The organism is Dactylosporangium sp. NPDC049525 (genome assembly GCF_040676755.1).
In the GTDB taxonomy this organism is placed as follows: domain Bacteria; phylum Actinomycetota; class Actinomycetes; order Mycobacteriales; family Micromonosporaceae; genus Dactylosporangium.
Genome location: NZ_JBFAPO010000035.1, coordinates 1 through 57,671, shown reverse-complemented (window position 1 = coordinate 57,671; position 57,671 = coordinate 1). Strand labels below are relative to the sequence as shown.

At 69.8% G+C, this 57,671-nt stretch carries 51 protein-coding genes and 2 tRNA genes (1 of these 53 running past the window's edge); 18 read left to right on the top strand and 35 right to left on the bottom strand.

The genetic code is table 11. The features are described from left to right. Both AB0K00_RS36955 and AB0K00_RS36950 read left to right on the top strand, forming a co-directional pair. On the top strand, positions 1-879 hold the 3' portion of the coding sequence (locus tag AB0K00_RS36955) for a glycoside hydrolase family 3 N-terminal domain-containing protein (RefSeq protein WP_363530582.1). The gene continues 798 nt to the left of window position 1, outside the view; 879 of the gene's 1,677 nt are visible here — the last part of the coding sequence; the start codon falls outside the window, past its left edge; its stop codon occupies positions 877-879. 162 nt (positions 880-1,041) lie between these two features. Beyond that, positions 1,042-2,802, top strand: coding sequence for a PIG-L family deacetylase (locus tag AB0K00_RS36950; protein ID WP_363530579.1), 1,761 nt, complete (start codon positions 1,042-1,044; stop codon positions 2,800-2,802). A 105-nt stretch (positions 2,803-2,907) separates the two neighbouring features. Here the strand turns inward: AB0K00_RS36950 and fabF are convergent, their stop codons facing one another. The 6 genes from fabF to AB0K00_RS36920 all read right to left on the bottom strand — a co-directional run bounded on the left by fabF (position 2,908) and on the right by AB0K00_RS36920 (position 9,133). Continuing rightward, entirely contained in the window at positions 2,908-4,125 is a 1,218-nt protein-coding gene (gene fabF, locus AB0K00_RS36945; RefSeq protein ID WP_363530576.1) for a beta-ketoacyl-ACP synthase II, read from the bottom strand. 115 nt (positions 4,126-4,240) lie between these two features. Next, complete coding sequence (locus tag AB0K00_RS36940) at positions 4,241-4,486, bottom strand: acyl carrier protein (RefSeq protein ID WP_203847813.1); 246 nt, start codon at positions 4,484-4,486, stop codon at positions 4,241-4,243. Between the two features lie 81 nt (positions 4,487-4,567). Then, positions 4,568-5,521, bottom strand: a complete 954-nt coding sequence (locus AB0K00_RS36935; protein ID WP_363530572.1) for a beta-ketoacyl-ACP synthase III — start codon at positions 5,519-5,521, stop codon at positions 4,568-4,570. Further along, the gene (locus tag AB0K00_RS36930; protein WP_363530569.1) at positions 5,518-6,681 is read right to left on the bottom strand and encodes an acyltransferase domain-containing protein; all 1,164 of its coding nucleotides are present in this window, start codon (positions 6,679-6,681) and stop codon (positions 5,518-5,520) included. The genes AB0K00_RS36935 and AB0K00_RS36930 overlap by 4 nt, the downstream gene beginning before the upstream one ends. A gap of 238 nt (positions 6,682-6,919) precedes the next feature. Beyond that, positions 6,920-8,113 carry a helix-turn-helix domain-containing protein gene (locus AB0K00_RS36925; protein ID WP_363530566.1) on the bottom strand — a complete coding sequence of 398 codons (1,194 nt, stop codon included), beginning with the start codon at positions 8,111-8,113 and terminating at the stop codon, positions 6,920-6,922. 12 nt (positions 8,114-8,125) lie between these two features. After that, complete coding sequence (locus tag AB0K00_RS36920; protein WP_363530563.1) at positions 8,126-9,133, bottom strand: cellulase family glycosylhydrolase; 1,008 nt, start codon at positions 9,131-9,133, stop codon at positions 8,126-8,128. Positions 9,134-9,244: 111 nt separating this feature from the next. On the opposite strand from AB0K00_RS36920, the gene AB0K00_RS36915 reads away from it, so the two are divergent. Then, entirely contained in the window at positions 9,245-11,473 is a 2,229-nt protein-coding gene (locus tag AB0K00_RS36915) for a UvrD-helicase domain-containing protein (RefSeq protein WP_363530560.1), read from the top strand. Between the two features lie 568 nt (positions 11,474-12,041). On the opposite strand, the gene AB0K00_RS36910 is transcribed toward AB0K00_RS36915, so the two are convergent. Beyond that, complete coding sequence (locus tag AB0K00_RS36910) at positions 12,042-12,449, bottom strand: hypothetical protein (protein WP_363530557.1); 408 nt, start codon at positions 12,447-12,449, stop codon at positions 12,042-12,044. A gap of 13 nt (positions 12,450-12,462) precedes the next feature. After that, positions 12,463-13,359 carry a ParA family protein gene (locus AB0K00_RS36905; RefSeq protein WP_363530554.1) on the bottom strand — a complete coding sequence of 299 codons (897 nt, stop codon included), beginning with the start codon at positions 13,357-13,359 and terminating at the stop codon, positions 12,463-12,465. 94 nt (positions 13,360-13,453) lie between these two features. Between AB0K00_RS36905 and AB0K00_RS36900 the strand changes: the two genes are divergently transcribed. Genes AB0K00_RS36900 through AB0K00_RS36885 form a run of 4 tightly spaced genes read left to right on the top strand, consistent with a single transcriptional unit; the run spans position 13,454 to position 17,243 of the window. Continuing rightward, positions 13,454-14,386, top strand: coding sequence for a sulfotransferase domain-containing protein (locus AB0K00_RS36900; RefSeq protein ID WP_363530551.1), 933 nt, complete (start codon positions 13,454-13,456; stop codon positions 14,384-14,386). Positions 14,387-14,443: 57 nt separating this feature from the next. Then, positions 14,444-15,298: a hypothetical protein gene (locus AB0K00_RS36895; protein WP_363530549.1), complete on the top strand. Its 855-nt coding sequence runs from the start codon at positions 14,444-14,446 to the stop codon at positions 15,296-15,298. Further along, on the top strand, positions 15,295-16,602 hold the full coding sequence (locus AB0K00_RS36890) for a TIGR04013 family B12-binding domain/radical SAM domain-containing protein (RefSeq protein ID WP_363530547.1): 1,308 nt from the start codon (positions 15,295-15,297) through the stop codon (positions 16,600-16,602). Before AB0K00_RS36895 ends, AB0K00_RS36890 begins: the two co-directional genes overlap by 4 nt. Continuing rightward, positions 16,596-17,243 (top strand): hypothetical protein, encoded by a 648-nt coding sequence (locus tag AB0K00_RS36885; RefSeq protein WP_363530544.1) that lies wholly within the window; start codon positions 16,596-16,598, stop codon positions 17,241-17,243. Before AB0K00_RS36890 ends, AB0K00_RS36885 begins: the two co-directional genes overlap by 7 nt. Here AB0K00_RS36885 and AB0K00_RS36880 read toward each other — a convergent pair. Beyond that, positions 17,218-18,495, bottom strand: a complete 1,278-nt coding sequence (locus AB0K00_RS36880; RefSeq protein ID WP_363530541.1) for a cellulase family glycosylhydrolase — start codon at positions 18,493-18,495, stop codon at positions 17,218-17,220. The genes AB0K00_RS36885 and AB0K00_RS36880 overlap by 26 nt on opposite strands. 44 nt (positions 18,496-18,539) lie before the next feature. Between AB0K00_RS36880 and AB0K00_RS36875 the strand changes: the two genes are divergently transcribed. After that, positions 18,540-18,923 carry a DUF4440 domain-containing protein gene (locus AB0K00_RS36875; protein WP_363530539.1) on the top strand — a complete coding sequence of 128 codons (384 nt, stop codon included), beginning with the start codon at positions 18,540-18,542 and terminating at the stop codon, positions 18,921-18,923. Between the two features lie 4 nt (positions 18,924-18,927). Here AB0K00_RS36875 and gltX read toward each other — a convergent pair whose 3' ends face one another. Continuing rightward, a complete protein-coding gene (gltX, locus tag AB0K00_RS36870; protein ID WP_363530536.1) occupies positions 18,928-20,349 on the bottom strand; it encodes a glutamate--tRNA ligase in 1,422 nt (473 codons plus the stop codon). Beyond that, on the bottom strand, positions 20,346-20,840 hold the full coding sequence (locus tag AB0K00_RS36865; RefSeq protein WP_363530533.1) for a MarR family transcriptional regulator: 495 nt from the start codon (positions 20,838-20,840) through the stop codon (positions 20,346-20,348). Before AB0K00_RS36865 ends, gltX begins: the two co-directional genes overlap by 4 nt. Before the next feature lie 98 nt (positions 20,841-20,938). On the opposite strand from AB0K00_RS36865, the gene AB0K00_RS36860 reads away from it, so the two are divergent. Then, positions 20,939-24,115, top strand: a complete 3,177-nt coding sequence (locus tag AB0K00_RS36860; RefSeq protein ID WP_363530530.1) for an efflux RND transporter permease subunit — start codon at positions 20,939-20,941, stop codon at positions 24,113-24,115. A gap of 348 nt (positions 24,116-24,463) precedes the next feature. Here the strand turns inward: AB0K00_RS36860 and AB0K00_RS36855 are convergent, their stop codons facing one another. After that, a complete protein-coding gene (locus AB0K00_RS36855; protein WP_363530527.1) occupies positions 24,464-25,330 on the bottom strand; it encodes an alpha/beta hydrolase in 867 nt (288 codons plus the stop codon). 54 nt (positions 25,331-25,384) lie between these two features. Between AB0K00_RS36855 and AB0K00_RS36850 the strand changes: the two genes are divergently transcribed. Together AB0K00_RS36850 and AB0K00_RS36845 are read left to right on the top strand one after the other, a co-directional pair. After that, entirely contained in the window at positions 25,385-28,621 is a 3,237-nt protein-coding gene (locus AB0K00_RS36850; RefSeq protein ID WP_363530524.1) for a BTAD domain-containing putative transcriptional regulator, read from the top strand. A gap of 85 nt (positions 28,622-28,706) precedes the next feature. After that, positions 28,707-29,156: a hypothetical protein gene (locus tag AB0K00_RS36845; protein ID WP_363530521.1), complete on the top strand. Its 450-nt coding sequence runs from the start codon at positions 28,707-28,709 to the stop codon at positions 29,154-29,156. A 44-nt stretch (positions 29,157-29,200) separates the two neighbouring features. Here AB0K00_RS36845 and AB0K00_RS36840 read toward each other — a convergent pair whose 3' ends face one another. The 4 genes from AB0K00_RS36840 to AB0K00_RS36825 form a co-directional block, all read right to left on the bottom strand. Continuing rightward, positions 29,201-30,016 carry a HEAT repeat domain-containing protein gene (locus AB0K00_RS36840; RefSeq protein ID WP_363530518.1) on the bottom strand — a complete coding sequence of 272 codons (816 nt, stop codon included), beginning with the start codon at positions 30,014-30,016 and terminating at the stop codon, positions 29,201-29,203. 41 nt (positions 30,017-30,057) lie between these two features. Continuing rightward, positions 30,058-30,480: a hypothetical protein gene (locus AB0K00_RS36835; RefSeq protein ID WP_363530515.1), complete on the bottom strand. Its 423-nt coding sequence runs from the start codon at positions 30,478-30,480 to the stop codon at positions 30,058-30,060. A gap of 65 nt (positions 30,481-30,545) precedes the next feature. Beyond that, on the bottom strand, positions 30,546-31,892 hold the full coding sequence (locus AB0K00_RS36830; RefSeq protein WP_363530512.1) for a GH1 family beta-glucosidase: 1,347 nt from the start codon (positions 31,890-31,892) through the stop codon (positions 30,546-30,548). A gap of 17 nt (positions 31,893-31,909) precedes the next feature. Then, the gene (locus tag AB0K00_RS36825) at positions 31,910-33,112 is read right to left on the bottom strand and encodes a Rieske 2Fe-2S domain-containing protein (RefSeq protein ID WP_363530509.1); all 1,203 of its coding nucleotides are present in this window, start codon (positions 33,110-33,112) and stop codon (positions 31,910-31,912) included. A gap of 29 nt (positions 33,113-33,141) precedes the next feature. On the opposite strand from AB0K00_RS36825, the gene AB0K00_RS36820 reads away from it, so the two are divergent. After that, the gene (locus AB0K00_RS36820) at positions 33,142-33,915 is read left to right on the top strand and encodes an aldo/keto reductase (protein ID WP_363530506.1); all 774 of its coding nucleotides are present in this window, start codon (positions 33,142-33,144) and stop codon (positions 33,913-33,915) included. On the opposite strand, the gene AB0K00_RS36815 is transcribed toward AB0K00_RS36820, so the two are convergent. Next, positions 33,902-34,357, bottom strand: a complete 456-nt coding sequence (locus AB0K00_RS36815) for a hypothetical protein (protein WP_363530503.1) — start codon at positions 34,355-34,357, stop codon at positions 33,902-33,904. The genes AB0K00_RS36820 and AB0K00_RS36815 overlap by 14 nt on opposite strands. Positions 34,358-34,696: 339 nt before the next feature. Between AB0K00_RS36815 and AB0K00_RS36810 the strand changes: the two genes are divergently transcribed. Further along, positions 34,697-34,906, top strand: a complete 210-nt coding sequence (locus AB0K00_RS36810) for a hypothetical protein (RefSeq protein WP_363530501.1) — start codon at positions 34,697-34,699, stop codon at positions 34,904-34,906. 319 nt (positions 34,907-35,225) lie between these two features. Here the strand turns inward: AB0K00_RS36810 and AB0K00_RS36805 are convergent, their stop codons facing one another. Both AB0K00_RS36805 and AB0K00_RS36800 read right to left on the bottom strand, forming a co-directional pair. Continuing rightward, a complete protein-coding gene (locus AB0K00_RS36805) occupies positions 35,226-35,774 on the bottom strand; it encodes a hypothetical protein (protein WP_363530498.1) in 549 nt (182 codons plus the stop codon). A gap of 170 nt (positions 35,775-35,944) precedes the next feature. Then, a tRNA-Val gene (locus AB0K00_RS36800) sits at positions 35,945-36,018 on the bottom strand. Between the two features lie 256 nt (positions 36,019-36,274). Here AB0K00_RS36800 and AB0K00_RS36795 point away from each other — a divergent pair. Next, complete coding sequence (locus AB0K00_RS36795; protein ID WP_363530495.1) at positions 36,275-37,873, top strand: AAA family ATPase; 1,599 nt, start codon at positions 36,275-36,277, stop codon at positions 37,871-37,873. Between the two features lie 62 nt (positions 37,874-37,935). Here AB0K00_RS36795 and AB0K00_RS36790 read toward each other — a convergent pair whose 3' ends face one another. The 11 genes from AB0K00_RS36790 to AB0K00_RS36740 all read right to left on the bottom strand — a co-directional run bounded on the left by AB0K00_RS36790 (position 37,936) and on the right by AB0K00_RS36740 (position 45,693). Beyond that, positions 37,936-39,060, bottom strand: a complete 1,125-nt coding sequence (locus AB0K00_RS36790) for a site-specific integrase (RefSeq protein WP_363530492.1) — start codon at positions 39,058-39,060, stop codon at positions 37,936-37,938. After that, on the bottom strand, positions 39,060-39,266 hold the full coding sequence (locus AB0K00_RS36785; RefSeq protein ID WP_363530490.1) for an excisionase family DNA-binding protein: 207 nt from the start codon (positions 39,264-39,266) through the stop codon (positions 39,060-39,062). Before AB0K00_RS36785 ends, AB0K00_RS36790 begins: the two co-directional genes overlap by 1 nt. Positions 39,267-39,307: 41 nt before the next feature. Then, positions 39,308-40,942 carry a replication initiator gene (locus tag AB0K00_RS36780; protein ID WP_363530487.1) on the bottom strand — a complete coding sequence of 545 codons (1,635 nt, stop codon included), beginning with the start codon at positions 40,940-40,942 and terminating at the stop codon, positions 39,308-39,310. Between the two features lie 44 nt (positions 40,943-40,986). Continuing rightward, positions 40,987-41,451 carry a DUF2637 domain-containing protein gene (locus AB0K00_RS36775; protein ID WP_363530484.1) on the bottom strand — a complete coding sequence of 155 codons (465 nt, stop codon included), beginning with the start codon at positions 41,449-41,451 and terminating at the stop codon, positions 40,987-40,989. A 26-nt stretch (positions 41,452-41,477) separates the two neighbouring features. Then, positions 41,478-41,879, bottom strand: coding sequence for a hypothetical protein (locus AB0K00_RS36770; RefSeq protein ID WP_363530481.1), 402 nt, complete (start codon positions 41,877-41,879; stop codon positions 41,478-41,480). After that, positions 41,876-43,306 (bottom strand): FtsK/SpoIIIE domain-containing protein, encoded by a 1,431-nt coding sequence (locus AB0K00_RS36765; RefSeq protein WP_363530478.1) that lies wholly within the window; start codon positions 43,304-43,306, stop codon positions 41,876-41,878. Before AB0K00_RS36765 ends, AB0K00_RS36770 begins: the two co-directional genes overlap by 4 nt. After that, a complete protein-coding gene (locus tag AB0K00_RS36760; protein WP_363530475.1) occupies positions 43,306-43,668 on the bottom strand; it encodes a hypothetical protein in 363 nt (120 codons plus the stop codon). Before AB0K00_RS36760 ends, AB0K00_RS36765 begins: the two co-directional genes overlap by 1 nt. Continuing rightward, positions 43,665-44,069, bottom strand: coding sequence for a hypothetical protein (locus tag AB0K00_RS36755; protein WP_363530472.1), 405 nt, complete (start codon positions 44,067-44,069; stop codon positions 43,665-43,667). Before AB0K00_RS36755 ends, AB0K00_RS36760 begins: the two co-directional genes overlap by 4 nt. A 95-nt stretch (positions 44,070-44,164) precedes the next feature. Beyond that, positions 44,165-44,614 carry a hypothetical protein gene (locus AB0K00_RS36750; protein ID WP_363530469.1) on the bottom strand — a complete coding sequence of 150 codons (450 nt, stop codon included), beginning with the start codon at positions 44,612-44,614 and terminating at the stop codon, positions 44,165-44,167. 99 nt (positions 44,615-44,713) lie between these two features. Beyond that, a complete protein-coding gene (locus AB0K00_RS36745; RefSeq protein ID WP_363530466.1) occupies positions 44,714-45,391 on the bottom strand; it encodes a GntR family transcriptional regulator in 678 nt (225 codons plus the stop codon). A gap of 14 nt (positions 45,392-45,405) precedes the next feature. After that, positions 45,406-45,693: a hypothetical protein gene (locus AB0K00_RS36740; RefSeq protein ID WP_363530463.1), complete on the bottom strand. Its 288-nt coding sequence runs from the start codon at positions 45,691-45,693 to the stop codon at positions 45,406-45,408. A 278-nt stretch (positions 45,694-45,971) separates the two neighbouring features. On the opposite strand from AB0K00_RS36740, the gene AB0K00_RS36735 reads away from it, so the two are divergent. From AB0K00_RS36735 to AB0K00_RS36725, 3 genes are read left to right on the top strand one after another with little or no spacing between them, the layout of a single operon-like run. Next, the gene (locus tag AB0K00_RS36735; protein ID WP_363530460.1) at positions 45,972-46,838 is read left to right on the top strand and encodes a GntR family transcriptional regulator; all 867 of its coding nucleotides are present in this window, start codon (positions 45,972-45,974) and stop codon (positions 46,836-46,838) included. Then, the gene (locus tag AB0K00_RS36730; RefSeq protein WP_363530457.1) at positions 46,835-47,524 is read left to right on the top strand and encodes an HAD-IA family hydrolase; all 690 of its coding nucleotides are present in this window, start codon (positions 46,835-46,837) and stop codon (positions 47,522-47,524) included. Before AB0K00_RS36735 ends, AB0K00_RS36730 begins: the two co-directional genes overlap by 4 nt. Then, positions 47,521-48,348 carry a phosphotransferase gene (locus AB0K00_RS36725; protein ID WP_363530454.1) on the top strand — a complete coding sequence of 276 codons (828 nt, stop codon included), beginning with the start codon at positions 47,521-47,523 and terminating at the stop codon, positions 48,346-48,348. The genes AB0K00_RS36730 and AB0K00_RS36725 overlap by 4 nt, the downstream gene beginning before the upstream one ends. 105 nt (positions 48,349-48,453) lie before the next feature. On the opposite strand, the gene AB0K00_RS36720 is transcribed toward AB0K00_RS36725, so the two are convergent. From AB0K00_RS36720 to AB0K00_RS36710, 3 genes are all read right to left on the bottom strand, one after another. After that, a complete protein-coding gene (locus AB0K00_RS36720) occupies positions 48,454-51,051 on the bottom strand; it encodes an NACHT domain-containing protein (protein WP_363530736.1) in 2,598 nt (865 codons plus the stop codon). A gap of 1,198 nt (positions 51,052-52,249) precedes the next feature. After that, positions 52,250-52,321, bottom strand: a tRNA-Val gene (locus tag AB0K00_RS36715). Between the two features lie 86 nt (positions 52,322-52,407). Continuing rightward, positions 52,408-52,872: a peroxiredoxin gene (locus AB0K00_RS36710; protein ID WP_363530733.1), complete on the bottom strand. Its 465-nt coding sequence runs from the start codon at positions 52,870-52,872 to the stop codon at positions 52,408-52,410. A 47-nt stretch (positions 52,873-52,919) separates the two neighbouring features. On the opposite strand from AB0K00_RS36710, the gene AB0K00_RS36705 reads away from it, so the two are divergent. Then, positions 52,920-55,598 carry an Hsp70 family protein gene (locus AB0K00_RS36705; protein ID WP_363530451.1) on the top strand — a complete coding sequence of 893 codons (2,679 nt, stop codon included), beginning with the start codon at positions 52,920-52,922 and terminating at the stop codon, positions 55,596-55,598. 270 nt (positions 55,599-55,868) lie between these two features. Here the strand turns inward: AB0K00_RS36705 and AB0K00_RS36700 are convergent, their stop codons facing one another. Then, a complete protein-coding gene (locus AB0K00_RS36700; RefSeq protein ID WP_033362448.1) occupies positions 55,869-56,300 on the bottom strand; it encodes a DUF3052 domain-containing protein in 432 nt (143 codons plus the stop codon). A gap of 106 nt (positions 56,301-56,406) precedes the next feature. Beyond that, on the bottom strand, positions 56,407-57,671 hold a 1,265-nt coding region (locus AB0K00_RS36695), incomplete at its 5' end, for a transketolase C-terminal domain-containing protein (protein WP_363530448.1).

Genomic DNA, 57,671 nt, shown 5'->3' with positions numbered 1-57,671 from the left:
AACCTGCCCGTGCTCAGCCAGACCCTCGGCGGCCTGGAGACCGGCGACCTGCCGCCGTTCGTCGCCGCCGCCTCCGCCGGGGTGGGCCTGGTCATGTCCGGCCACCTCGACGTCAAGGCGGTCGACCCGGGCGTGCCGGCGTCGTTCTCCAGCAAGGTCCTCATCGACCTGCTGCGCACGAAGCTCGGCTACACCGGCGTCGTGGTCACCGACGCGCTCAACATGGAGCCCGCCGAGCAGTGGGGGCCCGGCGAAGCCGCCGTGCGCGCCGTCCTCGCCGGCAACGACATCCTGCTCATGCCGCCGAAGCTGACGGAGGCGTACAAGGGCCTGCTCGACGCGGCGCGCTCCGGCCGGCTGCCCAAGCAGCGCCTCACCGAGGCCGCGACCCGCATCCTGACGCTGAAGTTCCGCCTCGCCGCCGTCCCCCGCCCCGACGCCTCGACCGTCAACGGCGACGCGGGCCGGGCGGCCGCGCGGGCGAGCGCCGCCGCGGCCGTCACCGTCCTGCGCGGCCCCTGCTCCGGAGCCCTCGTCACCGGCCAGGTCCGGGTCACCAGCGCCGGCAGCGAGACCGCCCGCGGCTGGCTCGAGGCCGCCCTGACGGCCGCCGGCGCCACCGTGGTGAAGCAGGGCGGCACGGAGGTCCGCCTCGTCGGCTACGGCAAGGGTGCCTCCGACCTGTCCGCGTCGGCGGCCGTCACGGTGGCCCTCGACACCCCGTACGTGCTGCGTTCGGCGAAGGGCACCCTCGTCGCGACGTACTCCTCGGCACAGGCGTCGATGCTTGCCCTCGCCGACGTGCTGGTCGGCAAGGCGCCGGCGCCCGGGCGCTCGCCGGTGCCGGTGCAGGGGCTGCCCGCGTCCGCGTGCGCCTGAACCACCGTTCGGTGGATGCCTGCCCGCAGATCGGACGTTCGGCCCACTGACGAACGGTGATCTTCCGTCCGTCCGGTGCCACGGACACACCCGTTCGGCAGTTGCGGCGCGGGGGGCGCGTCGAGACCGTTGTCGGTAACACCGGTGAATGGGGGAGTACTGATGCCCGGCCTCGTCATGCAAGTCGTCGCGCACCCTGACGACGATCTGTTCTTCATCAATCCTGACGTCTCCGCTGCGATCGACGCACAACTGCCGGTGGTCACGGTGTACGTGACCGCCGGGCAGATCACCGGCAACGGCAGCACCGACGGGCAGCGGGCCCGCAACCGGCAGCTCGGGGTGATGGCCGCCTATGCGCAGATGTGCGGCATCAGCACCCCGACCTGGACCGGGGGCACGCTGTGGGCGTCGGGGCGGCAGGCCGAGCGGTACACCCTGCAGGGCGCCGCCGCGCAGGTCGAGCTGGTGTTCCTCAACGTGCCCGACGGCAGCCTCGACGCGATCAACTCCGGGCAGAGCAGGACCACGGTCCTGGTCACCGGCGGTCTCGTCACGCGGACCTTCACCAGCGTGAAGGCCGACATCGTCGGCATGCTGACGGGGCTGATGGCCCGCTACCAGCCGACCGTCGTGCACACCCTGGACCCGATCCCGGACAGCCGGTACGTGGCCGACCACGGCGACCACGTGGCCGTGGCCAAGTTCGCCGCGCAGGCCGCCGCCACCTACTGCGACGCGATGCCGCTGGTCAACCACCGCTGCTACAACGTGCAGGACGAGCCCGCCAACCTGCACGCGACGGACCGCGCCGCGAAGCAGCTGACGATCAACGCGTACGCCGCCTTCGACAGCGGCGTGTACACCACCGGGTGGGTCGACTCGACGTACCTGCGCTGGCCGCGCGGCAGCTCGTGGATCGGGCGCAACGTCGACGGCCGGCTGCAGCTGTTCGTCGTCCGCGGCGGCCAGCTGTGGACGTGGTTGCAGTCCGCCGGCGGCGCCTGGAACAACGCGCCCACGGTGCTCACCGGCGCCGGTGGTGAGCTGGCGCCCATGGTGTCGGTCGGGGCGAACGCCGACGGCCGGCTGCAGGTGTTCGCCCGGCGGCTCACCGACCACAAGATCGTCAGCACGTACCAGACCGCCGTCAACGGCGGGTGGTCGACCTCGTGGGCCGACATGGGCAACCCCAACAGCGCCTACGGCAACGCGGATCAGGTCGGCGCGCCCGCCTGTGTCCTGCTCGGCAACGGCCGGATCGTGGTCGCGGTCCGCAACGGCGGCGGCGGCGTGTCCGCGAAGACCCAGACGGGGCCGAACGTGGGCTTCCCGGCCTCGTGGGCCGACCTCGGCGGCACCGACGTGCAGGGCGAGCTGTCCGGGGTCATCAACCCGGGTGGCTGTGTGGAGCTCGTCGCGGCGACGCGGACCGGCATCCTGCACTGGTACCAGAACACGGTGGGCGGCTCGTTCGTGCTCAACTCCTCGTTCCCGGGGGTGGTGCCGTCGTCGCCGCCCTCCACGGTGCTGCTGCAGGACGGCACCGTCGCCGTCGCCTACCGCGCCGTCGGCGGCGAGGTCGTGGTCAACCGGCAGAACGCGCCGTCCGCCGGCTGGAACGCGGCGGTGACGGCGAACGGCCGTCCCGGCGCGACGGGCCCGGTGGTCAGCGGCCGGGACCCGATGCTGCTGAGCCGCACCTGCGATGGGGGGCTGTCCGTCGGGGTGCCCTCGGGGGCGTCCTGGACGTGGAGCGACCTGGACGGGGGCCCGTTCATCGACGTGCCGGCGGCCACGGTCGACGCCGCCGGTGCGGTGCTGCTCGCCGCGGTCGGCCTGGACGGGGTCGTGCGGGTCCGCAGCCAGGTGGCGCCGGGCGTCGCGCAGCCGTTCGGGGCGTGGCAGGCGCTGCCCGCCTGACACCCCTGCGGGGGCGCCCCGTAGGCCCTCGCGCCCCCGGGGAACGACAGCCGAAAACGACGGAGGGACCGAGCCAGGCTCGGTCCCTCCGCGGCGTTCAGGGCGTCAGACCCGGGCGAACACCAGCGCCGCGTTGTGGCCACCGAACCCGAACGAGTTGTTCAGGGCGGCGGGGATGTCCAGGTGGCGCGCCTTGTGGGTGACCACCTCCAGGTCGAGCTGGTCGTCGGGCTCGTCCAGGTTGATCGTCGGCGGGACGATCCCGTGGTAGATGGCGAGGATCGTGGCGATCGACTCCACCGCGCCGGCCGCGCCGAGCAGGTGCCCGGTCATCGACTTGGTCGAGGTGAGCAGCGGGTGGTCGCCGAGCGCCCGGTGCAGCGCCTTGATCTCCGCGAGGTCACCGACCGGGGTCGAGGTGGCGTGCGCGTTGACGTGCACCACGTCGGTCTTGGCGATCCCGGCGTCGCGGATCGCGAAGTCGATGGCGCGCACGGCGCCCTCGCCCTCGGGGTGCGGCTGGACGATGTCGTAGCCGTCGGAGGTCATGCCGGCACCGGCGAGCCGGGCGTAGATGCGGGCGCCGCGGGCCCGGGCGTGGTCGGCGCGTTCGAGCACGATGACGCCGGCGCCCTCACCGAGGACGAAGCCGTCGCGGCCCTTGTCCCAGGGGCGGGACGCGCGCTCGGGCTCGTCGTTGCGGATAGACATGGCGCGCATCGAGGCGAACCCGGCGATCGGCAGCGGGTGGATCACGGCCTCGGTGCCGCCGGCGACCACGACGTCGGCGCGCCCGAGCCGGATCAGGTCCAGGGCGTGCGCGATGGCCTCGGCGCCGGTGGCGCAGGCGCTGGCGACGCAATGCACGCCGGCCTTCGCGCCGAGCTCGAGACCGACCCAGGCGGCGGGGCCGTTCGGCATGAGCATCGGCACGGTGTGCGGCGACACCTTGCGCGGGCCGCTGGCCTCCAGGATGTCGTCCTGGTTGAGCAGCGTCTGGGCACCACCGATGCCGGTGCCGACGCTGACGGCGAGCCGCAGCTTGTCGACCTCGGGCGCGCCGGCGTCGGCCCACGCCTCGCGGGCGGCGATGATCGCGGTCATCTCGGAACGGTCCAGGCGGCGGGCCTGCACCCGATCGATCACTTCACTCGGCTCGACGGCCAACTGCGCGGCGATCCGCACGGTCAGCTGTGCGGCCCAGTCCTGGGTCAGCGGAGACACGCCCGACTTCCCGGCGAGCATGGCATCCCACGTGGACGCGACATCCCCGCCCAGGGGCGTGGTGGCCCCGAGACCGGTGACGACGACCTCAACACTCACAGCACAACTACCTCTCGGGCAGACCGCATCCGCGGTCTTGTCTGGCTGACCCACATGACGCGGTCTCGGGCAGGTCCGGGGTGACCGTCCAGACCCGAGACCGCGACAACGGCTCTCAGGCCTGCGACTTCACGATGTACGACACGGCGTCACCGACGGTCTTGAGGTTCGGCACCTCGTCATCCGGGATCTTCACGCCGAACTTCTCCTCCGCCGCCACCACGACCTCGACCATCGACAGCGAGTCGACGTCCAGGTCGTCGGTGAACGACTTCTCCTCGGCGACGTCGTCCGGGTTGACCCCGGCGACCTCTTCGAGGATTTCGGCGAGACCGCCGGCGATCTCTTCACGGGTGGACATAGAGCTTTCCTTCCTTGGGTTGACGCAACATCGACGCGAAGTCGAACGCTGTTGAAACAAAACGGACCGCTGAGCAGAACCTCAGGGGCAGCGGACGACCTGTCCTGCATATGTCAGGCCACCGCCGAAGCCGAACAGCAGCACCGGGGCGCCCGAAGGTACCTCACGCCGCTCGATGGCCTTCGACAGTGCCAGGGGGATGCTCGCCGCCGAGGTGTTACCGGACTCTACGAGGTCCTTGAGGATGATCGCGTTGGGCAGGTCGAGCCGCTTCACGATCCCGTCGATGATGCGGGTGTTGGCCTGGTGTGCCACGAACGCGGCGATGTCCTTGCCCTGCACGCCGGCCCGGTCCAGGGCGGCCTGCGCGAACGGCGCGATCGCCGTGGTCGCCCACCGGAAGACCGCCTGGCCCTCCTGCTTGATGTAGGGCCGCCAGCCCTCGATCTTCAGCACGTCGCCCTTCTCGGGCGCCGAGCCCCAGACGACGGGGCCGACGCCGGTCGGCTCACCCTCGTAGGTGGCGGTGACGACCGCGGCGCCGGCGCCGTCGCCGAACAGCACGGCCGTGGTGCGGTCGGTCCAGTCGACCACGTCGGAGAGCTTCTCGGCGCCGATGACCAGGGTGTTGCGGCTGGCACCGGCGCGGATCGCGTGATCGGCGCTGGCCAGGCCGTAGCAGAACCCGGAGCAGGCGGTGTTGAGGTCGTACGCTGCCGGTGCCATGATGCCGAGCTTCGCCGCGACCCGCGTCGCCACGTTGGGGCACCGGTCGATCGAGCTGCACGTCGCGACGATCACCTGGTCGATGTCGGCGGCGGTGAGCCCGGAGGCGGCGAGGGCCTTGCCGGCGGCGGCGGTCGCCATGTCGGCGACGCTCTCGCTGCCGGCGACGCGGCGCTCGGCGATGCCGACCCGGTCGCGGATCCACGCGTCGTTGGTCTCGATCACCTTGGACAGGTCGTCGTTGGTGACGACCTGTGACGGCTGGTAGTGCCCGAACGCGAGGATCTTCGACCCGGTCGGCTGGTTCATAGCTGGTCTCCAATGCGAGCGAGCGGCTGGCCGGGCGCGACCGGGTCGTCGGGGGTGACGAGCCATTCGGCGAGCGTCCCGGCGCCGTGCGCGGTGACGTCGACCGGGCCCTGCGGGGTCTGCACGGCGCCGATGCGCTGGCCGTCGCCGACCTCGGTCCCCTCGACCAGGCCGTCGGCGGGGGTGAAGGTGCCGGCCGCCGTCGACAGGACCACGCTGAACTGCGGGTGCGGCTCGTGGGTGGGCACCGGGCTGCCGTGCCGCGCGAACACGTCGCGGGCGGCGGCCAGGTCGTCCGGGGTGTTGACGCTGACGATCTCGATGCCCTTGATGGTCCGCTTGATCAGCCCGGCGAGGGTGCCCGCGGGCGCCAGCTCGATCACGGCGGTGACGCCGAGGTCGGCGAGGGTGGCCATGCACAGGTCCCAGCGCACCGGCGCGGTCACCTGCCTGACCAGGCGCTGCAGCATGGTCGGGCCGTGGTCGACGGCGACGCCGTCGCGGTTGGACAGCAGCATCCGGGTCGGGTTGGCGGTGGTGACCCCCGCGGAGATCGCGGCCAGGGCCTCCTCGGCCGGTGCCATGTACGGCGTGTGGAACGCGCCGGCGACCTGCAGCGAGATGATCCTGGCGCGGGCCGGCGGGTTGGCGGTGAGCTTCTCCAGGCCGGGCAGCGAGCCGGCGGCGACGACCTGGCCGGCGCCGTTGCGGTTGGCCGGCACCAGGCCGGCGGCCTCGATGGCGGCGATCACCTCGTCGGGGTCGCCACCGAGGATCGCGCTCATGCCGGTGCGCTCCAGGGCGCACGCGGCGGCCATCTCCCGGCCGCGGACCGCGGCGAGGGTGACGGCGGCCTCGGAGCTGAACACCCCGGCCATGGTGGCCGCGGCGAGCTCGCCGACGCTGTGGCCGGCGAAGACGGTGGCGTCGTACATCGGCAGCTGCTCGGCGGTGAGCAGCGCCGCGGCGACGAGCAGCGGCTGGGTCTTGGCGGTGTCCTTGATCTCCTCGGCGCCGGCTTCGGTGCCGAGGTGCACCAGGTCGACCCCTGCGAGCACCGACCACCAGCGCAGACGGGCCTCCGCGCCGGGCAGCGCGAGCCATGGTGTCAGGAAGCCGGGTTTCTGGGAGCCTTGCCCTGGGGCGAGTACAGCGAGCACGTCTATGACTTTTCCGGATTCCCGTCAATCGCGCGGGTAGCGCTACGCACCAAAGTGGACCATCTCGTTTGTAGGAACCCTACAAAAGATTGCGTGGTGTTGCCCCAACAGAACCTCGCCGTCACCCACCGCAACCCTTGGTTCACCTCAGCTGCGACCTGTGTCACTGCGGCTGCGATGTGCGTCACCGCGACGGCGTGCGTCGCCGGTGCGGCGTGCGTCACTGTGGCAGCGCGCGTCACTGCGGCGGGCTCGACGGTGCCGGCGCGAACGGGTCCAGTCTGCCGATCGTCAGCGCGATCCGCAGGGCAAACGCGTCACGTGGCACCAAAGGAACAAATCCGGTGACCTCGCCGATGCGGCGCAGCCGGTACCGGACGGTGTTGGGATGCACGAACAGCCCCCGGGCGGCGCTCTCGAGGACCCCGCCGCCGGCGTAGAACGCGTCCAGGGTCTCCAGGAGCTCGCCGCCGGCGCGCACCAGGGCACCGTAGATGTCCTGGCGCAGGATCCGCCGCGCCTCCGCGTCGCCGGCCAGGGCGCGCTCCGGCAGCAGGTCGGCGGCGGCCACCGGGCGAGGTGCGGCCGGCCACGCGGGCGCGGCCCGGAACCCGGCCAGGGCGGCCCGGGCGGACTCGGTCGCCTCGTCCAGCGACGGCACCGCCGGGCCCACCACCACCGGGCCGTCGCCGAAGCCGACGAGGAGCCGCTCGGTCGCCGCGATCGGGTCCGGCGCGCCGCCGAGGACCACGACCAGCCGGTCGCCGTGCACCCCGCCGAGGATCTCGACGCCGATGCGGCGCGCCGCCCGGTAGACGGTGTGCAGCACCGCCGTGGCCTCCCCGCCGGGGGACCGGCCGACCGCGACCGCGACCGGCGGCGCGTCCGCCCAGCCCAGCGCCGCCGCCCGGCTGGCCAGGACGTCGGAGGAGTCGCCGCGCAGCAGCGCGTCGACCAGCAGCGCCTGCAGCCGCGCGTCCCAGGCGCCCCGGGTCTCCGCGGCCCGCGCGTACACCCGGGCCGCGCCGAAGGCGACCTCCCGGCTGTAGTGCAGCACCGCCTCGCGGATCCCGGACTCCTCGCCGGCCGCGGCCAGGTGCGGCAGCTGCTCCTCGACGACCTCGATGGTCACCCTGATCAGCTGGACCGTCTGGCCGAGGTTGATCGAGCGGGCCAGGGCCCGGGGTGCGGCGTCGAAGAACTCGTCGGAGTTGTCCGGCGGCAGCGCCCCGCCCTCCTGCCGGTTGCGCAGCCACTCGACCAGGGACCGCACGCCGGCCTGCGCGACCAGCATCACCCACGCCCGCTGGTCGGCCGGCAGCTCCCGGAACCAGGGCAGCGTCTCGTCCATCCGCGCCACGCTCGCGGTCGCGAGGGCGCCGGCCGCCCGCTCGATCGAGCGCACGCTCGCTTCGAGGCTCTGGTTCGTCACCCGCACAGCTTTTCATCGTCTGGCCGCCAACCAGAATCCACCGTAGATCCCGGCCTCCCGCGACGTCTGCCGCAGCCCGTTCGGGCCGTCGATCAGCCGCCGCCCCCAGTCGGTCCGCTTCGCCGCCCGGAACCCGGCGACCATGTCCAGGTAGTGGTACTCGGGGCTGTTGCCGCTCCAGGCCCAGCCCATGTACCCGAGGTCGTGCCGCTGGCAGTACGCCATGATCGCGTCCTCGTCCGGGTCGCCGTACTGGTGGATCGAGGAGAACTCCCCGACGACGATCGGCAGCCGCTGCCGGACGAACACGTCGAGGTAGTCGGAGACCTTCTCGGCGGTGTTGAACGGCCCGTACATGTGCACGTCGAAGACCGTGTTGTGCTCCGGGTCGGACGCGAACACCTCGGCCGCGTGGTCGCGCATGACGTGGAACGAGTCGTTACCCCAGTTCGGCGCGTCGACCATGATCGCGTGCAGCAGCCCGGCGGAGCGCAGCCGCTGGATCGCCGTCTTCGTGTTGCCGATCCAGTCGACGTTCACCGCGTGCCCCGAGGGCTCGTTGGCGATGTTGATGATGACGTACGACTCCTGCCGCAGCAGGACCTTGCGCAGCGTCAGCCAGTAGTCGACGGCCTGCGCGATCGTCGCGGCGCCCGGCTCAGTGCCGTACCCCATCGTGTCGTGCACGTCGAGCACGCAGATCAACCGGTTCTCCCGGCACTGGCCGATGACGTCGGCGACCTCCGCCGGGCTCGTCGCGGGGAACCCGGCGCCGCTGGACAGCGCCACCCGCACCGAGTTGGCGCCGCTCGCCTTGATGTCGGCGAACACCGAGTCGGGCCCCTTGTTGAAGTAGTACCCGTGGTTCACCCCCCGCAGGACCAGGCGTTCCCCGTTCGCCTCCACGAGATGCCCGCCGGTGGCCTTGATCCCGGTCGCCCCGTAGGCCGGCTCCACCGAGACGTACGCCGCGCCGAGCAATGACAGCAGCAGGGCGAGGAACGCCGCTCTGATCAGCACGGCCCGCCGCTACCCGCCCGTTTGCCCACGAAACGGGGGATCGACCACAGTCCCTGTCCCCGGGTAACCTGGAGATCACCTAGCGTGTGCTTGATCGCGGAGAGGCGGCCCGTGACGTCCAAGTCGGCTGAGCTGGCCGCTGAGCAACAGCACTTCGACCTGGCCCGCAAGCACCGCGAACGCGTCCGTGCCGAGCTCGGCGAGGTCCCCGACGCCGCCGCGAACGCCGGCGCCGGCCGCCGCCTCGCGCTGTTCCGCCGCACCCGCAAGGAGGCCCTCGCCGCGCCCGAGGAGCAGGTCGCCGTCGGCCGGATCGACTGCACCCCCGCCGACCCGGGCGGCTCCTCCAACATCGAGGACACGTTCTACATCGGCCGGGAGACGATCCTCGACGACCAGCGGCAGGTCCTCGTCGTCAACTGGCAGACCCCGATCGGCGCCCTCTACTACGAGGCGACCCACGAGGACCCCCGCGGCCTGCAACGCAAGCGCACCTTCCAGTGCACCGGCAACCAGATCCGCGACTTCGACGACGTCGTCTTCGCCCAGCTCGCCGACGCCGTCGCGGCCCTCGAATCACCCGACGACGCGCTGCTCGCCGAGCTCGACCGGGGCCGCACCGGCACGATGACCGACATCGTCGCCACCATCCAGGGCGCCCAGTCCCGGCTGATCCGCTCACCCCTGGACCAGCTGCTCGTCATCGAGGGCGGCCCCGGCACCGGCAAGACCGCCGTCGCGCTGCACCGCGTGTCGTGGCTGCTGTACAACCACCGCGACCGCCTGCGCCCCCAGGACGTCCTCGTCGTCGGCCCGCACCCGGCCTTCACCCGCTACATCCGCACCGTCCTGCCGAGCCTCGGCGACGCCGACGTGGCGCAGCTCGACATCGACCAACTGGGCCCGCCCGTACAGCGGGGAAGGCCGGAAGACCCGAAGACCCGGAGGCTCAAGGGTGAGGCGCGGATGGCCCGCCTGCTCGCCCGCGCCCTGGAGAACCGGGTCGGCACCCCCGAACCCGCCGAACGCCTGCTCTTCGACGGCGCCTTCGTCACGCTCTCCGGCGTCGAGGTGGCCGCCGCCGTCGCCTCCGCCCGGCAGGCCGGCGGCGCCTACGCGCAACGCCGCCAACGCCTCCGCGCCCAGCTCGCCGACCTGGTCCGCGGCCGCGGCGGCCCCACCGACCCGGAACGCCTCGGCCCGGTCGAGAACCTCCTCGAACGCCTCTGGCCGCTGCAGAGCGCCGCCGCGTTCCTGCGCAACCTGCTGGGCTCGCAGGCCAGGCTGCTCAACGCGGCCGGCGACGAGTTCACCCCGGACGAGCTCGCCCTCCTGCACCGCCGCGGCGCCGACAAGCTCTCCGAACAGATCTGGAGCAACACCGACCTGCCGCTGCTCGACGAGCTCGAGGAACTGCTCAACGGGGTGTCCCGCCGCTACCGGCACATCGTCGTGGACGAGGCCCAGGACCTCTCCCCGATGCAGCTGCGCGCCGTCGCCCGCCGCTCCTCGACCGGCTCCCTCACCGTCGTCGGCGACCTGGCCCAGTCCACCGGCGCCTGGGCCCGCGACCACTGGGGCGAGGTCACCGAACACCTGCCCTCGCAGCTGCCGCAGGTCGTCGTGGGCCTCCGCTACGGCTACCGGGTCCCGCGTCAGGTGTACGAACTGGCGGCCGAGCTCCTGCCTGTCGCCGCCCCCGACGTCGAGCCGACCAGAGCGGTCCGCGAAGGCCCCGCGGACCCCGGCATCCACGTCGTCGAGCCCGCCGAGCGCGCCGCCCGCGCCGCCCTCATCGCGAAGGACCACGCCCTCGGCGGCCGCTTCGTCGGCATCGTCTGCCCCGCCAGCTGCCGCGCCGAGATCGAGTTCGCCCTGCACGCCAACGACCTGCAGTGGGGCCGCGCCGACCAGGGTGAGCTCGACGGGGCGATCAACCTCGTCAGCCCGCAGGAGGCGAAGGGCCTGGAGTTCGACGCGGTCATCGTCGTGGAGCCGGAGGAGATCGTCGCCGAGGACGACCGCGGGCACCGGCTGCTGTTTGTCGCGCTCACCCGCACGATCCGTTACCTGGATATCGTCTGCGCCGGCGACCCGCTGCCGATCGAGCCCGGCTCTGATGTCACCTCCCGGATCCCCCGCCAGCGGGTCGTGGTCGAACCCGATGCCGATCCGACTCTGGATATGGCGCAGTTGGATCGTCTCGCCGAGGACCTGGCGGCGTTGGTGGTCGGGGGTGCGCCGGTGCCGATGTGGGATGAGGTGCTGCACCGTACGGCCGCGCTGCTCGACGAGCGTGCTGACCGTAGTCGTCCTTCGGGGCGTCATCGTCGTCCTTGACCCCCCAGGATCGTGTGGTCGTCTTCGGGTTGAGGTTCGCGTGGGGGTACGCCGCTTGGAGTGATTTCTGGTGTAGGTCCTCGTAGGTCGGTGGTTCCGCGCAGCCTCCGGCCGCGCGTATGGGTGGCGTGGTTGCGGTCCGTGCCGTGTCGAGGTGATCCCAAGCCAGGTCCGAACGCACATGGTCCAGCGCCGTCGAGGTCATCATTCGGTGGTGCCACACCGCCGCCAGTTCCAAAAAACGAACAACCCGAACGATCCCAGGGGTCAGAGCCCCACAGATCCTTCGGGTTGTTCGACCAATGATCGATGGTTTTCGTTTTTTGACCAGCGACGGTGTTGTAGCACCGAATGATGACCCCGACGGCGCCGGCGCGGGTGAGTTCGGACCTGGCTTGGCATCACCGCAACTACGGCACGGACGGTGACCGCGCTACCCCATCGCGCGGCCGAAGGCTGCGCGGAACCACCGACCTACGCGGACCTGCACCAGGAATCAGTTCAAGCGGCGTACCCCCACGCGAACCTCAACCGCAAGACGACCACAGGATCTTGGGGGGTGAACAGGTCAGCGGGCGACCATGCGATCGATGGCTGAGGAGTCCAGGCGCCGACCCACCACCGAGTCCACGATCTTGGTGGTGACGGCTTCCTTTGTGGACTTGCTGGGCAGCGCCACACCAAGCACCTTCGCCAGCTCCCGCAGCTGTGCGACCGTCAGCCTTTCGTCGTTGAGGTACTGCACCGCCGCCGCGCGCGTGCCGATCTCCGCCAGCATCGTCTCGATCTCGGCGACCGGGCGGGACAGCGGCTTCGTCCGGGCGGGAGCGGCCGCGGCGGGCCGGCCGCCGCGCGGCACCAGGGACAGCCGGGCCTCGCCCGAGGCGAGGTCGGCGAGCTGGTCGGCCGGCAGGGACTTCACGAACGCGGCGACCTTGAGCAGCACGTCGTGCGCGAGGTCGGCGGGGTCGGTCATCGCAAGACGCTCCTCAGATCCTGGTGCGCGCCAGGAACTCGCTGGTCAGCTGCTGGAACTCGTATCGTAGGGTCTCGATCGAGGCGGTGCCCGGCGGGGCGAGGACGACGGGCAGGCTGCGCTCGCCGGCGTCGGTGACGGCGGTCTTGTTGTCGCGGACGGTCTGGCGGAAGACGGGGATCTCGATCCGGGAGGTCTCGTTGACCGAGGTGCGTTGCGAGATCAGCGGGCCCGAGCCGGTGTACTGCACCATCGTGTAGACGACGCCGATGATCTCCGGGTTGATCGGGCGGGGTGCGACCGCGTTGTACTCCTCGACCAGGCGGGACATGCGGGCCCGCAGGTAGTCGATGCCGCGGGTCGAGAGGTAGTCGGGGCGGGCCGGCACCATGACGTGGTCGCTGGCGACCATCGCGGTGCGGGTGACCATGTTGAAGTTGGGTGCGCAGTCGATGAGGACCGAGTCGTAGCCGTGGAACGCGCGGTCGGTGAGGGCGTCGGCGATCAGCCGGTGCACCGGCAGGTAGCGGGGGTTGCCGGTCTGCAGGCGGGCGCCGCCCAAGGCCGCGGCCAGGTTGAGGTCGACCTCGATGAGGCCGAGGTCGCCGGCGAGCAGGTCGAGCTGCCCGCCGAGCGGCTGCACGACGGCGTTGACCTCGCGCGGGCTCACCACGTACTTGTGCAGCGGCTCGGCGACGCGGGTGGCCAGGTACCCCTCGAACCACGGCAGGACGGTGGGCCGGGACTCGAACTCGGCGGGTCGGTAGAAGGAGAACGTGAGGCTCGCCTGCGGGTCGAGATCGACGAGGAGCACCTTGCGGCCCCGGGCGGCGAGCTCGGCGCCGATGTTCGCGGTGAGTGTGGTCTTGCCGACCCCGCCCTTGTAGTTGATCACGGAGACCACGCTCATGGCAGCAGCATGACATCGGTACGCTCCGTTGTCGTCCCTCGCCGGTGGCGGTTAGGCTGCATTCCTACTGACCCGATGGGTAAAGGGGACTGTGATGGCGTTGCCGGACTTCCTGGTCGCCGGGGTGCCGAAGGCGGGCACGTCGGCGTTGCACGCAGCGCTGGTACGACACCCGCAGCTCTTCCTGCCCGACGTCAAGGAACCCAAGTTCTTCCTCTCCGACGGGCCGCCGCCCACCAGCGGCGGGCCGGGCGACCGGCAGACCTACCAGGAGCACGTGTGGCGGCGGGAGGAGTACGAGGCGCTGTTCGACCCGGCACCCGCGGGCGCACTGCGGGGCGAGGCGACGCCGTTCTACCTGTACGACCTCGAATCGCACAAACGCATCCAGCGTCTGATCCCCAAGGCGAAGATCATCCTGCTGCTCCGTGACCCGGTCGACCGGGCGCACTCGAACTGGTCGCACCTGTGGGGCGCCGGCCTGGAGTCGGAGGCAGACTTCGAGAAGGCCGTCGCCCTGGAGCCGGCCCGCACCGCCGCCGGCTGGGCGGACTTCTGGCACTACACCGCCCTCGGCCGGTACGGCAGCCAGCTGCGCCACCTGCTCAAGTACTTCCCGCGCGAGCAGGTGCTGCTGCTGCGGTACAAAGACCTGCGCGACGACCCCGGCGGGACCGTCGACCGGGTCTGCGAGTTTCTCGGCGTCGCCACCGGGCACGTCGGTGAGATCCCGCCGGAGAACGTGCGCCGCTACGTCGCCGACACGCGGTTCAACGCGGGTGTGCGGTTCCTGCTGCGCAACGGTGGGAAGATCGGGCATCACTTCCCGGTGCCGGTGCGGCACGCGTTCAGCGGGCCGCTGCTGACGCTGCTGCACCGCCAGCACGGGCGCCGCCCGAAGGTCACCCCCGAGCAGCGGGCCGCGCTGCTGCCCCGGTTCGTTGAGGAGATCGAACTGCTGCAGGAGGTCTCCGGCGAGTCGTACGCCGACTGGCTGAGCCTCGATCACGCCAGCAACTACCACTGAGAGTTTGGAGATCCGCACGTGCCACAGCTGCCCCGCCGGACCGGATCCGAAATTGTCGTGGCGCCCCCTTCAGGCGGCCCGGGCAACTGGGCCGGTGGACCGAGCGCGATCGTGCACGAGTCGTCGGTGTTCCTCGCGTACAGGCTGCGCAGGCCCATCGGCTCCGGCCGTGGCTACGCCAACGTGATCGCCCGCTCGGCCGACGGCGTGCACTTCACCACGATCTCCGAGGTCTCCAAGGAACGCTTCGGCGGCGCCTCCCTGGAGCGCCCGGCGCTCGTCGTCACCCCGGAGGGACGGTGGCGGCTGTACGTCAGCGTCGCCACCCCCGGTACCAAACACTGGCGGGTCGACCTGCTCGAGGCCGACGAGCCGGAGAAGCTCGGGGAGGCCCCCGCGCTCACGGTCCTGCCCGGCTCCGACGAGGTCGGCGTCAAGGACCCGGTCCTGCACTTCGACGGCCGGCGCTGGCACCTGTGGGCCTCCGTGCACCCCTTGGAGACCGCCGAGCACGCCGACCGCATGTCCACCTGGTACGCCACCAGCCCCGACGGCATCGACTGGACGTGGCACGGCGTCGCACTCGCCCCGCGCCCCGGCACCTGGGACGCCCGCGGCGTCCGGCTCAGCGCCGTGACCGTCCGCGACGGGCTGCTGACCGCCACGTACGACGGCCGCGCCACCGCCGAGGAGAACTGGGAGGAGCGCACCGGCACCGCCACCGCCACCCTGCAGCCAGACGGCCTGTTCTCACCGCTGACGGCATCGGCCGCCGACCCGTGCGGCTCCCCGCACGCCCCGCACGGCCTGCGCTACCTGACCGCGATCCCGGGCCGCCTGTACTACGAGGTGACCCGAGAGGACGGCGCCCACGAACTGCGCACGGAGGCGTCCCTAGAATCGGCCGGGTGAGTGACCTCGTTCTGATCCTGCGGTACCGCAAGGCGGTGACGTACGGCTTCCACACGCTGCTCGCGGCCCTGGAGGAGCACGTCACGGACACCCGGTACGAGGTGGTGTCGGCCGAGTCGGCGCAGGCGACGATCGAGGCGATCAACGCCGGCGGAGGGCGCAAGCTCGTCCTGTGGTCGTTCTACTCGCCGGATGCCGCCGCCCTCGCCGAGGAGCTGGCGACCATCAAGGCTGCGGCGCCCGGGGCGACGCACCTCGCCGGTGGGGTGCACGCGACGGCGGAGCCGGTGCAGACCCTCGACGCCGGCTGGGACATCGCCGCGGTGGGGGAGGGCGAGCGCACGTTCCTCGACCTCGTCGACAGCGGCGGCGACCCGGCGGGCATCACCGGCCTCGTGTACCGCGACGGCACCGGCCGGCTCGTGCGGACCGGCAAAGCGCACAAGGAGCCGCTCGGCACCTACCGGGCGTTCCCGCTGACGTACAAGCGGATGAACCCGATCGAGATCACCCGCGGCTGCGTGTACGCGTGCCGCTTCTGCCAGACGCCGTTCATGTTCTCCGCGAAGTTCCGCCACCGCAGCGTGGCGAACGTGCGGTGGCACGTCGACCGGATGCGGGAGCTCGGCAAGCGGGACGTGCGGTTCATCACGCCGACGTCGCTGTCCTACGGGACCGACGGTGAGGAGCCGGACCTTGACGCGGTCGAGGAGCTCCTGGCCAGTTGCAAGGAGGGGATCGGGCCGGACGGGCGGGTGTTCTTCGGGTCGTTCCCGAGTGAGATCCGGCCCGAGCACATGACCGTCGAGGCGCTGCGTCTCGTCAAGCGGTACTGCGCGAACGACAACCTCATCGTCGGGGCGCAGTCCGGTTCGGAGCGGGTCCTGGCGGCCGCGAAACGTGGGCACGACGTCGAGTCGGTGCGGCGGGCGGTGCGGATCGGCATCGCCGAGGGGTTCCGGATCAACGTCGACATGATCTTCGGGATGCCGGGGGAGGACCCGGCGGACGCGGCGGCGTCGCTGCGGCTCGCCCAGGAGCTCGCGGGACTCGGCGCCCGGATCCACTCGCACGTGTTCATGCCGCTGCCGGGCACGCCCTGGCGGGATGCGCCGCCCGGCGACGTCGACCCGGAGACGATCCGCGCCGTGTCCCGCCTGGCGCAGCAGGGCGCGCTGTACGGGCACTGGCAGAAGCAGCGCGACCACGCCACCCGCCTCGCCGCCGCCGCGGTCGAGTACCCGCGCCCGGGCCGGAGCCGCACCCTGCTGCCCCTCGCGGACCCCGGCACCGACGCGTGCTGAAGGCGGCCGGGTGGGTGGGGCTCGCCGCGGTCGCGTGCCTGGGCTACGGGGTCTACGCGTTCGTCACGGCGCAGGAGCTCAAGGGCCGCTACGGCGACGACGACCGCATCCTCATCCAGCAGGGGCACGCCGCCGCCGGGATCCTCGTCGGGGTCGTCGTCGCGGGGTGGGCGCTGAGCATCCTGCGCGGCGGGCCACCGCCGGCATGGCGGCCCCGCGACTGGTCCGGCTGGACGCGCGGGGTCGCCCTCGCCGTGCTCGTCGGGCTCCTCGCGTTCGCCTACGACGGGTCGCGGGCGCTGTCGGACGCCTACCGGGCGAGTGAGGGTCGCGGCGTGCACGGCACCCTCACCGTCAGCGACTGCACCGCCATGGAGTACGGCTTCGAGTGTGAGGGCACGTTCCGCGCCGACGACGGGTCGTTCGAAGTCGAACGGGTCAGCGCGTATCAGGACACGCGCCCGGCGGGGCCGGTCGACGGGTGGGTCAGCGGACCGCGGCCGCTCGGCATGTCCGACGGCACGGCCGGCGCCTGGCACAACGTGGCGCTGCAGCTGGGCGTCCTGGCGGTGCTGTGGCTTGCCGTCGCCGGGTTCCTGGCCGCCGCGGTGCTGCCTAGCCGGGCCGGGCCGGTGGAGTGACCGCGGCGACCAGGGTCGAGCGCGGTGAGCGGGTGCCGAGCAGGTCCCGGGAGTAGACGGCGAAGGAGTAGTCCGTGGAGCCGCGCAGCCGGGAGACCGTGACCGTGGGCCGGTTCGTGGTCGCGACCGGGGTCTCCACCGCGCCGTCGACGGCGACGACCTGGTAGACGGAGTTGCGCCGGGGCTTCCAGTCGATGGTGATCGTCGAGCTGGTGACGTCGCGCACCCGCACCTGCTGCGGCGCGCGGGCCGGGGCCGGTGCGGTGCCGGATCGGAAGATCGTGGCCTCGCGGGTGTCGGTGGTCAGGCCGTTCGGGCCGGAGATGAACCGGCGGCCCCAGGCGGTGAGCCGGCCCGCGTCGAAGTCGTCGACCAGGTCGAGGTAGCTGAACTGCTTGTCGTTGCCGCTCCACGACCAGCCGAAGTAGCCGAGCTCGCGGGCCTCGGCGTACGCCATGATCGCGTCCTCGTCAGGGTCGCCCCACTGGTGCTCGCCGGAGAACTCGCCGATGAGGATCGGCAGGCGGCGGTCGGTGAACGAGCTCAGGTACGAGTTGACCTTCGCGGCGGTGTCGAACTCGCCGTACATGTGGATGTCGAAGAGCGTGTTGCCGGTCGGGTCGGCGTCACGGACCTTCTCGGCGTTGTCGCGCATCACGAACGACTCGTCCTGCCCCCAGCCGGGCGCGTCGACCATCAGCGTGTGCCGGAAGCCGGCGGCCCGCAGCGCGCGGATCGCGTCGGAGGTCTGCTGTACCCACGGCATCGTCGTGCCGTTGCCGAACGGCTCGTTGGCGATGTTGACGATGATGTGGTCCTCGGCGCCGATGAGGGCGTCGCGGACACCGAGCCAGAACTGGACGGCCTGCGCGATCGTCGCGGCCTTCTTGTCCTGGCCGAAGCCGGTGGTGTCGTGCGCGTCGAGGATGCAGACCAGCCGGTTGGCCTTGCACAGGCCGACGACCTTGGCGACGTCGTCGACGCCGCTCTTGCGCCACTGGTGGCCGATGCCGAACGGGACACGGACCGCGTTGGCGCCCGCCGCCTTGATCCCGGCGAACGAGCCGTTGCGGTCCGGGTACCACATGAAGTCGTGATTGACGCCGCGCAGCACGAGGTCGCTGCCGGTCGCCTCGACCAGCCGGCCGTCGCGCACCTGGATGCCGGTGTGTGGCGGTGCCGTCTCGGCGTGCGCCGGCGCCGGCACCAGCAGGGCACCGGCGAGCACGGCGACGAGGACCAGGCTTCTCACGAGGCGAACCGCTACCCGCACCGGTCCGTGTTACACACGTGGACATGGAGACGCTGCTGCACGACTTCTTCCGGGCCGTGTCGTTCGAGCCCGGCGGGCGCCCCGACTACGAGGCGGTCCACGGCCTGTTCGTCCCCGGAGGTTTCCTGGTCAAGGCGGTCGGGGTGCCCGAGGTGTCGACCGTACGGGAGTTCATCACCCCGCGGCTGGCGCTGGTCGAGTCCGGGGCGCTGACGGAGTTTCACGAGTCGGAGCGGTCCGGGGAGACCTCCGCGTTCGGCAACGTCGCGCAGCGCTGGTCGGTCTACGACAAGCGGGGTGTCCAGGGCGGGGTGGCGTTCTCGGCCGCCGGGCGGATCTCCACGCAGTTCGTCCGCACGCCATCGGGGTGGCGGATCACCTCGATGGCGTGGGACGACGAACGCTGATCGCTCAGAGCTTCTGCAAGGCTGCACGCAGGCGGGTGAGGGTGCGGTCGCGGCCGAGGACCTCCAGGGACTCGAACAGCGGCAGCCCCACCGACCGGCCGGTGACCGCCACCCGGATCGGGGCCTGCGCCTTGCCGAGCTTCAGGCCCCGCTCGGCGCCGACGGCCTCCAGGGTCGACTTCAGCGACTCCGCGTCCCACGCCGCCGTCTCGAACGCGGCGATTGCCGCGCCGAGCAGGTCGCCGGCGCCGTCCTTCATCGCCTTCGCCCAGGCGGCCTCGTCGACGATCGGCTCGGCGAGGAACACGAAGTCGACGTTCGGCACGATCTCGGCGAGCAGGGCGATGCGGGTCTGCGCGTGCGGGGCGAGGGCGTCGAACACCTTCGGGTCGTAGTCGGCCGCGTCCCACGGGGGAGCGGCGACGGGGGTCCCGCCGGGCGCGACCGGGGTGCCGGTCAGCCACGGCCGGCACGCCTCGGCGAACTCGTCCGGCGACAGCGCACGGATGTACTCCCCGTTGAACGCGCGGAGCTTCTTCTCGTCGAAGAACGCCGGCGACGGGTTGACGTCCTCGAGCCGGAACTCGTCCTCGATGACCGACCACGGCACGATCTCGCGGTCGTTGGCCGGGGCCCAACCGAGCAGCATCAGGTAATTGCGCATCGCGTCGGCGAGGTAACCCTCGTCGCGGAACTGCTCCAGGGCGACCTTGTCGCGGCGCTTCGACAGCTTCTGGCGCTTCTCGTTGACCACGACGGGCACGTGCGCCCACACCGGTGGGGTGCGGCCCAGCGCCACCCACAGCAGCTGCTGCTTGGGCGTGTTGGGCAGGTGCTCCTCGGCGCGGATGACGTGGGTGATGCCCATCGTCATGTCGTCCACGACGTTGGCGAGCAGGAACACCGCGGAGCCGTCGGCGCGGGCGATGACGAAGTCCTCGATGAGCTTGTTGTCGAACGTCGGCTCGCCGCGGACCAGGTCGACCACGACGGTCGAGCCCTCGTCGGGCGCGCGGAACCGCAGCGCGCGGCCCTCGCCGGGGCCGAGCAGGCGGTCGCGGCAGAAGCCGTCGTAGCCGCGGAACTGGGCGCCTGAGCGCTCCTGGATCTGCTCCCGGGTGCAGTCGCAGTAATACGCCTTGCCGGCGACGTAGAGCTCGTGCGCGGCCGCGCTGTGCGCCTCCGCGTAGGTCGACTGGAAGTAGGGACCCTCATAGGTCTGCGGGGCGATGCCGATCCACGAGAGGGCGTTGATGATGCCCTCGGTCCATTCCGGACGGTTGCGGGCGGCGTCGGTGTCCTCGATCCGCAGCACGAACACCCCGCCCTGCTGCTTGGCGTAGATCCAGTTCTGCAGGGCCGAACGGGCACCGCCGACATGGAACATCCCGGTCGGGGAGGGGGCGAAACGCACGCGAACCGTCACACCTCCAGACTAGTGGCCTCGTCATCCGGGATTACGATGCCCTGCTCGAGAGCGTCGGCGCGGGCCGCGTCGAGCAGCCGGTCCAGCACCGTCTCCAGCATGAGCAGGGTGTCGTCGTCGAGGCGGTCCAGCAGCCGCTGCTGCGCCCGGTTGCCGCTGTCCATGATCTCGGTCAGTACTTCACGGCCGGTGGACGACAGGTGGATCCGGCGGACGCGGCGGTCGTGGGTGTCCTCCGTGCGGGTCACATAGCCGTGCGCGACGAGCCGGTCCACGATGCCGGACAGCGTGGCCAACGTCACGCCGAGGTGGCGAGTCAGCTCTTGGGAGGGGATCCCGTCGTGCCGGCTGAGCAGAATAAGCACCTTGAGCTGCTGCATCGTGAGGTTTACTGAGAAAATCCGGTTGGTGCGGTCGTAGGCGAACAGGGTGCGCAGACGCTGCTCGGCCGTCATCACGCGCAGCAGCAGCGCTTCCCTGTGAATCGTCACAGGAATGTTTTACCCCCTCGAAAAACTTTGCGCGAGGCGAACGGTTAGCATCACACGAACTAACGTCTGTCTTAGCCGATCGGAAGAAGACTCCAGACATGTCGTTCCTCGCCCGGCTCAGTTTGGCGAACCGGGGGCTGGTCGCGATCATCGCGATCGTCGTCCTGGGCTTCGGCGCCATTGCCATCCCGTCACTGAAGCAACAGCTCATCCCGTCGATCGACTTCCCCGCCGCGTTCGTGCTGGCGCCCTACCCGGGCGTGTCACCGGACATCGTCGAGGAGCAGGTCACCACGCCGATCGAGAACGCCCTGCAGGGCGTGCCCGGTCTCACCGACATCACCTCCACCACGCGTGAGGGTGTCGCGACCGTTCAGGTGTCGTTCGAGTTCGGCTCGTCCATCGACGACATCACCAACAAGATCCAGACCGCGATCAACCGGATCAAGTCGACGCTGCCGTCGACCGTCGAGCCGCAGGTCATCGCCGGCTCGACCGACGACCTGCCGGCCGTGGTGCTCGCCGCCAGCAAGTCCGGCGACCAGGTCGCGTTCGCACAGCAGCTCGACGCCATCGTCGTGCCCGCGCTGCAGGGGATCGAGGGCGTCCGCGCCGTCGAGGTCACCGGCGCCGCGACCCAGAACGTCGAGATCACGCTCGACCCGGCGAAGGCCTTCCCGGCCGGGGTCAACGCGCAGACGGTAACCGCCGCGCTGAAGTCCAACGGCGTGTCGTTCCCCGCCGGCACCCTGACCGAGGGCGACCGTTCCCTCGCGGTGCAGGTCGGCGGTACCCTCGCCACCCTCGCAGACCTCAAGGCGCTCAACGTCACGCCGACCACGAAGCTCGGCGACGTCGCGAAGGTCGAGCTCAAGACCGCCGACACGACGTCGATCACCCGCACCAACGGCAAGCCCAGCCTCGGCATCTCGGTCACCGCGTCACCCGACGGCAACGCGGTGAAGATCAGCCACGCGGTGCAGGACAAGCTCGACGACCTCAAGAAGGAACTCGGCGGAGACGCGGCGATCACCTCGGTCTTCGACCAGGCGCCGTTCGTGGAGAAGTCCATCAAGGGCCTCAGCACCGAGGGCGCCCTCGGCCTGCTCTTCGCCGTCCTGGTGATCCTCATCTTCCTGACGTCGCTGCGCTCCACGATCGTCACCGCGGTGTCGATCCCGCTGTCGGTGGTCGTCGCCCTGATCGGCCTGTGGGTCGGCGACTACTCGCTGAACCTGCTCACCCTCGGCGCGCTCACCATCGCCGTCGGCCGGGTCGTCGACGACTCCATCGTCGTGCTCGAAAACATCAAACGACATCTGGAGTACGGCGAAGAGAAACGCCATGCGATCCTCACCGGCGTCCGCGAGGTCACCAGCGCCGTCGTCGCCTCCACGCTGACCACGGTCGCGGTGTTCCTCCCGATCGGCCTCGTCGGCGGCTTTGCCGGGCAGCTGTTCCGCCCGTTCGCGATCACCATCACCGTGGCACTGATCGCGTCGCTGCTGGTGTCGCTCACCGTCGTGCCGGTCCTCGCGTACTGGTTCCTGCGCCCGCCGAAGCAGGTCGGCGCCCTGGAGCGCGAGGCGATCCTCGCCAAGGCCCTGGACAAGGAGGAGCGCAGCCGCCTCCAGCGGACCTATGTGCCGGTCATCAGCTGGGTCACCCGCAGCCGCACCACCCGCTGGATCACCGTCGGCCTCAGCATCCTCGTGTTCTTCGTGACGATCGGCCTGGCCGGCCTGCTCAAGACCAACTTCATCGACCAGAGCGGCCAGACCGAGTTCTCCATCTCGCAGGAGCTGCCGGTCGGCTCCAGCCTCGCCGTCACCGACGCCGCCGCGAAGAAGGTCGAGGACCTCCTCGGCGCCCGCAGCGACATCGCGTCCTACCAGGTGACCGTCGGCGCCTCGGCCGGCTTCGGCTTCGCCGGCGCCCAGTCGGGCAACACGTCCAACTTCTCGGTCACCGCGAAGGAGGACGCCAACGTCGACACGGTGATCGAGGAACTGCGCAAGCAGGTCACCGACCAGGCCGCCTTCGGCACCGTGAAGATCACCGCCGGCGGCGGGGGCGGCGGCTCCACCGACCAGCTCGAGGTCGTCGTCAAGGCCAACAACACCGACGACCTGGCCACGGCGGCCAAGCTGGCGCAGGAGGCGATGGCCGGCACCCCCGGGATCGCCGACGTCGAGAGCAACCTCGCGGCCAGCAACCCGCGGGTCGACGTGAAGGTCAAGCGTGACGTCGCCGCGAAGTACGGGCTGTCCGACGCGGCGGTCGGCGGCATCGTCAGCGCCGCCTACCGCGGGCAGAACCTCGCCCAGCTCACCGTCGACGGCCAGCAGCGCGACCTGATCCTGCGCTCCGGCCCGGCCCCGGCGACCCTGGAAGCGTTGAAGGCCCTGCCGATCCCGGTGCAGAGCGCGACGACGCCGTTCGTGCGGCTCGACCAGGTCGCCGACGTCAAGGAAGGCGCCGGCCCGGTCGCCATCACCCGCATCGACGGCAACCGCAGCGCCTCGGTCACCGGCCGGGCCACCGGCTCCGACCTGGGCACGGTCTCCGCTGACCTGCAGAAGAAGCTGGACAAGCTGACTCCGCCGGCCGGCGCGACCATCACCCTCGGCGGCGTCACCCAGGACCAGCAGGAGGCGTTCGCGCAGCTCGGCCTGGCCATGCTCGCCGCCATCGCGATCGTCTTCATCATCATGGTGGCGACGTTCCGCAGCATCGCCCAGCCGTTCATCCTGCTGGTGTCGATCCCGTTCGCCGCGACCGGTGCGATCCTGCTCCTGCTCGCGACGAACACCCCGCTGGGCCTGCCGGCGATGATCGGCGTGCTCATGCTCATCGGCATCGTTGTCACCAACGCGATCGTGCTGATGGACCTCATCAACCAGTACCGCGAGGGCGGCATGCCCGTCCGCCAAGCGGTCATCGAGGGCGGCCGGCACCGGCTGCGCCCGATCCTGATGACGGCCGTCGCCACGATCTGCGCCCTGGCGCCGATGGCGATCGGCCTCACCGGCGAGGGCGGCTTCATCTCCCAGCCCCTGGCGATCGTCGTCATCGGCGGCCTGGTCAGCTCGACCCTGCTGACCCTGGTCCTGGTGCCCACGCTGTACACGATGATCGAGGGCGTGAAGGAGCGCCGCCGCCTCAAGCGGGAGGGCCGGCACTCCGCCGTCACCGAGCCGGCGGCGCCGTTCGTCGACGAGGACGGCGAGGGACGGCACCGGGTCGACCCCTTGGAGCCGGCACCGTCACACTGAATTTCCTGGGCCGTCACCGGCTGGCACTACAGTCGGTGACGGCCTCGTCGGAAAATTAGGTGGCAGGGGCTACCGTATCGATGAGCGGAACGCCGGTGCGGGTCCGGGGCTGCAAGCGTGAGAACCGCACGACCGACATTGACCTACGACCGGCCACCCCGTGAGCTGCGGGGTGGCCGGACGCGTCAGCGGGCGGGCAACTCGGGGGAGCCGGTCGGGCCAGCGGGCGGGCAACGCGCGGGCGCGGGGTGGCCGGTCGGGTCGGCGGGCGCGGAGCGTCGCGGGGCACGGTGTCGCCGGTCGCGTCAGCGGACGAGCAGCGCGCGGGGCGCAGGGTCGTCGGTCGCGTCAGCGGGTGAGCAGCGCGCGGATTGCCCGTACCACCTCTGTTGGCGCCTCCTCGGCCATGAAGTGCCCGCAGGTCACGGTCGTGTGCTCCAGGTCGGGGGCCCAGTCCCGCCACAGCGCCGCCGCGTCGAACCCGAGCGCGGCGCCCCAGTCCTGCTGCAGCACGCTCACTGGCATCCGCAGCGTCGCGCCAGCCGCCCGGTCGGCCCGGTCGTGGTCGACGTCGACGCCGGCCGAGGCCCGGTAGTCCGCGACGATCGACGGGACCGCGTCGCGGCAGGCGGCGAGGTACGCCTCCCGCACCGCACCCGGGATCGCGGCCGGGTCGCGGGCCCACAGGTCGAGGAAGTAGCCGAAGAACGCGTCCGGGCTCGCGCCGATCATCGTCTCCGGCAGGCCTGGCGGCTGGGCCATCAGGTACAGGTGGAACCCGATCGCGGCGGTGGTGCCGCGCATGACGTCCCACATGTCCAGTGTCGGCAGCACGTCGAGGGACGCGAGGTGGGTCACCGCGGCCGGGTGGTCGAGGCCGGCGCGGAAGGCCACCAGGGCGCCCCGGTCGTGCCCGGCGAGCGCGAACCGGTCGTGGCCCAGGGCGCTGGCGAGCGCGACGACGTCGGCGGCCATGACCCGCTTCGCGTACGCGTCGGTGCCGGCCGGCTTGCTGCTGGCGCCGTAGCCGCGCAGGTCGGGGCAGATGACGGTGTGGTCGGCGGCCAGGTCCGCGGCCACGTGCCGCCACATCAGGTGCGTCTGGGGGAAACCGTGCAGGAGCACGACCGGCGGGCCGGAGCCGCCGACGGCGGTGTTGAGCGTCACCCCGTCGGCGACCGGGACCTGCTGGTAGTCGAAGCCGTTGATCCTCATGCGGCCCAGGCTGCGCGACGCCGATGAGTGTTCGATGAGCAGTAGATTGCTTTGGTGACCAGGTTCGGCGTGCTCGGTCCGGTGGAGGCCGCGACCGGTGCCGGACCGGTCGCGCTGCAGGGCGCCCGGCAGCGGGCCGTCCTCGCCCGGCTCGTCGTCGCGCGCGGCCGGGTCGTCCCCGTCGGTGTCCTCGTCGACGACCTGTGGCCGGAGCACCCGCCGGCCGGGGCGGTCGCGGCGATCCGCACGTTCGTCGCCGACCTGCGGCGCGCGATCGAACCGGACCGGGCCTCCCGCCGGCCGGCGACGCTGCTGGTGACGGAGCCACCCGGATATGCGCTGCGGGCCGGCGACGTCGACGCCTGGCGGTTCGAGGCCGCCGTCGACGCGGCCCGCGACCTCGCCCCGGCGGACGCGCTGCGCGTGCTCGACGAGGCGCTCGGCTGGTGGCGGGGGCCGGCCTACGCCGAGTTTGAGACCTCGCCGTGGGCCCGTGCCGAGATCGACCGCCTCGACGAGCTGCGCGCCCTCGCCGTCGAACGGCACGCGGCGGCGCTGCTCGCCCTCGGCCGGCCCGCGGACGCGGCGACGGAGCTGCAGGCGCACACCACCGCGCACCCGCTGCGAGAGACCGCCTGGCAGTCCCTGGCGCTCGCCCTGTACCGGTCCGGCCGCCAGGGCGACGCCCTCGCCGCGCTGCGCCGGGCCCGGACGGTGCTCGTAGACGAGCTCGGCATCGACCCCGGGCCGGGTCTGCGCGCCCTGGAGACCGACATCCTCGCCCAGTCGCCGCTGCTGGACGGCCCCGTCGCGCGACCGGCCCCGTCCTGGTCGGCGGCTCGGGCGCCCGACCTGGTGGGGCGGGACGTCGAGCTGGACCGGCTCCGGCGGGCCGCGGCAAGCGCCGTCTCCTCGGGCCGGCCCGTCCTCGCGCTCGTGTCGGGCGAACCCGGCGCCGGCAAGACCGCGCTCGTCTCGGCCCTCGCCCGCGACCTCGCCGCCGACGGCTGGACGACGTCATGGGGCCACGCCCCCGAACACGACGGCGCCCAGGCCGTCCACCCCGACGTCCTGCAACCGGCCGCCAGTAGCACCTCTGCCGTCCTGCAACCGGCCGCCGGCGGCGCCCCGGGTGTCCACCTCGGCGTTCCGCAGCCCGCCGCCGGCAGCGCCCCAGCCGTCCTGCAGCCCGCCGCCGGCAGCGCCCCGGCCGTCCACTCCGACGCTCCGCAGCCCGCCGCCGGCATCGTCGTCACCGACCCCGCCACCGTCCGGTTCCGCCGGCGCCGCGCCACCGTCGAGGCGTTGAGCGCGGCTGCTCGGGCCAACCCCGTGCTGCTCATCGCCGACGACCTGCACCGCGCCGACGAGGGCACCCTCGACCTGCTCGCCGACCTGTTCGCCGAGCGCGACCCGGCCACAGGACCGGTCCTGCTCGCCGGTACCTTCCGCGCCACCGAGATCGGTCCGGCGCTGACTGCCGCTCTCGCCCGCTTCGCCCGCGCCGAACCGCTGCGGATCCTCCTCGGCGGCCTGTCCGGGTCCGCGACCGCGACGCTCGCCCGCGCCGTCGCCGGCCGTGACCTGGACACGGCGGCGGTGCACCGGCGCACCGGCGGCAACCCGTTCTTCGTCCGGGAGCTGGCCCGCCTCGTCAAGGACGAGGGCGACGCTGCCCTGGAGACCGTGCCGGCCGGGGTCCGCGACGTGCTGCGTCACCGCCTCGCCCAGCTGCCGCCCGCCGCGCAGAGCGCCCTGCGGCTCGCCGCCGTCGTCGGCCGGGACGTCGACCCCGACGTCCTCGCCGTCCTCGTCGCCGACCCGGCCGCCCTTGACCCGGCCGTCGACGCCGGTTTCCTCACCGACGGCGGGCTGCGCTTCACCCACGTCCTGATCCGCGACACCATCTACGGCGACCTGTCCGCCCTGCGCCGCCGGGCCTGGCACGCCGACGTCGGGCTCGCCCTCGCCCGCATCCACCCCTCGGACGTCGAGTCCCTCGCCCACCATTTCGGCCACGCCGGCCCTGCGCACGCCGCCGCTGCCGCCCGGTACGCCCGCGACGCCGCCCTCCGCGCCGAACACCGCGGCGACCCGCACGAGGCAGCCCGGTTCTGGCGCCAGGCGGGCACTGATCCGGCGGCGCTGATGGGCCTGTCCCGTGCCCTCGCCATCACCGGTGACATGTCCGAGGCCCGCCGCCTGCGTGCCGCCGTCGCCCCGGACCCGGCCGCCCTCACCGGCTTCGACGTTCCCGCGATCTGGCCCCGCAACGACGACGAACACCTGTCCCGGCTTCTTGTTACCGCCGCGACCCGGGCCCTGCGTACCCCGCTCGACGAGGCCCACCGGGGGCGCCTGCTGAGCACCCTCGCCCTGGAGCTGCGCGGCATCACCGGCCACCGTGGCCTGCTGGCGGCGATCGCGGCGGAGCGCATCGCCCGCGCCACGGGGGACCCGCTGCGGCTGGCCGTCGCCCTGAACGCCCGCTACATCCACACCTTCCACCGCCCCGGCCTGGCCCCCGCCCGCGCCGCCATCGGCGCCGAGCTCACCGACCTGGCCGCCCGCCACGACCTGGTGACGTTCGAGGTCCTCGGCCACCTGATCCGGCTGCAGTCCGCCGCCGCCCTCGGCGACCTGCCCCTCGCGGGCACGCACGCGGCCACCGCCGACGCCCTCGCCGCCCGGTACGACCTGCCGCTCGTGGGCGTGTTCACGTCGCTGTACGCGGCGCTGCGGCAGCCGTCGGAGGCCGCGTACCGCACCGCGCATGCCGCACTGTCGCGCGCCTCCATGCCCGGCATGGAAGCGGGCCTGCTGAACCTGTCCCTGCTCAGCCTCGACATCTACCCCGACGACGGCCGAGGCCCCGACAGCGGCCCAGGCCCCGACAGCGGCCGAGGCTCCGACGGCGGCCGAGGCTCCGACGGCGGCCGAGGCTCCGACAGCGGCCCAGGCCCCGACAGCGGCCCAGGCCCCGACAGCGGCCGAGGCTCCGACGGCGGCTGGGGACCCTACGAGCCGTGGGTCCGCCCGCTCCTGCTGCTGCGCGCCGACCGCCCGGCCGAGGCGCTGACCGCGCTGCGCTGCCTCCCCGCGTCACCGCACGACGCCCTGCTCGAGGCCCGCCTGTGCCTGGCTGCCCGCGCCGCAGTGGCCCTGGACGACCGCCCCACGATGCGCGCCCTGCACACCGCGCTGCTCCCGGCCGCCGCCGAACACGCCGGTGCGCAATCCGGCGTCCTCACCTTCGGCCCCGTCGCCGATCACCTCGACGCGCTCGCCTGAGCCGTCCGCATTCGCCCAGACCGGGCATCCCGGCCGCCCGGGTCCGTGGCACGATCTGCGCAACGTTCACGGGTCGGAGGTTCGTATGGGTGCGTCAGGGTGGGACTACCTGGTCCCGTTCCACGGCAGTGCAGCCGAAACGCTCGCACGGCTCCGTGCCGACGTCCTCGCGGCCGGCGACTACTACTGGCCGGACAGCCGGGACCGCCCGAAGCCGTTGACGGAGGACGAGCTGTGGGCCGACGAGGCGGTCCGCGAGAGCATGACCCATTCGATCCTGGACATCTTCGAGGTGGGCACCGGCGATCCCGCGGAACGCAAGGCGTTCGGCAGGACGTTCGAGGTGACCGACGCCGAATGCGAGCGGATGCTCGGCACGACCCGCCCGACCGCGGACGACCTGGCCCGCCTGGAGCCCGACCCGTTGGAGGCCCTCGACCCGCTCCTCACCAACCGTGGCGTCGGCCGGCACCTGATCATCCACGCCGACGGCGAACCCGATCAGATCTTCTTCTTCGGCTGCTCCGGAGACTGACCGGCCGATCCGCAGACCGACCCGAGCCGCGGGGCGGCCGGCACCTACTCCCGGTAGCGGGCGAGCGCGGCCCGCAGGTCCTCGGGCAGCGGCTCACCCGGGACGTCCGCCAGCCAGCTGTCCCGGTGCGCGGCGACGTGCGCGCGGAGCCGGGGATCGCCGGTCGCCGCCGCGATCGCGTACAGCGCCTCGTGCACGTTGTACGCCACGTCCTGGTCCACGGGCGAGTCGAGCATCTCCAGCAGCGGCCCGATGGCTCGCGGGTCGCCGCGGACCGCCAGGCCGTGGATGGCCTCGGCGCGGGTCTCAGGGTCCGGGTCGTCGATGCGGGCGAGCAGGGCCGCACGCAGCGCGGGGAAGTCCGCGGCGCTCTGCTGGGCCAGGCCGAACGTCGCCCAGTCGCGGACCTTGTCGTCCGGGTCGGCCGACAGGACGATCAGCACGTCCAGGGCGGCCCGGTCGGGCAGGCCCAGCATGCCGAACACGACCCCGTAGCGCACCTCGGGGTCGGCGTGCGCGATGTGCCGGCGCAGCGGCTCGATGCCGCGGGGATCCTTGCGGTGCCCGAACGCGACGGCGATGGCGTGCAGCACCGCGGGGTCCTGCTCCCGCGTCATGGCGTCCAGCAGGAGCCGCAGCACCGGCTCGTGCAGCGTGTCGCCGGAGAGCTGCTGGGAGAGGGCGAGCTGGGAGAGGATGTCCGCGGCCAGCACACGACGGTCCGGGTCGGGGTCGCTCAGCAGCGGCGCGGCCGCGTCGAGAGCCTCGCGGCCCCCGTGGCGGTGCAGGTGCCAGACGATCTCCCAGCGGCGCTCGTCGTCCGCGCCGCACGCCTCGACGATCAGATCCGGCACCGGCATGCCGGTCATCGTCGCCGGAGCCCGCGGCGCCGGCAACGCGTTTACGGCTGCTTGTGCGGGCACTGGTGCAGGGGCCGCCGGGGGATGCGGGCGGGCCGGCGGATCGACACGAGCCGGGCCGGGCGCAGCACCGGCTGCTTCGCCGACAGCGGCGCGGCGGCGGAGGTCGCGGTGCGGGACACCGCGGCCAGGTGGGATGAGAGCGCGGCGTGCAGCAGCGTCGGCGACTGGTGAGGCACCGCCGTCGAGCGACGGTTGCCGCCGGTGTACGACGAAGCCCCCGCCGAAGGTGACGGGCTGTAGCTGCGCTGCGTCGGGATCCGGCGGGTGGCCGGGATCGCGTCCAGGGGCGCCGGGGCCGGGGCCGGCTCGTCCTTCTCCGGCCTGGTGACCACGAACGCGACGATCGCCGCCACGACGACCGGGACCAGGTAGAGCAGGGCTCCGGCGTATTGCTCGGTCACGACGACTCCCAACGCTGCGCACTACTGACCTGCGCAACGCTACGGATTGCCCCGCATCGACGATGTCATCCGGTCGGTCCGCTCTGCAAGTCCGGCCGGGGTGCAGCTGAGGTGCAAACCTCCCTGAACCAGTCGAACGACCGCCGCCGGGTCCGTTCCTGCGTGGCGAAGTCGACGTGAACGAGGCCGAAGCGCTGCTCGTACCCCTCGGCCCACTCGAAATTGTCCAGCAGCGACCAGGCACAGTAGCCGCGGACGTCGACGCCGGCCTCGATCGCCTCGCGCACGGCGGCGAGGTGCCCGGCGTGGTAGTCGATGCGGAACTGGTCGTCGACCGGCGCGTACGAGCAGCCGCTTTCCGTGATCCAGATCGGCGGAAGCTTCTCACCGTACGTGTCGCGCAGCGTCACCAGCATGTCCCGCAACGCCGACGGCACGACCGGCCAGCCGAAGTCGGTCGTCGGGTAGCCGGTGATGTCGAGGCGGCTGAACGGCAGGGTCTCCTCCGGCAGCGGGGCGCTGATGAGGCTCGGGTTGTAGTAGTTGACGCCGAGCGCGTCGATCGGCTGGGAGATGACCTGCATGTCGCCGTCCATGACGATGGAGTCGATGTCGGCGGTGCTGAGCGCCTCGACGACCGGCGGGTACGTGCCGAGCAGGACCGGGTCGGTGAAGAGCCGGTTCTGCACCAGGTCGTAGAACATGGCGGAGGCGTGGTCGTCCTCGGAGTCGCTCTTCGGCCACACCGGCGAGTAGTTGTTGGCGAGGGTGATCGGCGCGGCCGACACCCGGCGCAGCGCGGACACGGCGAGGCCGTGGCCGAGGAGCTGGTGGTGGATGACCGGCAGCAGGTCCATGCCGAGCTGCTGGCCGGGGGCATGGACGCCCAGGACGTGACCGAGCACGAGGTGGATGTAGGGCTCGTTGAGCGTCACCCACAGTTTCACCCGGTCGCCGAGGGCCTCGCCGACGAGCTCGGCGTATTCGCCGAAGCGCATCGCGGTGTCCCGGTTGCCCCAGCCGCCGAGGTCCTGCAGGGCCTGCGGAAGGTCCCAGTGGAACAGCGTGACGACCGGGTCGATGCCGCGGGCGAGCATGCCGTCGACGAGCCGGTCGTAGAACGCGATCCCGGCGGCGTTGGCGGGGCCGTCGCCGGTCGGCTGGATGCGGGGCCAGGCGACCGAGAACCGGTACGCGGTGGCGCCGAGCTCCTGGATCAGGTCGAGGTCGGACTCCCACCGGTGGTAGTGGTCGCAGGCGACGTCGCCGGTGGCGCCGCCCCGGGTCGTGCCGGGGGTGTGGCTGAACGTGTCCCAGATCGAGCGGCCACGGCCGTCCTCGTCTGCGGCACCCTCGATCTGATAGGCGGCGGTCGAGACACCGAACTGGAACCCTGTTGGAAAGTCCGACATGATCGCACGCTACCGGCTCACGGCACGGTGCGATACCGCGTCAGCGTCCGGCGCAGCGCCACGCCGAGCCGGTCGGCGCGCACGTGCAACTCGTCGCGGCTGCGCAGCGGCAGGCCCGGCAGCGTCATCGTGGCCTGCAGGGCCAGGTCCTCGGCGAGGACAGCCTCCTCGAACGCGACCTCCCGCGCCACCACGTCCGGTCCCGGGTCGGCGACGCCGCCGATGCCGTGCAGCAGCATCTTCGTGTAGATGCGGGTGCTGGTCAGGGTCTCCGGCTGGGCGAAGAACAGGATGGTCTTCACCGCGCCCGCGTCGAGCTCCTCCAGGCGCAGCATCAGCTGGAACGGGGCGCGGTGCACGTACGTGGCGCGCCGGCGTTGCCGGGCCGGCCGGATTCCGGCGGCGACCCCTGGGTCCTCCGGGTTGTCGAACCACTGCTCCTGCACGCTGCGGCAGCCGTCGTCGCCGGCGTCCAGGGTGTACGGGGGGACGACGCGCTCCTCCCCGGCGCCGAACGTGGCCGCGTGCACGAACGGGAAGTGCGCGACGTCGAGGAAGTTGTCGGCGACGATCCCGGCGCTCACGTTCGTGCGGGCCGGCGGGAGCCAGGCGCCGACGTACGCGGCGTCCTCGGTGTCGGGGTCGTCGAACAGCGCCACGAGCGGCGGCTCCGGGGTGACCCACACCAGGCCCCACCGCACGGCGGTTGCGTGCGGGGCGGGCTCCACCCGTACACCATCCGCCGCGACGGACACGTCGAGCTCCTCGCCGAGGAGGGTGACGCGGCACGGCAGCTCCGACAGCAGAGCCACCGGGTGCCAGGCGCGGGCCAGCCCGGGGTCCACGTTGGACAGCAGGTCCAGCGGCGCGGGCGCCGCGACGTCCTCCTGGCGGACCCACACCTCCCCGGCGTCCTCGCGGACCGCGGGGCCCGGCGGCAGCGCCGCCCGCGGCGGGATGCCGGTGCCCGGCGGGTTGGACGGGATCGCGACGCAGGCGCCGGCCGGGTCGAACTCCCAGCCGTGATACGAGCAGCGCAGCACCCCGCCGGCGAAGGTCCCGGCCGACAGCGGGACGAGCCGGTGCGGGCACTGGTCCGCGAAGGCGACCACCGGCCCGCCCGGCTCCGGTCGCAGCAGCACCAGCGGCGCACCCGCGACGGTCACGGCGAGGGGCCGCGCCGACACCTGCGCGGAGCTCGCCACCCGCACCCAGTTCACGCCTGCCAGTCTCAGGCAGTATTGGGCGTATGGCACACGAGATCCCAACCGTCGAGCTCGGCCCGGGGGTGCAGCTGCCGACCATCGGCTTCGGCACCTGGCAGATCACCGGTTCGTCGGCGTACGAGTCGACCCGCACCGCCCTGGACGTCGGCTACCGGCACATCGACACCGCCACCATGTACGGCAACGAGGAGGAGATCGGCAGGGCGCTGCGCGACAGCGGCGTGGACCGGTCGGAGGTCTTCATCACCACGAAGCTCCCGCCGTCGCAGTCCGGCCTGGAGCGGCAGACGATCGAGGCGAGCCTGAAGGCGCTCGGCGTCGACTTCGTCGACCTGTGGCTCATCCACTGGCCGCCGCCGCGGGCGAAGTCGGTGCCGACCTGGGTGGCGTTCCAGGCGGCCCGGGACGCCGGCCTGACCCGCTCGATCGGGGTCAGCAACTACGACACCGCGCTGATCGACCAGCTGATCAAGGAGACCGGCGACGTCCCCGTCGTCAACCAGGTCGCGTGGAGCCCCGCCCAGCACGACGGGCGGTTCCTCGCCGACATGCGGGACCGGCGGGTCGTCGTGGAGGGGTACAGCTCGCTGAAGAACACGCCCCTGGAGGACCCGCGGCTGGTCGCGATCGCCGCGGCGCACGACGTGACGGTGCCGCAGGTGGTGCTGCGCTGGCAGCTGCACCACGACATCGTCATCATCCCGAAGTCGACCCGCCGGGAGCGGATGACCGAGAACCTGTCGGTGCTCGACTTCTCGCTGTCGGCGGAGGAACTGGAGACCATCAACGCCTTGTGATGCCCCGGTCCACGCGTGCCCGCCAGCCCCGGTCGCGGGGCTGGCGGCGCAGCTTCGCCAGGGCCTCGACCGCGCCGGTCACCAGCTCCGGGTAGTCCGGGTCCGGTCCCTTCTGGATGAGAAACGCCAGGCCGTTGGAGTTGCTGACGGCCCATCCGGTACGCCGCCCCAGCCGGTGCGCCGCGTCGGCGCCGTGCGCGGTGACGAGCTGGATGTCGAACGGGAACCGCACCTCCCCGCCGTCCCGGGTCACCACGATCCGCGCCTGCGCGAGGGTGTCGTCCCGGTTGAACAGCGCCTGCCACCAGCGCAGCCGCGGCGCCTCCACGACCACCTCGACGCCCTCGCCGTGCTCACCCGGGTCGCGGGCGTCCGCGACGGCACACACCAGGTCGACCACCTTCGCGGTGTCCGACCGGCGGAACGGCACCCAACTGTCCACGGCGACATCTTCGCGCACACGTTTCCTCAGGTGATCAGCTCGTCGGTCGTTCTGCCGGACAGAACATCCGAGAGGACGTCCGTCACGCGCCGCCGGCAGCCTGGCCGAACTCTCCGGCAGCCTGCGCACCATCGTCCAGACGTTCCACCTGACAGCGCCGCCCCCGGGTGGAAATCGCTGTCCGGCTCGCATCACCCGGTGATAGTCAGGCGGCGTGGTGAATACGTTGGATTTCCCGATCTGCCCCGGTTGATCAACGAACGGTCGGATGCGTTCGGCGCCGCGCCGAGCCTCGAGGCGCGGGTGCCGACCCGCCCCGAGTAGACGCTGCTGGACCTGGTGCAGCACCTCGGCAACGGGCAACACCGCTGGGCCGCCACCGTCACGGCGGGGCCCGCCGACGCCGCCCCGGCCGCTTCGGAAGGCGCTACGGCCGCCGCCTCGGCCGCGCTCCTGGTCCTCTACGCCCGCATTCCGGTGGACTCCGTGAAGATCGACGGCGACCGCCGTCACTTCGACCTGCTTCTGGAGTGGGACCCGGACGAATAGGACGCGGGCCGCTCGTCGCGATCCTCGGCCAGGCGCGCTGACCTGCTCGAACAAGAGATCAGGAACGTGTGGGCACGGTTGGGTTCGAACCAACGACCCCGCTTGTAAGGTCCGAGCGCCGCTCGTCCGTCGACCTTCACTGGTCTACTACGTGGGCGGCCCTGCTTGATCGACGTACGGGCATCGCTGAGTGGCCAGGGAGTTGCTACAGCCAGTGCTACAGGAGTGGCAAGCTCGCCTTCTCCTGTTCTCCCCGACAGCAGGTTGTGCTGATCACTTTGCGGCTGTACGGCTGGGTCTATGTCTCGGCGTGGTCGTCTCAGAAGTCGTCTTCGTCGGTGATATCGCTTATGAAGCGCAGGCGCGCTTGGCTGGGGATCCAAGGAAAGCGGATCTGTGGGCAGTGCGTCGGCCAGGAGCTGTGGGGGTCGAAAGCGAGTACGGCGTCGATGAACGGTTGCGGTGGCAGGTAGCCGTGGTCGGTGACGTAGTGACCGACCAGGTGCGGGGCCGCGTAGGCGATGTTGTCGTTGGCGGGGACTCTGATCTCGGAGGTGTCCGCGCTGGCGCGCTGGTGGCCAGGCCGGGGTTCGTACCAGGGGTGGGACAGCGGCAGCGGGGTGGGGCACAGGTCGCACCTATGGTGGCCCATCATGCCGTTGACGTCCTGAGCGTCAATGATGGCCAGGAGCCTGCTCGCGAATCCTTCCGGGGCTGGAGCCGCGGTCCAGGGCTGGTCGGCTTGGAGCCAGCCGATGTTGAGGCGTTGGTAGGTCGGCTCATAGCGCAGGAAGTGCATGCCGGTCGAAGGGTCACACCACACTTCGTCGTGCGTGTACTCGTAGGGGGTGAAATCGTCGTAATACACGCGGTGATCATCACACCGCATGCGCTCGGCCCGCGAGCGTGCTGAGGAAGGACACCGGAGCCCCGCTGGTTAAGCGCCTTGATGACCACCTGGACTGAGCGGCTGCTACACCCGTTGCTACAGGTCGCCTTGGCTGCTGTGCTGAGCATGGCGGAACCGCTGGCGAATGGTGGTGGGCACGGTTGGGTTCGAACCAACGACCCCCCGCTTGTAAGGCGGGTCTTCTCTCGCAGCTCAGCGCCCCTATCCGCACTCAGCGTGCCCCTCGCATGCCCCTAGGTCAACTCGTAAGAAGTCGATGGACAGCTACGACCGAGCGGCCGATGCTGGTTGGCGATCCTCCGCGAAACTGGACGAGCAGTCGACTGCATGGTCCGCGGACACGTCACGGGGTGCCTCAACAGCTTCACACTTCGAATCGGAATGCATGCATCTAATTTGCCTGAGGTACGATTGACCGCCGTGCGCACAGTCGCCCCCCGAAACAGAGGAATGCAGCGTTGCATCTTAAGTCCATTCGGTCCGCCGGCCCGATCAAGCGTTTCGACTCCGTCCAAATTTCGGGCCTGCCGGCCACGGCCAGGATTATTTTTCTTCTAGGCCCAAATGGATGTGGCAAGTCTTCGATCTTCGACGCGCTATTGCTCTGGCACCACGAGCACGGCCGCCGAGCCGGGGGTTGGGACGATCAGTTCTATCTGCCTCCGGGTCGAGCGCGCGCAGGCGGCATTGATGTCGAGTTCCACGAGGAGTTGCCCGGCGACACTCGGCTCGTAAAGGCGCTCTTTCATTACCGAAGCGCATATAGATACACCAGTCAGTTCCAGGTCGGTAGCCTCGGAGCCTTGCCGGCCCTCGAAGATAGTAAAGATGTAAACCGTTCGATCGACGAGGACCGCGGAGTGGCACAGCATTACGCGCGCCTTTGGGGAAATTTGGTTGAACTGGCGGGCGACAGGACTCAGACGCCCGACCTTGAACGTATCCACCGGCAAGTCATTGACCCGATTGCTGCAAGTTTTAATCGTCTCTTTCCCGATTTGCGGCTTGAGAATATCGGTCATCCTTTCAGTGGTCGAGGGACCTTCTACTTCTCCAAGGGGTCGGTAAGCGGATTCCCTTACGTCAACCTATCGGCTGGTGAGAAGGCCGCTTTCGACCTGCTGCTAGACGCGCATCTACGAGGCTCTGAGTTCCCGGATTCGATCTTCCTGCTTGATGAACCAGAAAGCCATCTCAATACTCGAATCCAGGCAGCGATCCTCGACGAGATGCTTAAATTGGGACCGGCTCGCGGCCAGCTGATTGTAGCAACCCACTCGCTAGCAATGATGAGACGTGGTGTTCAGCTTGCCAGGGACAAGCCTGAAGAAATTGCATTCGTTAACTTCGACGATATTGCGGATAGTTTCAATCCACGCCTAGAGCCGGCGAAACCTACTCGCCACCTCTGGCAGAGCATCCATAGGACATCCCTGGATGATCTAGCCGACTTGGTGTCCCCTGACATCGTCTATCTTGTGGAAGGATCGATTGATGTAGCCACGTCTGCGGATAAGCAAGCTTTTGACGCGCGCGTTCTTTCGAAAATCTTCTCTGACGACTTTCCAGAGGTTGAGTTTCAATCGATCGGCAATAGTGGTCAAGTTAAGCGGATTGGCGCAGCGCTGCAGAACTCCACGGCTATCAGGTCGCAGGTTAGAAGGGTCGTCGACAGGGACAGCAAAACGGATGATGAAATCGCGGCACTTCGCGCCGACGGAACTATTGTCTGGACTCAACGCGAGCTGGAAAACTATCTCCTCGACGATGAGGTGCTGGAAAAGCTTTGCCAAAAATTCGAGCCTGATATTGAGCGGCGATCCGAATCTCTACGTGTCATCTTGGCGATCCGTGACGGTTATCAGACGACTGGCGTGGCAGTTGACGACTACAAGGCCCGGCTCAAGCTGGTGTTTAGGGCGGCTAAGAGCGGTTTGCCGAACATGACGCAGCCAGGATCAACTGAATACGAATTTCTCGTCTCGACCCTAGCTCCGCTAATCACGAAAGATACGGCCCAGTACGCGCGTCTCGCGAAAGAACTCCAGCTTATCTAATCGTTTCGCCGCAACGTCACTGAGAGCGTTTCTCGCGCGATATACGCCGAACGGCTCGTCGATCACTTTGCCACGATGGTCCGCGGCAACTTCGCCGACGAGCCGTGTGCGGCGATATCCGACAGCGCCGACGCGATCTCCGCATCCCGCCCATCGACGGCGTGCATGTAGCGGTACGCCGCCACGGTCGATGCGTGGCCCATCCGCTTCATCAGATCCTTAAGCGTCGCTCCGGTTGCCGCCGCCAGGGTCTGGCCGGTGTGGCGCATGTCGTGGAAGGTAAAGTGCTCCATTCCGACCCGCGCGCGTGCTCTGCCGAACGCTTTGCTTACCGCGTTCCCGCGCATGGGGGAGCCGGTGCGGCCGACGAACAGCCGGTCCTTGCCCGCCCAGTCCGCGACGTGTTCCCGCAGGAACGGCAGCAGGTGCGGAGGCATCGCCACGGTCCGCTTGCCCGCGTCGGTCTTCGTGGCCGCGTCGAATGCCTCGCCGCCGTCGAGCTCGACCCGGTTCCGTCGGACCCGAACGGTCCCGGCGACCAGGTCGACATCCTCGACGCGGAGGCCGACCAATTCGCCGCGTCTCAGGCCGCACCAGGCTGCCAGGAGCACCGCCGCCCGGTATCGGGGTGTGATCGCGTTGACCAGTTCCGCGACCTCGGCGGGGGAGGCCACCGGGCGTTCTTTGGCGCGGTCTGAGCCGGCGCCGGGGATCTGGCACGGGTTGCGAGGCACGGCGCCCTCCCGCACCGCGCCGTTCATCACCGCCCGCATGAACCGGTACGACTGGGCGATCGAGGTCCGGCCGCCCGTTCCCCGGAGCGCCGCCGCGTGCCACTCCCGTACGACGAGCGGCGTCATCCCGCGCAGCGGCACGTCCTCCAGGGGTGCCAGGTGGAGCCGCAGGTTCCGTGTGCAGGTCTGGCGCCACTTCGGGCCGATGTTCGCGTTGTCTCGGAGCCAGCCCCGCGCGTAGTTGCCGAACGTTTCCCGGCCGAGCTTGTCGTCGACCCAGGTGCCGCGGGCGAGGTCCGCCTCCACCAGCGACAGCCACCGGGCCGCCTCCGTTCGGAGCCGAAAGGTGTCCGGTGCAGTCTGCCGTTCGCCGGACGGGCCGACGAACGAGGCTTGGTACCGGCCGGACGGCAGCTTGCGTATCTTGCCGAAACGGCGTCGCTTCTCGGGCATCAGGCGGCCCTCCCGCCGCGCCAGCGGACTTCGAGCGGCTCGACGGTGTTGGTGGCGATCAGCTCGTCGACGGCGCTTTCCGGGATGCGGACGTGGGTGCCGACCTTCACGTACGTGATGCGGCGCTCCGCGATCAGTCGACGCGGGAAGCGCTCAGACGTCCCCAGTCGTTCGGCTGCCTGCCGAACCGTGAGCAGCTTGTCCAACGGGCCGTTTCTCCTTGTCTGCAAAGGGATTCGGAGTCGCGTCATGTGTCGCCGTCCGGGCCGTGCCGAGCGCGTTCGAGGGCAGCGTTGAGCTGCGCGCGTTGCTGGATACGGGCCGAGATGGCGCGGAGGAGCCGATGCTGCGGCGGCGGTACGTCCGGGTCGTCGTTACGGGCCATCTCCCACGCGACCGGCGCCGGCTGTCCAGGCTCGCCGTCGACCGTCGGGACCTGGTCGTGGGCATCGGTGATGCCGAGGAGCGCCTTGACCCATGCGCGGGTGTCGTACCGGTGATCGGCGAGGGTCTTCCCAGACCACTGGCGGGAGACGAGGACCCGCCGGCCGCCCATCCCGAGGGTCGTGCGCTGGTGCACCTTGGCCTTGCAGCGGCCGGGGTGCTGGTTGGGCCGGGCGTTCTTGGGCTGGACGCCGTACCGGAGCCAGTTCGCGCAGCGCGGCGAGCACGGCGTGTACCGCAGCTCGTGCCAGAAGCGCTCGAGGTGCGTGCTCTGCCGGTCGGTCTCGATGGCGTGGCAGGTGTCGACGGACTTCGTCAGGTACTTGGTCAGGTAGCCGATCAGCTTGTCGGCCTGTGGCGTGCCGCCGAGGACGCCCTCAGCATGGACCTGCGGGCCGAACCGAGCCACGTGCACCGGCTCTGCGTCCGGGTCAGCGTCGACCTCGTCGAGTGCCTCGTCCCAGGTTGGCAGCGGCTCACGGGTAGCCGGGTCGAGGTATCGGCTGGTGTCGAGGTCCCAGATCGGCGCGTTGTGATCCGGGTACCGGATGACGTCGATCGGCGGCCACCAGACCTGGTGATAGGTGGCCGCCGCGACCTTACGCAGGAGATCGCGGCTGAGGGTGCCGCGCATCGCGAAGTGCGCGTGTGGCGCGAGGCGCCGCTGCGGCTCGACGCAGCCGAAGTACTGCACGTTGCGGCCGGCGGCGCGCCGCAGGTTCTGCCAGAAACGGTCGAGCAGCGCCGGGAAGTGCACCGCGTCCCACGCCGCGCGCCGGTAGTCGTACGTGGACGGGTCGACCGGGGTGCCGTCCGCCATGACCCGGCCGTACGTGTCGAGGGTCAGGGTGAGGAACGTGGAGGGCTGGAACACCTGCCCGTCGCGTCTGGTGAACGTCCGTCCGACCGTCGTCGGCGCGACCTTCAACCGTGGCAGGTCCGGTGCGTCCTGCCGCCGCCGGGTCGACCGCACCCGACGAACCGGTTTGGGCGCGTCGACCTGGTCGTCGCTGTCAGCCGGCGGCCCGACGGGGGTGAGCCGACCACGCATGCCCGACTCAGTGATCGCCAGGTCGAGTTCAGCGATCCCCGCGTCGAGCTCGCGGACCTCGTCCCATTCCGCCAGTTGCTCAGCGCGGTTGCGTTCGAAGACGAAGTGCGCCCGGAGCCGGATCAGGGCCTGCTGACCCTCGGTCGGTTCGTCCGGGTCGGGCAGCGGTTCGTCGGTACGGTGCCAGCCCTCCCGACACTGCTGCTGCCGCAACCGGCGCGCCCGCTTCGCGCACGGCGGACACTTGTCCTCCCGGGTTGCGCCGCAGGGCAGGTCAATGACTTCGGTCTGCCCGGTCGTCAGGTCCGTTCGTCGCAGGAGAACTGGGCGGGTACAGACGCCGTACTCATGCGCCAGCCGCTGGAGCGCGTCAACGGCTCGTGGCATCGCGAACCGTGCCGCACGGGACCCGGGTCGTTCGCTCGTGACGGTCACCGTCGCGCGGCTCCGTTCACGCGGGTGAACGCAGCCGGCGAGACCAACAACCGCGGCGTGCTCCCCACCAAGGCGTCGGCCTCGGCGACCGGTGCAACATCCACGACCGGTTCCGGCGGAGTGGACAGGACGAGCTTGATCAGTGCCAGGAATCCGAGCGCCGGGATCGCGGAGATGATCCAGCCGGACAACCCCGGTTTCGCTTCGGCGAACTGTCCGGCGAGGGAGAGCGTGACCGCGCCGACAATCATCGCGATCGGGTACCGCCCGACCGGGATGCCCCGACTACGCCGCCGACGGGCCTCCAGGCCGGCGGCGAGCGGGATCAGCTCCGTCACAGTGGCATTGGCCCAGCCGAACCAGTCGCCGGTACCGGCGGGCGAGTTGTGCATCGTCCAGTCGTGGACGTGGGTGAACGAGGCCGAACCCGCCATCCCGGCAACGGCGAGCAGGATCAGCACCTGCGCGCCGCCCTCGATCCGTGGAGTCACGCGGCCACCCGTCCCGACGACAGTTCCCGGCGAGCCTCGGCGAGGACAGCCCGCGCTGTCAGGTCGACGCCAGCGGCAAGGAGGTGCGCCTGCCGGACCGCAGTCGCCTCGTCGGGGGAGAGGCGCACCGACAGCCGCAGCTCGACGTGCCCGACGCCGTTGGCGGACTCGATGCGGGTCGCGACAAGGCCGCCGTATGGTGACGTCCAGTTCAGCGGCGTCGAGCGGTGCTCACCCGAGGGGTAGCCGAGGCGAGCGGTGCAGCGGTGGCCGAGCCCGCACCACGAGGGGCAGTCACGGTGAGCGCGGAACCAGGTCCGGCCGGTCGCTGACTGACGGTGGCCGAGCCGCAGCGCGGTGGCGAGGTTGCGGGCGGCGGTCCAGACGTGGGCGTTCATGCTGCTGCACCTCCACGGTCGACCGGGCGGAGCCGGGCGTAGTCGTAGGCGAGATCGGTGATGTCGTCATCGGTGAGGTACGAGAACCGGACCCGCATCGGCGTCGGATCGCCGTCGAGGACCACATAGGCGACGCCAGGGGCGCTCCGCGGAATCCGGTCGCAAAGCGCACCCCGGTCCCGGGCGCCCTCGCCGAGGGTCAGGTCGACGTGCGCCTCTTCGGTCAGCCGCAGACCGATCCGGGTCGGGAACAGGTCCCGGAACGGCAGCACTTCTTTGCGGGGGTCCTGGAGGCACGCGACCACGTGCACGCCAACCGCGCGGCCTTGCGTGAGCAGCACCCCGAGCGCGGCCTTGATCCGGTCCTTGAGCTGCCGGTCGGTGAGGTACGCGGTGAGCGCGGCCAGCTCGTCGATGACGATCACGATCAGCGGGTCACCAACCGACGGCGTGTGCTGTCGGGTCCTCCCCCGCAGCCGCGCCGTGCGCTCCCGCATGGTCGCGACCGCCTCTTCGAGCATGTCCGCCATCGCCCGGAAGTCCTCGCACGCGAACCGGGCGAACAACGGCATCCCGGAGGCCAGCTCCATTCCGCCCTTGGGATCGAACGCCCACACCTGCACCAGCCCGGAGCGGATCCCCGCCGCCAGCGCGCGCAGCAGTGACCAGATGACCGAGCCCTTGCCCGCGTCGGTGGCGCCGACGACGAGGACCTGCGTGCCGAACAGGCGCAACGCGTACACGTCGCCGTCCTCCCGGCGTGCCAGCTCCAGCGCCCTGAAGTCGGGCACAGGCGGAACCGGGAACGGCGCAACAGTCTCAGCCAGGGGATCGCCACGGAGGAGAGTCACCACGATGAGGTCCGGCCGGGAACCTGCCGACACCCGGCAGGCGCGGGCGCCGAACGTGTGCGTCAGACGCTCGGAGACCTTTGCGAAGTCGTCGGGGATCTGCCCAGTGACCATCCGGACCGTGAGGACGTCTGCCGTCCCGCTGGACCGGACCCGCTTGATCTCAGGGATCACGGTGTGCCCGTTGAAGGACACCCCGAGGCCGGCGGTCACCATCGACGGGAGCCACTGCCGCCGGTACCTCCAGCGACGCCACCGGCCGAGCAGCGGGTAGAACCCGAACCGGAGGAACGTCGCCCGGTCCAGCTGCCACCACGAGCCAGCGACGGCGCTGAGGACCAGGACGAGCACGACCGGCCCGTACCAGTCGAACCGCACGTAGAGCGCGGCCAGCCCGAGCAGCGGACCCGTGACGACCCAGTGCCGCACCAGGACGACGGTCAGGCGCAGCAGACCCTTGCCGAGCCAGACGAACAGGACCAGCCACAGCGGGACCTTGAGGTACGGCGTGCGGACGTTGAACGGCGCCGGCTCGATGCGCTCACCGCGGATGACGTTGACGAGGGGCATCGCCATCACACCCGCCCGTCCGGGAAGAGTTCCGTCTGCCCGTACGAGGTGCGCCGCCGAACGACCCTCCGCTTGACCGAACGCGCAGGTGCCGCAGGCTCGGCGACGTGCCGGATCATCGTGGGCAGCCACTGGCCCCGGCCGAGGACGGCCCGCAGGTCCGTGCGGTCAGCGACGTGCGGGGCGATGAGATCCGGGTCGAGGTGCCGCAACCGCACCACGGTCCGCGCCAGTGCCGCCGCAGCACCGGCAATGTCGACGAGCGCGGCGACCCGTACCGCATCCGCAGGAACCGACAAGTAGATGTCGCGGGCACTGTGGATCGCCGGACCGGCAAGCGCGTTCACGACGGCGCGTTTGGTCTTCATCGGGCACCGCCCCGGCGAACGCGGTGCTCCACGCTGGTGAGGAGCGCCCGGCTGGACTTGATCGCCGACGTCATCTGGTCCAGCGCCGCGTGCAGCCGGGCCAGCTCGTCGGGACCGGTGCCCCAGAGGTCCCAGGTGCCGGGGTCGCCGATGTGGTGGTGGCTGATCTCGTGCAACGCGGCGGCGAACGTACAGCCCGCCTCGTAGATATCGTCCAGGTCGGTCTCGCCGAACCCGCCGACGGGCAGCAGCCGCGCCGAGTCGGCCCGGGTCTTTGTCGTGCAGCCGGCGCACTGGTCGATGTCGGGCGTCAGAGCGGCGAGCCGCCCGCAGGTGGCACAGGCGCGCCAGACGGCGCCGTCCGGTGCCGTGATCCGGGCAGCGTCAACTACCTTGGCCATGACAGCCTTCTCCTCTTCAAGGGGTGGGCGGTTGGCGCCGGGGGCGGGAGACTCTTGCCGGAGATGGCCCGCCCCCGGCGCGTGCACTGCGTCTGTCAGGCGACGGCCTTCACCAGTCGCGCCAGCTCGTCGGGCGCGATGAGGGCACCCGCGCGGATCGACCAGGCGAGCCGAGCGCGGCACTTGTGCGGCTGCCGCTCGCCCTTGCAGCCGGTCGAGTCGTTGTATGGCGTCACCGTGAGATCCGTGAACGCCACTGGTGTGACGGTGATGCCGCCGGGCAGCGTCACGCCCTCCGGCGGCACCGGCTGATGCGGTGCGGTGATCTTCACTTTGATTTCGGTGGACCGGCCGAACTTGCCGGCATCGGGGTCCTGGTCCATGACTTTCACGACCCAGATGCGGACCCCATGCTCGTCCCGGGCCTGGTTGTCGTCCTGCCGCAGCCGGTCGAAGTCGACAAGCTTGTCCACCCCGAGGAACAGCGCCCCGTTCGGGAACACGTACTCGAACGGCACCGGAATCTTGATCGAGTTGGGTACCACGTTCTTCCCTCCGCTGGACCAACTTGGCTACTTGACTAACCAAGTCAGTCAAGCGTGGCATGACCAAACATGGCTAGTCAAGCTTCAAGTGAAGTTTGTTTATGTCAGCGGGAGCACGGACGCCAGCTCGGGCACGTCACGCGACAGGGCTGCGTCGACCACGACGAGCGGTCTGCCGGCGGCATCGAGGACCGTGAGCAGCACGACCACCACACAGCGGCGGCGAGGGATCTGTAACGCGACGGCCTCAGCCTCGGACGCGGGCCGTGCGCCGAGCCGTTCGACCACCTGATGCGCGGCGAGCTGGAGGCCGTCTGGCAGGACGGCGGCAGCGTCTGCCGTCGCGAAGGCTGTGCTGAGCCCGTATGGCACGCCGTCCGCGGTGCTCAACAGGTGTCGCCGGGCGACCAGGGGTGACGCCACTGGACACGCGAGCGCCGCCGCAATCCGTGTGCTGGCAACGACTCTGGCGATGCCGAGCAGTGCGGCGCCCTCGTCGACCTGAAGCAGCAGGCGTGCCCGGCGGGGGAGACGCACGAGGCCCGGCGTCGGGTGGCCGAGGACGACGCGACCCTTGCCCTGGATGCCCTCCACCCAGCCGTGCTGTCGGAGGTACTCCAGGGCGCGGACCACGGTCGAGCGCGAGGCGCCGAACTCGCGCGTCAGTTGGGCCTCACTCGGCAGCAGGTCGCCGACCCGGTAGATCTGTTGGTCGATCCGGGCTTGCAGCGCGTTGATGATCTCGGCGTACTTCGGCGTGATGGGCGCGACCGGCACCGTGATCCGCCGGCTCAGCCGCGTGCGCTGGCGACCAGGCGCGTCATCGTGGCGGCGAGCTGCTCAGCCTGGTCCGCCGTGAGTTCGGTGCCCTCCTCGATGCCGTCCGGGAACTCCAGCAGGACGTTGACGTGGCCGGGCCGGATCTGCCAAAGCGAGACGTCGACGAGGCTGCCCGTGTCGGGGTCGGCGCATCCGCTGACCGGCGAGGATCGATGCCATGCGTACGCGGCGCCGGGTGTACCGACGCGGCACTGCTGGATGTGGCACCAGTCCGGGTGAATCACCGTGCTTCCGTCCATCGCTCTTGTCCTCCTCCTGATCGGCTTTGCTGCGAAGCGCGACGGCCCGTGTGGGATGGCGCCGGGACGGGCGGGTCTCAGACCTCGCCACAGGCATCGGCTCCTACCGGCCTCCACCCACCCCGACGCCAGCAAGCACGACCCAGCCGTCTGAACAGCCAGTTCGTAGATTTGGCTAGCTTGGATAGTCAGATTTACGGTATGGCTGCCGGTCGATCCGGACAAGAGACGCGCCCCAGATATTTCTCACCTGACTAGTCAGGTCATAGGCTGATCGCGTGAACGCCGAAGCGGACGACCTCGACGGCCTGGACCCGGACGACCCACGTCCCGCGTCCCAGCAGATCGCCAACGTGCTACGCGCCGCGATCCTCACCCGCCGGTTCCAGCCGGGTGAACGCCTGCCGTCGCAGAATGAACTCGCCGACCGCTACGGCGTCGCCCGCGAGACGGTCAAGTCCGCACTCCGCATCCTGCGCGAGGAACGCCTGATCGTCACGAGGCAGGGGAGTGGCGCGTTCGTTCGCGCCCAAACGGAACGCCCCGTCGGCCTGCGCCCACACATCGAGGCCGCGTTCGAGCGCCAGCACGTGTCGATTGACTTCGCCGGCTTCTCCAGCGAGACGTTGCACGGCGCGCTCTCGGAGCCGCTCGACAAGATTCGGGCGGGCAGGCTGACGCCGGAGTCCATCGCCATCCGCATCCTGGTCCCGGACCAGTCCTTGCCCTCGGCCGTGCCATCCCCGGTCGACGCCGCAGGCAGCGACAAGGCCGTCCGCGAGCGCGCCGCCAGGATCAGCCAGCGGCACAGCGAGGCAATCGTCGACTCAGTCCGCGAACTCGGCGAACTCGGCCTCGTCCGGTCCGCGACCTGCGAGGTCCGCCACCACGGTGCCGCGGTCCTGTTCAAGGTGTACATCCTGAACAACGCCGAGGCGTTCTTCGGCTTCTACCCGGTCGTCAGGCACACGGTCACCATCGACCACGCCCAGGTCCCCATCTACGACGTCATGGGCAAGGACGTCCCGCTGTTCCAGTTCGCCGCCGGCGACGACGAGGACGACATGCCCACGCAGTACGTCCAGCAGGCTCGCGGCTGGTTCGACAGCGTCTGGAATACCATCGCCCATGAGCAACCCGCATGACCTCCACGCTCGCCGACGTCATGAGCCGGGCCAAGGCCCTGCTGCTCGACTTTGACGGGCCGGTCTGTTCGCTGTTCGCTACCTACTCGGCGCCGGCCGTCGCGGAGAGATTGCGCCAGGTCGCAGCAGCGCAGGGCTTCAACGCGACCGCCAATGAACCTCTTGCCCTGCTGCGCGAGGTCGACGAGGTTGGCGACGCCGTATTGAGCAGAGTTGTCGCTCAGGCCGTACGCGACGCCGAGATCGAGGCCGCAGCAGGAGCGACGCCTACACCGGGCATCGAAGAGCTGCTGCACGCGGCGCGGGCAGGCCAGCTGCGTATCGCGATCGTCAGTAACAACGCCACCGAGGCGGTCACGGCCTACCTGAAGCGCGCTCGCCTGAACGAGCACGTCGACCTGGTCGTCGGCCGCTACGAAAACATGCCTGCACAACTACTCAAGCCAAATCCACATCTGTTGAACCTCGCACTCGATCATCTGAGCATTGCCGCAGACGTTGCTGTCTTCGTTGGCGATTCCGTGACCGATGTCAAGGCCGGTCACGCGACCGGAGTGCAAACCATCGGCTTCGCCAACAAGCCTGGAAAGCGCGAGCGGCTGAATGCCGCAGGTGCCGTCACCGTCATCGACAGGCTGGCGGCGCTAACCGATGCGTCCATCCCGGGCATAAGCAGGTTGAAATGACAGACTGGCCCGAACTTCCAGACGGAGTTGCTGAGAGTATCGAGAAACGCTGGCCAGGTCGAGCGCAGCCCTGGGCCGAACAGGTCGAAGTGGAACTGCGTCTCGTCTGCGGTGCACATAACGCCGTACCGCGTCACGTGCTGCCGTCTCGATTCGGCTTCGTAGTTGCCGCAGATAGTCCGCGTGGTGGGCTTGTCGTTCGATCCAGCCCAGATCCCGACGCATTGCTTCAGGCCGAGGTGGCGCTCTCATTGGCGAAGCTAGGCATAGCCCCTCGTGTTCATGAAACGATAGCATCAGATGTTGGTCTATGGACGGTAATGGACGAAGTGCGCCCCGGTACGCCCCTTGCGCTTACTGATCGAAATACCGTCAACCTTCGCATGCTTGCTGCGCCATTTGCCAAGATGTGTGGGCAGCCGGCGCCTCATGTTGATATGCCATCCATCTTTGATTGGCTACGTGATCGCCTTGAAGACGACAATCTTATAGATGTTCCGGTGTACCAAGACGGCCCAGCGCCATTGGGTGAACGTCAGGCCGCTTTACGTACTCTCGACGAATTGGCTTCAACTGCCGAGCCATCTCTTTGTCACGGCGACGCGTCAACATGGAATCTGCTTATCAGCTCTGAAGGCCAATGGGTCCTTGTTGATCCGCGCGGAGTCTCGGGAGAGCCCGACTATGACCTTGCTGTGATAGCGCTCAAGCTTCGCAGTGACTTGGTTCCGGAGCAGGCCGCCCGCCGCCTTGCTGGAGCAGCCGAGGTTGATTCACAACGGGTTCTGTCCTGGCTGGCGGTCGCAGAAGCTGCCCGCGTGTAATGGCAAGCCTTGGTTGGGCGCACTGGATGTGGTTCGTGGCCTTGAGGATGCCCCGCGTTGCGGCAGTAATCGAGCAAATAACCGACTGACTGGAATAGGAACGGATCATGGGCGGACAAGTAATACTGCTTCAGTGGGCGGGAGTGCGCCCTTGAGGCGCTGGCCAAGCAAAACTAGATCTTCATACACTCTGCAGTAGTCCAAAATAGTTTCCGACAGACGGGCAACCGGAGTATCCCAAGGCGAAGTTTCTCGCTCATCGGGCGGAGCGCTAATGTGGCCACCGTAATCCGGCCGCGCCTGAAGAATCTCGGTAACACGTACGGCGAGATAGTATGACGCCAAGCGTGCCACCGTGAGGATGTCCTCATCGAACTGTTCGATAGCGCGAAACCGTCTCAGTACCGAAAGAAAAACGTACAAGCCACAGCTTCGAACAAAAGTCGCGCGATCGTCATCCCCCGACAGATAGCTAAGGGCGCTACGAACAAAGCGGCTTGCGACAGTCTCGGTAGCCGTAGACTGCGGCCCGGTGACCGGCAACCTGTAGCTAGATAGAAGTCCGTCCGCCCGCCTCGCTCGTGCCGCAAGGTCGGCAAGATCCAAGGCGTTGGCATTGTGATCGCTCACGACCGGGATGCTGAATGGTCTTGCAGATGCAAAGAAGTGCAACGCATCAGTTAGGGGGCTCAAGCCGGCCGGCCGTTCACCAGAAGCGCCACTCTCCCGTAGATCGAGCTGCGAAATGTGGCTCAATAAGTACCTGAACCTTCCAGCGTCAGATTCGTGCTGCCGCCGAACAGTGGCATAAAAGTCGGCAATACGCGGGAGGCCCTGCACGTCGAGAAATAGTCCCGACGCACCGCTGCGAACCCAGATTGCCTTTCCTTCGGTTTCTACCGCATTGAGGCTTACGCCGATATCCACCTGTGCAGCGGTTGGCAACCGTACTCCTGGAATGATTTCGTTCGCCCAGAGTAAGAATGACTCAACGTCCTTGCGTTGGAGCCCGGTGGCAGCATCTAGTGAACTCGCCGGTGAAAGTGGAAGAGTGATGGACCGTCGAGGTGGAGCGAATTCACTCTCGCCAAAAATCCGCATTTCGCGCCGACTCACCGGCGAAGGGCAAATCCAGGCGTTCTCTTCAACGCGAATAGCTGTTCTGTATTTCCTCGAAAGGTCGACAGTTGCTATTGCCCTACGCCGTGCAGGATCATCAGAACTTGCCTCTATGGACAACATCCGTTCGAGCCGCCTGCGAAGCTCAAGCCGAAGCTCCCGCGCATCATCGGCGCAGTCGGCGGCAAGTGTGAGCGCCGTGATAGTGGGATTCGTAGTGCCGAGGCATTGTTCTACGATCTCATTCGCTCCGTACTGGGCGACATACAACAGCGTGGCTTCTCGCCACCATCCATCCTCAACGTTGCGGAGAAGGACGGTTATCAGATTCTTCTCTGCGATGTAGGTGCTGGCCAGATACTCTTGGAACGTAAGGTGAGCGAACTGGTACCTACCACTTTCACCCTGCTGGAGCAAGCCTGCCGACGTCTCCATAAGATCAAGGAACTCCGCTGGAGTCAAAGTCTCGCTAACGTCACTCAGTACAGGTTTGATGATTGCGATTGCTCTCGCCTGATCCACATCGCGCACGTGGTCGCACATCATGTTGAACGCCAGATGGCGCAATACCAGCTCGAATTGGTCGGCATTCAGTGCCAATGGAAGGCGCTTAGCTTCTTGACGTCTTGCCAGGAAAACGAGACAAATTTCGCGATACAACTCTGCGCGTGTTCCGGGAAGCGCTCCGCGATATTTGTGAACGTTGGCCATCATTGTTAGTAGCAGCGGATTTACTGCCAATTCGGCCAGCGAGCGACTCTCGCGAAGTTTCCCGATTAGGCTCGCCGCGCCATCGGCGGCCTCTCGCTGAACGCCTGCGTCAGATCGCCCAGCTCTGCGCACTTCAGTGAATTGATACCAATTCTGAACAAAAGTCGCTATCTGACTCTCGGTAAACGCGCGCACTTGAACGACCGTTGCACCCGTTAAGGGAGAGCTACGATAACCGTAGGGTCGAGACGTGATAACGAACCAATTTCCGCTGTACGTCGCTATCTGTCGCTCAACCCAGTCGACGACTGCGCTTCGGGTTGCTGTTGAACCAACTTCGTCTAGGCCGTCCAACATAACAACACAACGGCGCTTCGCTAACCGCTTCTCAAGCCAATCAGGCGGTTCCTTTGTGCCTATATCGCCCATCGAGCTTCTGACAAGGGCAGGCAGGCTAATTGTCGGGTTCTCCGCTATAGCATCGGCATGTTGCCGAAGGAGCAGCAGTATCGGCAGTCTCGACTTTGAGATGCGAGATGCATCGCCACCGCTACCTCTAGCGCATAGCGTAAGAGTCATGTGCTTCAGTAGGGTGGTTTTTCCTCCGCCGGGCGCGCCAAGAATGGCGAGTGGATGACTGGCGGCCACGGCTCGGTCGCGAGAGCGACGACTTGCCCTATGTGTTGCTAGTGAGGATTCAAAGAATTTCCAAACCGAGAATCGATTTCCATCCCCAGCATCTGTCAGTCCGTTTCCGTCAACAACGTCGCCCCTAATGCGGTGCAATGACTCCGGTGAGAGGCCCACGTCAACGAACACTCGCTCTACGGACAGAGAATAGCTACCCTGCGTCGCCAGACCTTTGAGGTCCATATCGTGGTTCAGCTCGCGCAGATACCTGCAGTACGCCCTTTCGTATCGGGAAAATCGTCGCTGTAGTGCGGCATCGAGGCTAGTAGCGAGTCGTTCGGTAACCTTTCCTTGAACTTCAGAGACGACCTTGCTGACGAACACGAATAATGTCGCCAGGGCTCCGTAGCCGATAAAGCAGCCAAGTGCTGCCCAGGGGTGGCTCGAAATCCAAGACCGAACACTGGCCGTTGCGGCAAGCGCGCTTGGCGGCAGCAGCGCAAAGACAAGTACTGCCAATCTGGCTATCCATGAGCCTTTGCTCGGCATTCGCACCTCAGATGTTGCAAGTACTTGCAGTCAATGGGCTCAGCTGATGACGCCCTCAACTCGATGTTGTTAGCGTCTATGATCGCCGTAGCACCTTACTTCGAATTTCACGACTGCTACTCCTCCAGACGGAGGCAGACCGGCGACTTCCGGAGGAGGGTGCTGTCTGAATTGTGTGGAGTGGTACGTATGCGTTGAGAATCCACTTTGATGGATGCGCTTCGTATGTCTGCCTGGTGCTGGACACTCGACCTGTGGCTGCACTGCGGAATTTAGCTCTACGACATCAAGGCGCCGCGCTTCGCGCGCCGCAGAGGTCGTGCGTGGCGAGCGTGCATGCGGCAGTTGGAAGTCCGGCGTTGAGTGGCGTTGATTTTGGGCTCCGCAGCGTCCGTCGTGGTGCGGACCGCAGCTCCCGCGGCGTCGTCCTCCGCTTGTAGTTGCGCTCTCGCCTCCGGCGGGGTCTCTGGCTCCGGGAGGGTCGCTCCACTCCCGCACCGTCGTCCAGGTCGAGCCGAGCAGACCGGCGCCGGCCACGCCAGGCCGAGCCGCTTCGCGGTCGCCTACGGCGAGCCTGGCGCGACCGACCCCGCCCCGCTCCCTGGTAGGTGGACGACGGCATACGGGAGACTCCGCAGCGAGCTGGGGGAGTGGCGGGAGGAGCCGTGTTGTCCTCAGGAACGCCGCTCGCGCTCGGCCTGCTGGCGGCGCAAGCGCCGGCATCGGCCGGCGCGGCGGCTACATAGGACTAAGGAACGATGCCGTGCCCCCGGCGTGCCCCAAGCCGCAGCGAACGACGGTCAAACGGGGTACTCACCGGGCAGAGTCGACCGTCACGGCCGAGTGTGGCGAACCATGCGCTGAGCTGTGCGAACAAGAGATCACAAACCTGTGGGCACGGTTGGGTTCGAACCAACGACCCCCCGCTTGTAAGGCGGGTGCTCTTCCACTGAGCTACGCGCCCCGAACTGCTGTCACGGCGACGCGAACCCGGGTAACCAGGATGCTACCTGCCGCGCCCCATCCGCCCCAGTCGGTATCAGGTGTGCATCAGCTCTGCAACGATGCGATCGCCTCGCGCCAGGTGTCCTGGTCGCGGGGCTGACCTGGGGCGAGTTGCTCGGCGAACCTGACGATGCCGGCGGTGTCGATGAGGAAGGTGCCGCGGTTGGCGAAGCCCCGGGTCTCGTTGAAGACGCCGTACGCCTGGGCGACCGCGCCGTGCGGCCAGAAGTCCGACAGGAGAGGGAAGTCATAGCCTTCGCGCTCCGCCCAGACCTTGTGGCTGTACGGGGAGTCGACGCTGATGGTGAGGACCTGGACGGTGTCGGACTGGAAGTCGCCGAGGTTGTCCCGGACCGAGCAGAGTTCGCCCTGGCAGGTGCCGGTGAAGGCGAGCGGGTAGAAGACCAGGAGCACCGCTTTGCGGCCGCGGAAATCCGACAGACGGACCTCCTGGTTGTTCTGGTCCTTGAGCACGAAGTCCGGCGCTTCGCCGCCGACGTCCACCGCCATGGACACGAGCATGCCAGGTGTCGTACCGGGGGCCTACACTCGCCCGCATGGCTGCCGGTCCGCGTCTGGGCATCGACTTCGGGACCTCCCATACCGTTGCGCTGCTGGCGTGGCCGGATGGGCGGGTCCGCCCCTTGCTGTTCGACGGTTCGCCGTTGCTGCCGTCCTGCGTCTACGCGCAGCCTGACGGGCAGGTCCTCGTGGGCCGGGACGCGGTGCACGCCGCGCGGGTCGACCCGGCGAGGTTCGAGGCGAGCCCGAAGCGGCGCATCGACGACGGCACGGTGCTGCTCGGCGACCGCGAGTTCACGGTCCCGGCGCTGATCGGCGCGGTGCTGTCGCACGTGGCGTCGGAGGCGCGGCGGGTCGCCGGTGGGCAGGTCGCCGCGGTGACGCTGACGCACCCGGCGGCGTGGGGCGTGTCGCGGCGGCTGGCGCTCGTCGAGGGCGCGACGATCGCGGGGCTGCCGCAGCCGGCGCTCATGCCTGAGCCGGTGGCCGCCGCGCACTATTTCGCCGGTGTATTGCAGCGGCCCCTCACCGCCGAGCAGGGCCTGCTGGTGTACGACTTCGGCGGCGGCACCTTCGACGCCAGCGTGGTGACCCGCGCCGGCGAGGGGTTCGACGTGCGCGCGGTCGACGGCATCGACGACCTGGGCGGCATCGACCTCGACGCGTTGATCGTCGAATACGCGAAGCGGCAGCTGGAGGACGCACCGGTGTGGGCCCGCCTGGAGAGCCCGCAGACCACGGAGGACCGCCGGCACCGGCGGCTGCTGTGGGACGACGCCCGGGTGGCGAAGGAGATGCTGTCGCGGACCCCGTCGACGGGCCTGCACGTGCCGATCGCAGCCGCCGACGTCGACATCACCCGCGAGGCGTTCGAGGATCTGGCCCGGCCGATGCTGGAGCAGACGGTCCGCACCACGTCGGCCGTGGTCCGCTGGGCCGGGCTGGACAACAGCAAGCTCGCCGGCCTCTTCCTGGTCGGTGGTTCGAGCCGGATCCCGCTGGTGGCGACGCTGCTGCAGAAGGAGCTCGGGGTCGCGCCGACGATCATCGAGCAGCCCGAGATGGTGGTCGCCGAGGGCAGCCTGCGCGCCTGGGTCAACGTCGGCGTCCAGCCCGGTGACGGCCAGCAGCAGCCCGGGGGCGGCCAGGCGGGAGCCTTCGCGGCCGGAGCAGCAGCGGCCGGAGCGGCTGGGGCGGCAGCGGCCGGAGCAGCAGCGGCCGGCGCGGCGTATGGCGCGCAGGCAGCCGGTCAAAGCGCGCAGGCCGCCGGCCAAGGCGTTCAAGCAGGCCAGGGAGGGCAGGCAGCGGGCCAGGGAGGGCAGGCGGGGCCGTTCCAGAAGGGGGCCGGCACGCCCCCCGGCGGTGTCGCGCCCGTCAGTGCCGTGCCGATGAGCGCGCCACCCGTGAGCAGCCCCCCGATGAGCGCGCCGCCGATGAGCGGACCGCCGATGGGTGGCCAGCCGATGAGCGGACCGCCCATGAGCGCGCCTCCGATGGGTGGGCAGCCGATGAGCGCGCCGCCGGCGAGCAACGCGCCGATGAGCGCACCCCCGGTCAGCGGCGGGCCCGGCTACCCGGCCGGCGCCCCGGTGAGCCCCGGGTTCGGCGACGCCGAGGCCACCCAGCGGATCCGTCCGATGACCCCGCCCTCCGTGCCGCAGGCACACCGCGGTGCGCCGCCGGTGGGCCACCCGCAGGCCTACCAGCAGGGCCACGCGCCGGTCCAGCCGCCGCAGCCGCCGCGGTTCGTGCCGCCGCCGGTGCAGCAGGGGTACGTGTCACCGTCCGCGACGCGCATGGACTACGCGCCGCCGATCCCGCGGGAGGAGCCGCTGCCACCGCCGGCGCCGCGGCGCAACGTGGCGATCCCGCTGCTCATCGGCATCCTGATCCTCGCCCTGGGGCTGGCCGGTTACGTGGTCTACACGGAGGTCAGCGACAAGAAGACCGACAACAACGCCGGTCAGCAGCCCTCGACCACGACGACCACGACGAGCGGGCCGGCGTCGACGTCGAGCGCCCAGGTGCTGGAGATCCCCGCGAAACCGCGGGAGGACCGGCCGTCGTGGCTGCCCAACAACTGGAAGCTGTTCCAGCAGCGTGGCCTGGACGAGCTGTGGTATTCGCAGCCCGAGTCCGAGGGCGGCCGGTGCGACGCGACCGACCACGAGCTGCGCGTCGTGACGGAGAAGCAGGGGCTCACCGGCTGCTCGCTGAAGGACCCGCTGAACGTGTCGATGGGCGACGTCGGGATCGAGGCGAAGGTGCACCGGGAGAGCGGCTGCGCCGGGATCTGGGCGAGGACCGGCGACAAGGGGTACACGGTCGGCGTCTGCGACGGTGTGGTCCGGCTGCACGCCCTGGGTGACTTCGCGCCCAGCCAGGACAACGAGCTGGCCTCGTGGCCCGTCAGGATCACCGGGGACCCGTATGTGGCGCTGGTCGTGATCAGCAACAACGTGTCGGTCTACGTCAACGGCACGAAGCTCGGGACGAAGAGCCACGACCTGATCAACCGGGGCCGGGTCAACCTCGGGGCGTTCACCCCCGGGGATCCGGCCGACGTCACCTTCTCGGAGGTGCGGGTCTGGCAGCCGCCGTCCAGCTCCGGGGGCGGCAACCCGAACACGTCGCCGAGCCCGTCGAAGTCGACGTCCAGCTCGCCCTCGGCGACACCCAGCTGGAAGCCGACGTCGACCAAGTCCTCGACCTGACGACCGGCGGGCGCCTCGGCGCCCGCCGTCGGGAGCCGCTCGACGTGATCGTGGAACTCCGGCAGCCCGGCGCCGCTGGAGGGTCCACGACCACGTCCGGGTGCCGGCGATGTGGCGGCCGCGCTACCAGAAGGGCGGCAGGCCGGACGAGCGCGCGTGGCATCTGCCCGACCACCTTGCCGTCGCCGACGAGGTCGGGCTGGGTCTGGCTCGCCTTCGGCTTCCCCCTCGCGGGAGAAGACGCCGGCGAGCACACCGACCGGCTCGCGGTTAGCGGCGGGACCTCGCGGCGCGCGGCGCGACCAGGCGCGCCGCGGTCCAGTCCTTGCCGGCGTTGACCGTCGAGGTCTGCTGCAACCCGGCGGTGGGAGCCGACTCGTTGATATCGCTCGGCTCGACGTGCCCGGGACGGCCGGCCTTCGGGGTGAGCAGCCACACCACGCCGTTGTCCGCGAGCGGGCCCAGCGCGTCGATGAGCGTCTCGACCAGGTCACCGTCGTCGTCGCGCCACCACAGCAGCACAACGTCGACGACCTCGTCGGTCTCCTCGTCAACCAGGTCCCCGCACCGGTCGATCAGGACGTCGCGGAGATCCTGGTCGACGTCGTCGTCGTACCCCATCTCCATAACGACCATGCCCGGTTCGACGCCGAACCGGTCCGCCAGGCTCTTCACCTCGGCCTGACCCGCGGTCGCGTTCACTGTCCACTGCCTCCTGTCGCAACACCACTGTTAGCGCGTAGTCCACACAGTACGGGCCGTCAACGCAAGTGGCGCACCGATGCGATCGAAAAACTAAAGGTCCAAACTACCGGGCCAACAGCGATTTTGCTCCCTGGACGATCTGTTCCTCGGAGACCAGAACGTGGTTGGCAGCCGGGCCGAGCGGCACGAACGAGTCGACGGCGGCCACTCTGCGGGCCACGCCGACGTAGCCGGCGTCCACCAGCGCGGCGATGATCCCCTCGCCGACACCGCCGGAGCGGCGGGTCTCGTCGACGACGAGGACCCGGCCGGTGTCGGAGGCGTGCTTGATGATGTCACCGACGGGCAGCGGCGACAGCCAGCGCAGGTCGACGACCCGGCAGCTCACGCCCTCCTCGGACAGCCGAGCCGCGGCCCGCAGCGACATCCGCACGCCGTTGCCGAACGTGATGATCGTCAGGTCGTCGTTCGGGCCGCTGTGGTAGGCGCGGGCCCGGCCGATCGGCACGTGGATGGCCGACCACTCACTCGGCGGCGCGTAGTCCGACAGCCACCAGTTGTCCCGGTCCGTGTGCAGGTCGCGGGTGTGGTACAGGGCGATCGGCTCCAGGAACACCACGACGCTGCCGTCGACGACGGCGCTGGCCAGGCAGGTGCGCAGCATCGGCGCGGCGTCCTCGGCCCGGGCGGGGGCGGCCACGACGAGCCCGGGGATGTCGCGCAGCACGGCGAGGGCGTTGTCGTTGTGGAAGTGCCCGCCGAAGCCCTGCTGGTACGCCAGGCCGGCGACCCGCACGACCATCGGGTTGTGGTACGCCCCCTGGGAGAAGAACTGCATGGTGGCGGCCTCGCCACGCAGCTGGTCCTCGGCGTTGTGCAGGTAGGCCAGGTACTGGATCTCCGGCACGGGCAGCATCCCGGCCAGGCCGGCGCCGAGCCCGAGCCCGAGGATCGACGTCTCGTCCAGGAGCGTGTCGAAGACGCGGGTGGCGCCGAAGCGGTCCCGCAGGCCCTTGGTCACCCCGTAGACGCCGCCCTTGACCGCCACGTCCTCGCCGAAGACCACCATCTGGGGGTACGCGAGCATGGCGTCGGTCAGGGCGGCGTTGATGGTCTGGGCGAGGGTGAGCGGGCCGGCGCGCTCGGGGAGCCGCCCGTTGAACGCCGCCGCGCGGGTCGGGGGGTGGCCGTGGCCGTTGCCGTTGACCCGGTTGTCGTCGGCGGGCTCCGGCGCGTCCCGGTCGGCGTGCTGCTCGCTGTCGGCGGGCTCCACGTCGTCCTCGTCCACGTCGTCCTCGTCCGCGGCGTCCGCGGCGTCCTCGCCGGGCGGCGCGGCGGCGGCGGGCGCGGCGCCGGTGCCCGGCTCCG

Coding starts and splice junctions, on each gene's coding strand:
- AB0K00_RS36950 (WP_363530579.1), top strand. CDS start 1,042: ATGCCCGGCCTCGTCATGCAAGTCGTCGCGCACCCTGACGACGATCTG.
- AB0K00_RS36940 (WP_203847813.1), bottom strand. CDS start 4,486: ATGTCCACCCGTGAAGAGATCGCCGGCGGTCTCGCCGAAATCCTCGAA.
- AB0K00_RS36935 (WP_363530572.1), bottom strand. CDS start 5,521: ATGAACCAGCCGACCGGGTCGAAGATCCTCGCGTTCGGGCACTACCAG.
- AB0K00_RS36910 (WP_363530557.1), bottom strand. CDS start 12,449: ATGACCGACCCCGCCGACCTCGCGCACGACGTGCTGCTCAAGGTCGCC.
- AB0K00_RS36905 (WP_363530554.1), bottom strand. CDS start 13,359: ATGAGCGTGGTCTCCGTGATCAACTACAAGGGCGGGGTCGGCAAGACC.
- AB0K00_RS36900 (WP_363530551.1), top strand. CDS start 13,454: ATGGCGTTGCCGGACTTCCTGGTCGCCGGGGTGCCGAAGGCGGGCACG.
- AB0K00_RS36875 (WP_363530539.1), top strand. CDS start 18,540: ATGGAGACGCTGCTGCACGACTTCTTCCGGGCCGTGTCGTTCGAGCCC.
- AB0K00_RS36860 (WP_363530530.1), top strand. CDS start 20,939: ATGTCGTTCCTCGCCCGGCTCAGTTTGGCGAACCGGGGGCTGGTCGCG.
- AB0K00_RS36855 (WP_363530527.1), bottom strand. CDS start 25,330: ATGAGGATCAACGGCTTCGACTACCAGCAGGTCCCGGTCGCCGACGGG.
- AB0K00_RS36845 (WP_363530521.1), top strand. CDS start 28,707: ATGGGTGCGTCAGGGTGGGACTACCTGGTCCCGTTCCACGGCAGTGCA.
- AB0K00_RS36840 (WP_363530518.1), bottom strand. CDS start 30,016: ATGCCGGTGCCGGATCTGATCGTCGAGGCGTGCGGCGCGGACGACGAG.
- AB0K00_RS36830 (WP_363530512.1), bottom strand. CDS start 31,892: ATGTCGGACTTTCCAACAGGGTTCCAGTTCGGTGTCTCGACCGCCGCC.
- AB0K00_RS36820 (WP_363530506.1), top strand. CDS start 33,142: ATGGCACACGAGATCCCAACCGTCGAGCTCGGCCCGGGGGTGCAGCTG.
- AB0K00_RS36790 (WP_363530492.1), bottom strand. CDS start 39,060: ATGCCCGAGAAGCGACGCCGTTTCGGCAAGATACGCAAGCTGCCGTCC.
- AB0K00_RS36780 (WP_363530487.1), bottom strand. CDS start 40,942: ATGCCACGAGCCGTTGACGCGCTCCAGCGGCTGGCGCATGAGTACGGC.
- AB0K00_RS36770 (WP_363530481.1), bottom strand. CDS start 41,879: ATGAACGCCCACGTCTGGACCGCCGCCCGCAACCTCGCCACCGCGCTG.
- AB0K00_RS36765 (WP_363530478.1), bottom strand. CDS start 43,306: ATGGCGATGCCCCTCGTCAACGTCATCCGCGGTGAGCGCATCGAGCCG.
- AB0K00_RS36760 (WP_363530475.1), bottom strand. CDS start 43,668: ATGAAGACCAAACGCGCCGTCGTGAACGCGCTTGCCGGTCCGGCGATC.
- AB0K00_RS36755 (WP_363530472.1), bottom strand. CDS start 44,069: ATGGCCAAGGTAGTTGACGCTGCCCGGATCACGGCACCGGACGGCGCC.
- AB0K00_RS36740 (WP_363530463.1), bottom strand. CDS start 45,693: ATGGACGGAAGCACGGTGATTCACCCGGACTGGTGCCACATCCAGCAG.
- AB0K00_RS36730 (WP_363530457.1), top strand. CDS start 46,835: ATGACCTCCACGCTCGCCGACGTCATGAGCCGGGCCAAGGCCCTGCTG.
- AB0K00_RS36725 (WP_363530454.1), top strand. CDS start 47,521: ATGACAGACTGGCCCGAACTTCCAGACGGAGTTGCTGAGAGTATCGAG.
- AB0K00_RS36720 (WP_363530736.1), bottom strand. CDS start 51,051: ATGGACCTCAAAGGTCTGGCGACGCAGGGTAGCTATTCTCTGTCCGTA.
- AB0K00_RS36710 (WP_363530733.1), bottom strand. CDS start 52,872: ATGGCGGTGGACGTCGGCGGCGAAGCGCCGGACTTCGTGCTCAAGGAC.
- AB0K00_RS36705 (WP_363530451.1), top strand. CDS start 52,920: ATGGCTGCCGGTCCGCGTCTGGGCATCGACTTCGGGACCTCCCATACC.